62 protein-coding genes, 1 pseudogene and 1 riboswitch (1 of these 64 running past the window's edge) are annotated in these 57053 nt (G+C 44.8%); of the genes and pseudogenes, 43 read left to right on the top strand and 20 right to left on the bottom strand.

The genetic code is table 11. The annotated features are described in order from the left end of the window. On the top strand, positions 1-297 hold the 3' portion of the coding sequence (locus A8709_RS02845) for a DUF4183 domain-containing protein (RefSeq protein WP_167356984.1). The gene continues 51 nt to the left of window position 1, outside the view; the window shows 297 of its 348 coding nt (coding positions 52-348); the start codon falls outside the window, past its left edge; the stop codon is at positions 295-297. A gap of 21 nt (positions 298-318) precedes the next feature. Further along, a complete protein-coding gene (locus tag A8709_RS02840) occupies positions 319-735 on the top strand; it encodes a DUF4183 domain-containing protein (protein ID WP_065850693.1) in 417 nt (138 codons plus the stop codon). Positions 736-790: 55 nt separating this feature from the next. On the opposite strand, the gene A8709_RS02835 is transcribed toward A8709_RS02840, so the two are convergent. Both A8709_RS02835 and A8709_RS02830 read right to left on the bottom strand, forming a co-directional pair. Next, positions 791-979 (bottom strand): type II toxin-antitoxin system antitoxin, encoded by a 189-nt coding sequence (locus tag A8709_RS02835; protein WP_065850692.1) that lies wholly within the window; start codon positions 977-979, stop codon positions 791-793. Between the two features lie 12 nt (positions 980-991). Further along, a complete protein-coding gene (locus A8709_RS02830; RefSeq protein ID WP_065850691.1) occupies positions 992-1831 on the bottom strand; it encodes an SPFH domain-containing protein in 840 nt (279 codons plus the stop codon). Between the two features lie 267 nt (positions 1832-2098). Between A8709_RS02830 and A8709_RS02825 the strand changes: the two genes are divergently transcribed. From A8709_RS02825 to A8709_RS02810, 4 genes are all read left to right on the top strand, one after another. After that, positions 2099-3031, top strand: coding sequence for a D-2-hydroxyacid dehydrogenase (locus A8709_RS02825; protein ID WP_065850690.1), 933 nt, complete (start codon positions 2099-2101; stop codon positions 3029-3031). Between the two features lie 136 nt (positions 3032-3167). Then, positions 3168-3662, top strand: coding sequence for an immunoglobulin-like domain-containing protein (locus A8709_RS02820; RefSeq protein ID WP_065850689.1), 495 nt, complete (start codon positions 3168-3170; stop codon positions 3660-3662). A gap of 402 nt (positions 3663-4064) precedes the next feature. Further along, a complete protein-coding gene (locus A8709_RS02815) occupies positions 4065-4436 on the top strand; it encodes a hypothetical protein (protein WP_065850688.1) in 372 nt (123 codons plus the stop codon). Next, positions 4420-5301, top strand: a complete 882-nt coding sequence (locus A8709_RS02810; protein ID WP_167356983.1) for a phosphotransferase family protein — start codon at positions 4420-4422, stop codon at positions 5299-5301. The genes A8709_RS02815 and A8709_RS02810 overlap by 17 nt, the downstream gene beginning before the upstream one ends. 217 nt (positions 5302-5518) lie before the next feature. Here the strand turns inward: A8709_RS02810 and A8709_RS02805 are convergent, their stop codons facing one another. Both A8709_RS02805 and A8709_RS02800 read right to left on the bottom strand, forming a co-directional pair. Then, positions 5519-6160, bottom strand: coding sequence for a peptide-methionine (S)-S-oxide reductase MsrA (locus A8709_RS02805; RefSeq protein WP_065850686.1), 642 nt, complete (start codon positions 6158-6160; stop codon positions 5519-5521). A gap of 176 nt (positions 6161-6336) precedes the next feature. Continuing rightward, the gene (locus A8709_RS02800; protein ID WP_065850685.1) at positions 6337-7233 is read right to left on the bottom strand and encodes a helix-turn-helix domain-containing protein; all 897 of its coding nucleotides are present in this window, start codon (positions 7231-7233) and stop codon (positions 6337-6339) included. Positions 7234-7380: 147 nt separating this feature from the next. Here A8709_RS02800 and A8709_RS02795 point away from each other — a divergent pair, with 147 nt between their 5' ends. The 5 genes and pseudogenes from A8709_RS02795 (at position 7381) to A8709_RS02775 (ending at position 10426) form a co-directional block, all read left to right on the top strand. Further along, positions 7381-8289, top strand: coding sequence for a DMT family transporter (locus A8709_RS02795; protein ID WP_065850684.1), 909 nt, complete (start codon positions 7381-7383; stop codon positions 8287-8289). Positions 8290-8327: 38 nt separating this feature from the next. Further along, positions 8328-8721 (top strand): annotated as a pseudogene (locus tag A8709_RS02790) (tRNA-binding protein). An 83-nt stretch (positions 8722-8804) separates the two neighbouring features. Next, a complete protein-coding gene (locus A8709_RS02785) occupies positions 8805-9314 on the top strand; it encodes a VanZ family protein (protein WP_167356982.1) in 510 nt (169 codons plus the stop codon). A gap of 235 nt (positions 9315-9549) precedes the next feature. Beyond that, positions 9550-9936 carry a DUF4362 domain-containing protein gene (locus tag A8709_RS02780; RefSeq protein WP_141692401.1) on the top strand — a complete coding sequence of 129 codons (387 nt, stop codon included), beginning with the start codon at positions 9550-9552 and terminating at the stop codon, positions 9934-9936. Positions 9937-10114: 178 nt separating this feature from the next. Then, complete coding sequence (locus A8709_RS02775; RefSeq protein ID WP_065850682.1) at positions 10115-10426, top strand: hypothetical protein; 312 nt, start codon at positions 10115-10117, stop codon at positions 10424-10426. A gap of 273 nt (positions 10427-10699) precedes the next feature. On the opposite strand, the gene A8709_RS02770 is transcribed toward A8709_RS02775, so the two are convergent. Next, positions 10700-11131: a hypothetical protein gene (locus A8709_RS02770; protein ID WP_065850681.1), complete on the bottom strand. Its 432-nt coding sequence runs from the start codon at positions 11129-11131 to the stop codon at positions 10700-10702. Beyond that, positions 11128-11334 (bottom strand): helix-turn-helix transcriptional regulator, encoded by a 207-nt coding sequence (locus A8709_RS02765; protein ID WP_065850680.1) that lies wholly within the window; start codon positions 11332-11334, stop codon positions 11128-11130. Before A8709_RS02765 ends, A8709_RS02770 begins: the two co-directional genes overlap by 4 nt. A 206-nt stretch (positions 11335-11540) precedes the next feature. Here A8709_RS02765 and A8709_RS02760 point away from each other — a divergent pair, with 206 nt between their 5' ends. The 5 genes from A8709_RS02760 (at position 11541) to A8709_RS02740 (ending at position 16546) form a co-directional block, all read left to right on the top strand. Beyond that, positions 11541-11885 (top strand): thioredoxin family protein, encoded by a 345-nt coding sequence (locus A8709_RS02760; RefSeq protein ID WP_065850679.1) that lies wholly within the window; start codon positions 11541-11543, stop codon positions 11883-11885. A 278-nt stretch (positions 11886-12163) separates the two neighbouring features. Further along, positions 12164-13063: a COX15/CtaA family protein gene (locus A8709_RS02755; RefSeq protein WP_065850678.1), complete on the top strand. Its 900-nt coding sequence runs from the start codon at positions 12164-12166 to the stop codon at positions 13061-13063. A 99-nt stretch (positions 13064-13162) separates the two neighbouring features. Then, positions 13163-14926, top strand: a complete 1764-nt coding sequence (locus tag A8709_RS02750; protein WP_065850677.1) for a UbiD family decarboxylase — start codon at positions 13163-13165, stop codon at positions 14924-14926. A 111-nt stretch (positions 14927-15037) separates the two neighbouring features. Continuing rightward, entirely contained in the window at positions 15038-15745 is a 708-nt protein-coding gene (locus tag A8709_RS02745) for a Cthe_2314 family HEPN domain-containing protein (protein ID WP_065850676.1), read from the top strand. A 6-nt stretch (positions 15746-15751) separates the two neighbouring features. After that, entirely contained in the window at positions 15752-16546 is a 795-nt protein-coding gene (locus A8709_RS02740) for an SDR family oxidoreductase (RefSeq protein ID WP_065850675.1), read from the top strand. Positions 16547-16627: 81 nt separating this feature from the next. On the opposite strand, the gene A8709_RS02735 is transcribed toward A8709_RS02740, so the two are convergent. Beyond that, complete coding sequence (locus tag A8709_RS02735) at positions 16628-16873, bottom strand: NifU family protein (RefSeq protein ID WP_028558591.1); 246 nt, start codon at positions 16871-16873, stop codon at positions 16628-16630. Between the two features lie 96 nt (positions 16874-16969). Between A8709_RS02735 and A8709_RS02730 the strand changes: the two genes are divergently transcribed. Next, entirely contained in the window at positions 16970-17224 is a 255-nt protein-coding gene (locus A8709_RS02730) for a YuzB family protein (protein WP_065850674.1), read from the top strand. Positions 17225-17257: 33 nt separating this feature from the next. Here the strand turns inward: A8709_RS02730 and A8709_RS02725 are convergent, their stop codons facing one another. Further along, entirely contained in the window at positions 17258-18322 is a 1065-nt protein-coding gene (locus A8709_RS02725) for an NAD(P)/FAD-dependent oxidoreductase (protein ID WP_065850673.1), read from the bottom strand. 40 nt (positions 18323-18362) lie between these two features. Next, positions 18363-19469: an aminofutalosine synthase MqnE gene (mqnE, locus tag A8709_RS02720; protein WP_065850672.1), complete on the bottom strand. Its 1107-nt coding sequence runs from the start codon at positions 19467-19469 to the stop codon at positions 18363-18365. 340 nt (positions 19470-19809) lie between these two features. Between mqnE and A8709_RS35030 the strand changes: the two genes are divergently transcribed. The 4 genes from A8709_RS35030 (at position 19810) to A8709_RS02700 (ending at position 22809) form a co-directional block, all read left to right on the top strand. Continuing rightward, the gene (locus tag A8709_RS35030; protein WP_244163075.1) at positions 19810-19992 is read left to right on the top strand and encodes an aspartyl-phosphate phosphatase Spo0E family protein; all 183 of its coding nucleotides are present in this window, start codon (positions 19810-19812) and stop codon (positions 19990-19992) included. A gap of 109 nt (positions 19993-20101) precedes the next feature. Then, on the top strand, positions 20102-20473 hold the full coding sequence (locus A8709_RS02710; protein WP_065850671.1) for a HesB/IscA family protein: 372 nt from the start codon (positions 20102-20104) through the stop codon (positions 20471-20473). 217 nt (positions 20474-20690) lie between these two features. After that, the gene (locus tag A8709_RS02705; RefSeq protein WP_065850670.1) at positions 20691-21845 is read left to right on the top strand and encodes a sulfite reductase subunit alpha; all 1155 of its coding nucleotides are present in this window, start codon (positions 20691-20693) and stop codon (positions 21843-21845) included. A gap of 283 nt (positions 21846-22128) precedes the next feature. After that, positions 22129-22809 carry a glycoside hydrolase family 73 protein gene (locus tag A8709_RS02700; protein ID WP_065850669.1) on the top strand — a complete coding sequence of 227 codons (681 nt, stop codon included), beginning with the start codon at positions 22129-22131 and terminating at the stop codon, positions 22807-22809. 34 nt (positions 22810-22843) lie between these two features. On the opposite strand, the gene A8709_RS02695 is transcribed toward A8709_RS02700, so the two are convergent. After that, positions 22844-23005, bottom strand: a complete 162-nt coding sequence (locus tag A8709_RS02695) for a mechanosensitive ion channel protein MscL (protein ID WP_065850668.1) — start codon at positions 23003-23005, stop codon at positions 22844-22846. Positions 23006-23339: 334 nt separating this feature from the next. Between A8709_RS02695 and sda the strand changes: the two genes are divergently transcribed. Continuing rightward, positions 23340-23504 carry a sporulation histidine kinase inhibitor Sda gene (sda, locus tag A8709_RS33470; RefSeq protein ID WP_425262303.1) on the top strand — a complete coding sequence of 55 codons (165 nt, stop codon included), beginning with the start codon at positions 23340-23342 and terminating at the stop codon, positions 23502-23504. Between the two features lie 3 nt (positions 23505-23507). Here the strand turns inward: sda and A8709_RS33960 are convergent, their stop codons facing one another. Further along, positions 23508-23750 carry a hypothetical protein gene (locus A8709_RS33960; protein ID WP_141692399.1) on the bottom strand — a complete coding sequence of 81 codons (243 nt, stop codon included), beginning with the start codon at positions 23748-23750 and terminating at the stop codon, positions 23508-23510. A gap of 59 nt (positions 23751-23809) precedes the next feature. Further along, positions 23810-24811, bottom strand: a complete 1002-nt coding sequence (locus tag A8709_RS02690; RefSeq protein WP_065850667.1) for an NAD(P)/FAD-dependent oxidoreductase — start codon at positions 24809-24811, stop codon at positions 23810-23812. Positions 24812-25330: 519 nt separating this feature from the next. On the opposite strand from A8709_RS02690, the gene A8709_RS02685 reads away from it, so the two are divergent. Further along, complete coding sequence (locus tag A8709_RS02685) at positions 25331-26521, top strand: NAD(P)/FAD-dependent oxidoreductase (protein WP_065850666.1); 1191 nt, start codon at positions 25331-25333, stop codon at positions 26519-26521. A 32-nt stretch (positions 26522-26553) separates the two neighbouring features. Continuing rightward, entirely contained in the window at positions 26554-26835 is a 282-nt protein-coding gene (locus tag A8709_RS02680) for a hypothetical protein (RefSeq protein WP_065850665.1), read from the top strand. A 119-nt stretch (positions 26836-26954) separates the two neighbouring features. Here A8709_RS02680 and hemQ read toward each other — a convergent pair whose 3' ends face one another. Beyond that, positions 26955-27701, bottom strand: coding sequence for a hydrogen peroxide-dependent heme synthase (hemQ, locus tag A8709_RS02675; protein ID WP_065850664.1), 747 nt, complete (start codon positions 27699-27701; stop codon positions 26955-26957). Positions 27702-27911: 210 nt separating this feature from the next. Between hemQ and A8709_RS02670 the strand changes: the two genes are divergently transcribed. The 4 genes from A8709_RS02670 to dnaI all read left to right on the top strand — a co-directional run bounded on the left by A8709_RS02670 (position 27912) and on the right by dnaI (position 31898). After that, the gene (locus tag A8709_RS02670) at positions 27912-28196 is read left to right on the top strand and encodes a YuiB family protein (RefSeq protein ID WP_065850663.1); all 285 of its coding nucleotides are present in this window, start codon (positions 27912-27914) and stop codon (positions 28194-28196) included. A 57-nt stretch (positions 28197-28253) separates the two neighbouring features. Next, positions 28254-29186 (top strand): alpha/beta fold hydrolase, encoded by a 933-nt coding sequence (locus A8709_RS02665; RefSeq protein ID WP_084224619.1) that lies wholly within the window; start codon positions 28254-28256, stop codon positions 29184-29186. Between the two features lie 201 nt (positions 29187-29387). Continuing rightward, positions 29388-30881 carry a replication initiation and membrane attachment family protein gene (locus tag A8709_RS02660; protein WP_065850661.1) on the top strand — a complete coding sequence of 498 codons (1494 nt, stop codon included), beginning with the start codon at positions 29388-29390 and terminating at the stop codon, positions 30879-30881. 63 nt (positions 30882-30944) lie between these two features. Further along, positions 30945-31898, top strand: coding sequence for a primosomal protein DnaI (gene dnaI, locus A8709_RS02655; RefSeq protein ID WP_065850660.1), 954 nt, complete (start codon positions 30945-30947; stop codon positions 31896-31898). Positions 31899-31996: 98 nt separating this feature from the next. On the opposite strand, the gene A8709_RS02650 is transcribed toward dnaI, so the two are convergent. Both A8709_RS02650 and A8709_RS33465 read right to left on the bottom strand, forming a co-directional pair. Beyond that, positions 31997-32998, bottom strand: coding sequence for a globin-coupled sensor protein (locus tag A8709_RS02650; protein ID WP_065850659.1), 1002 nt, complete (start codon positions 32996-32998; stop codon positions 31997-31999). Between the two features lie 101 nt (positions 32999-33099). After that, positions 33100-33240 (bottom strand): YqzM family protein, encoded by a 141-nt coding sequence (locus A8709_RS33465; protein ID WP_084224618.1) that lies wholly within the window; start codon positions 33238-33240, stop codon positions 33100-33102. A 211-nt stretch (positions 33241-33451) separates the two neighbouring features. Between A8709_RS33465 and A8709_RS02645 the strand changes: the two genes are divergently transcribed. The 3 genes from A8709_RS02645 (at position 33452) to uvrC (ending at position 36333) form a co-directional block, all read left to right on the top strand. Next, positions 33452-33835, top strand: a complete 384-nt coding sequence (locus tag A8709_RS02645; protein ID WP_065850658.1) for a MerR family transcriptional regulator — start codon at positions 33452-33454, stop codon at positions 33833-33835. Between the two features lie 160 nt (positions 33836-33995). Further along, positions 33996-34310 (top strand): thioredoxin, encoded by a 315-nt coding sequence (trxA, locus tag A8709_RS02640; RefSeq protein WP_065850657.1) that lies wholly within the window; start codon positions 33996-33998, stop codon positions 34308-34310. A gap of 115 nt (positions 34311-34425) precedes the next feature. Further along, positions 34426-36333 (top strand): excinuclease ABC subunit UvrC, encoded by a 1908-nt coding sequence (gene uvrC / locus A8709_RS02635; RefSeq protein ID WP_065850656.1) that lies wholly within the window; start codon positions 34426-34428, stop codon positions 36331-36333. Here the strand turns inward: uvrC and A8709_RS02630 are convergent. Further along, entirely contained in the window at positions 36293-37930 is a 1638-nt protein-coding gene (locus A8709_RS02630) for a CPBP family intramembrane glutamic endopeptidase (protein ID WP_065850655.1), read from the bottom strand. The genes uvrC and A8709_RS02630 overlap by 41 nt on opposite strands. Positions 37931-38155: 225 nt before the next feature. Here A8709_RS02630 and A8709_RS02625 point away from each other — a divergent pair, with 225 nt between their 5' ends. The 3 genes from A8709_RS02625 to A8709_RS02615 are packed head-to-tail and all read left to right on the top strand — an operon-like array spanning position 38156 to position 40998. Further along, complete coding sequence (locus A8709_RS02625; RefSeq protein WP_065850654.1) at positions 38156-39508, top strand: TrkH family potassium uptake protein; 1353 nt, start codon at positions 38156-38158, stop codon at positions 39506-39508. 12 nt (positions 39509-39520) lie between these two features. Further along, positions 39521-40183: a potassium channel family protein gene (locus A8709_RS02620; RefSeq protein WP_065850653.1), complete on the top strand. Its 663-nt coding sequence runs from the start codon at positions 39521-39523 to the stop codon at positions 40181-40183. A gap of 59 nt (positions 40184-40242) precedes the next feature. Next, positions 40243-40998 carry a response regulator transcription factor gene (locus A8709_RS02615; protein ID WP_065850652.1) on the top strand — a complete coding sequence of 252 codons (756 nt, stop codon included), beginning with the start codon at positions 40243-40245 and terminating at the stop codon, positions 40996-40998. A gap of 13 nt (positions 40999-41011) precedes the next feature. Here the strand turns inward: A8709_RS02615 and A8709_RS02610 are convergent, their stop codons facing one another. After that, the gene (locus A8709_RS02610; RefSeq protein WP_065850651.1) at positions 41012-41908 is read right to left on the bottom strand and encodes a LysR family transcriptional regulator; all 897 of its coding nucleotides are present in this window, start codon (positions 41906-41908) and stop codon (positions 41012-41014) included. 276 nt (positions 41909-42184) lie between these two features. Between A8709_RS02610 and A8709_RS02605 the strand changes: the two genes are divergently transcribed. The 6 genes from A8709_RS02605 to A8709_RS02575 all read left to right on the top strand — a co-directional run bounded on the left by A8709_RS02605 (position 42185) and on the right by A8709_RS02575 (position 49101). Next, positions 42185-42841: a succinate dehydrogenase cytochrome b558 subunit gene (locus A8709_RS02605; RefSeq protein ID WP_141692411.1), complete on the top strand. Its 657-nt coding sequence runs from the start codon at positions 42185-42187 to the stop codon at positions 42839-42841. A 17-nt stretch (positions 42842-42858) separates the two neighbouring features. Then, on the top strand, positions 42859-44622 hold the full coding sequence (sdhA, locus tag A8709_RS02600; protein WP_065850649.1) for a succinate dehydrogenase flavoprotein subunit: 1764 nt from the start codon (positions 42859-42861) through the stop codon (positions 44620-44622). Positions 44623-44624: 2 nt separating this feature from the next. Continuing rightward, positions 44625-45389 (top strand): succinate dehydrogenase iron-sulfur subunit, encoded by a 765-nt coding sequence (sdhB, locus tag A8709_RS02595; protein WP_065850648.1) that lies wholly within the window; start codon positions 44625-44627, stop codon positions 45387-45389. An 855-nt stretch (positions 45390-46244) separates the two neighbouring features. Next, positions 46245-46355, top strand: a riboswitch (guanidine-I (ykkC/yxkD leader). A 64-nt stretch (positions 46356-46419) separates the two neighbouring features. After that, on the top strand, positions 46420-47439 hold the full coding sequence (locus A8709_RS02585; protein ID WP_065850646.1) for an ABC transporter substrate-binding protein: 1020 nt from the start codon (positions 46420-46422) through the stop codon (positions 47437-47439). Between the two features lie 22 nt (positions 47440-47461). Further along, the gene (locus A8709_RS02580; protein WP_065850645.1) at positions 47462-48280 is read left to right on the top strand and encodes an ABC transporter permease; all 819 of its coding nucleotides are present in this window, start codon (positions 47462-47464) and stop codon (positions 48278-48280) included. Positions 48281-48282: 2 nt separating this feature from the next. Beyond that, positions 48283-49101: an ABC transporter ATP-binding protein gene (locus tag A8709_RS02575; RefSeq protein ID WP_065850644.1), complete on the top strand. Its 819-nt coding sequence runs from the start codon at positions 48283-48285 to the stop codon at positions 49099-49101. A gap of 93 nt (positions 49102-49194) precedes the next feature. Here A8709_RS02575 and A8709_RS02570 read toward each other — a convergent pair whose 3' ends face one another. Then, complete coding sequence (locus tag A8709_RS02570; protein WP_065850643.1) at positions 49195-49983, bottom strand: phytanoyl-CoA dioxygenase family protein; 789 nt, start codon at positions 49981-49983, stop codon at positions 49195-49197. A 264-nt stretch (positions 49984-50247) separates the two neighbouring features. On the opposite strand from A8709_RS02570, the gene A8709_RS02565 reads away from it, so the two are divergent. Next, entirely contained in the window at positions 50248-51306 is a 1059-nt protein-coding gene (locus tag A8709_RS02565) for a LacI family DNA-binding transcriptional regulator (protein ID WP_065850642.1), read from the top strand. Positions 51307-51750: 444 nt separating this feature from the next. Here A8709_RS02565 and A8709_RS02560 read toward each other — a convergent pair whose 3' ends face one another. Beyond that, entirely contained in the window at positions 51751-52719 is a 969-nt protein-coding gene (locus tag A8709_RS02560; RefSeq protein WP_065850641.1) for a cation diffusion facilitator family transporter, read from the bottom strand. A gap of 472 nt (positions 52720-53191) precedes the next feature. Then, a complete protein-coding gene (locus A8709_RS02555) occupies positions 53192-53800 on the bottom strand; it encodes a hypothetical protein (RefSeq protein ID WP_065850859.1) in 609 nt (202 codons plus the stop codon). Positions 53801-53990: 190 nt separating this feature from the next. Between A8709_RS02555 and A8709_RS02550 the strand changes: the two genes are divergently transcribed. Then, positions 53991-55055, top strand: coding sequence for a glycoside hydrolase family 88/105 protein (locus A8709_RS02550; protein ID WP_065850640.1), 1065 nt, complete (start codon positions 53991-53993; stop codon positions 55053-55055). Beyond that, positions 55048-56730, top strand: coding sequence for a hypothetical protein (locus A8709_RS02545; protein WP_065850639.1), 1683 nt, complete (start codon positions 55048-55050; stop codon positions 56728-56730). Before A8709_RS02550 ends, A8709_RS02545 begins: the two co-directional genes overlap by 8 nt. Positions 56731-57053: the final 323 nt, after the last annotated feature.

The raw sequence follows: 57053 nt of genomic DNA, 5'->3' as shown, positions 1-57053 counted from the left end.
AAGAAGCATAAAAAACGATTAAATAGAGCCAAGTATGTATCGAAAACCTACTTCTTTTACGCTATTTCGGATGGCGAAAAGCGTTGGTACTCGGAAGCGGATCATGCCAAAGGCTATGGCGTTCAATCGATTCCAGACCCGAGAACCGTCACGTTCACGCAATTATTCGTTAATGGCGTACTCCAACCTAGCTCGCTATATCACATTCGTAAAGGTTTTGTGACCTTGATGTCCGAGGATATTCCAGAGAAAGGTGTTCCTATCATCGTACAAAGCATTCGCATCTATAAGAGTTGATGGGGAAGGGGGTGAAAATTTATGGCAGCCTCTCTAATTAAACTATTTATTAGCGCATCATCGTCTGCTCCTACCGCAACAGGTGGAACGGTCACAACAACCGTAGATCCGAATGTAACAAGATTTAATGCCGTGCTTACAGGCGGCATGATAACGACAGATACAACCATTCCAGCTGCAAGCTTTTTCGATGATAATGGCGATCCAGTCGTAGCACTACCAGCAGTACCTACAGATGGATACATCAATGTTTATGTCAATGGTGTCTTGCAAGAAGGCGGACTTTCTACACTTACCACTACTTCCTTGGTTTTAGATACGACCCTGGCCGTAGCCGGTACACCAGTTGTTCTTGAAGTCGCAGACTTTTCATCAACAAGCTCCACAATTACGGTTGAACCGACGATTTCGGCACCAACGATTACGATTACGGTTTAAAAACGTGAAAAAACATCTTGCTGGCAGATTGAACTGCCAAGTAAGATGTTTTTTTTCATTGTTCCGGCGAGTCGTCCGTCTGCTGAAGCTTTGCTTTGGACAGTCGTCCAGAACGGAGGAGCGCTTCGCGGAGTAAATATTCAATGTGACTATTTACACTTCGAAACTCATCCTCTGCCCATTGTTCCAGCGCTTGGTGCAGCTTCGGGTCTAGTCGAAGCGGGAAATTTTTCTTAGGTGCCATAACATGGCTCCGTTAGTACAACGTACCGGTGTTAATGACCGGGGTCGCTGAACGATCAGACACAATCGCAACTAAGAGATTGTTGATCATAGCTGCTTTGCGCTCCTCATCAAGCTGCAAGCCTTTTGCTTCTAATTGCTGAACAGCCAATTGAACCATGCTAACTGCACCTTCGACAATGATGGAGCGTGCGGATAAAATCGCGGAGGCTTGCTGACGCTGCAGCATGGCGCTGGCAATCTCAGTAGAGTAAGCTAAGTGCGTCAGACGAGACTCAATTACTTCTACGCCAGCTACGGAAAGGCGTTGTTGGAGCTCTGTGCTAAGCTCAGCCGCAACCTCATCGGCATTGCCTCTTAACGAATAGCCTTCCGTTTCAAAACGATCATAGGGATACTTGCTGGCCACATGACGAAGCGCGGTTTCACTTTGAATTTCTACAAATTTCTCGTAGCTGTCTACGTCGAACAATGCCTTATATGTATCTACAACTTTAAACACGACCACAGCAGCAATTTCAATGGGATTCCCATCGATATCATTTACTTTTAATTTGACACTGTTAAAATTGCGAACCCGCAGTGAGATTTTCTTCTTTGAGGAGAATGGAATAACGAGCCACAGGCCACTTTTGCGAATCGTCCCTAGATAACTGCCAAAAAAAGTGATGACTGCGGCTTGATTTGGCTGAACGACTGTAATTGTCGATAGAGAGATGATGCCAACTACGATTAAAATAAAACCGAACACAATACTCGCTTGTGTGAAACTGTAAATGCTTAATCCGATAGCGGCGAAAAATAAGAGTAAGCCAATAAATCCACTTAATGACCATACTTTCGTTTCTTTCATGTGGGCAGCCTCCTGCAAAAGTACATATTGATTTGATATTTAAATGATATCACTTTTTACTTTAATTGTAAATTCACTTTTTTATTTAGGTTTGAGGGTTTGATTGCATTGTATTGTTCGTTTGTTGTTATATTATTGTTGTATTGGATGTCTTCTTCTCCGCTACTAATGCTAATGGGAGAAGAGAAGAGTTCAAATAAAATAGAGAACCTACCGTCGACAATAGTACTATCGCTGAGTTTTAAGGATTCTGAGGGGGAGTGACTGATGGATATTAAAAAAGTTATAGTGACCGGACGAATGTACAAAGATCTAGAGAAGCTAGCTTTGATGGATACGAAGAGGGAGTATAAGTTTCTTCCAGAGGCGGAGGTAAGCTCGAATGACTTCGACTGGGCTGATGGATATGTGGCATTTAAACCGACAGATTCGTTTCATTTCGGTAAGTTGCAGTGGGTTCATACGCTTGGAGCTGGCGTTGATTCATTTTTATTTAATCGTGAATGGAAAAAGGATGTATTATTAACACGGACTGTCGGCAGTTTTGGACGGAAAATAAGTGAATATTGTTTAAGTTACATTCTTGCCGATGTACAGCGTCATGGAATTTTTCAGCAGTATCAGACCGAACGACAATGGCTGCCTTCACAGCAGAAGCTTCTGCAGCAACTGAACATCGTCATTTTTGGTACAGGAACGATTGGCGAGGAAGTGGCGAGGATGCTTAGAACATTCGGTGTAACCGTATATGGCGTATCTCGCAGTGGCGCATCGAATTGTCATTTTAATAGGGTTCTTCCGATCACGGAGGTGCACGATTTGTTAGCACTGGCCGACTGGGTGATTAACACGCTACCATTAACACCAATTACCGAAGGATTATTCGAAATGCGCTTACTTTCCTGCATGCACGGTGCAGGCTTTATTAATGTAGGCCGGGGAGCTTCGGTGGATGAAAACGCACTGATTGAGGCAATTGAACGAGGTAGTGTGCGCAGAGCTGTCCTTGATGTATTTAGAGAGGAACCACTGCCGGCACAATCGCCGTTTTGGTCTCATCCGAACGTGGTCATTACCCCGCATATTTCTGCTGTTACCGGGCTGGATGAAGCGATCGACAGCTTGCTCGCCGTGCTTGGAGAAATGGACAGCGGACAAGAACGAATTAGCAATTCGGTAGACGTAAACCGAGGATACTAAGATCGGATAACTCGGAAGGCGATCGGATTTGCAAAATCCTAGACTGGGAAGACGACGGGTTGATTAAATTAACGGGCAGTCTTGTTCAATTACAAGCTAATATTCATCGGAGTAAAATAGAGAGGAGATTGTTATTATGAGACCCTTCAATGCGAAAATACTCTATGCCAGTCTTCTCATTGTTATATTCCTTTCAGGTTGTGGCTCCAATCAAGCTTCTAAAAATGTCTTTATGGCACCAACCGTGAGTAGCAAAGTGGAAGCCAGTGAAGTCATTCAGAACAATAAGTACAGCAGTGACTTTAACATAACCATAGACAAAAGCAGCTACGGTAATAAAGAAACCATGCAAATGCAAGTTACCAATAATTCTTCTTATACGATTATGACAGGTGAATTCTTAATTATTCAGAAGTTTGAGAATGCTAAATGGTATACTTTGACACTTAGTAATCTTGCATTCGCTGCGGTCGGATACCAATTACAGTCAGGTGAATCAAGATCGATGCAAGTCGGGCTTTTACAATGGCTGCCTAAGGGAACGTATCGTCTAATCAAAGAAATTAGCTTTGATGATAGCGGTAAAAATGTGTCAGTGGGAATCAGTACACCTGAATTTGAACTAAAATGATTGTCAGGTAGATGTAAAGTAAGTATCCTTACGCTAAATGGCGATCGTTTATTTAATATGAAAGCAGGACGCGGCTGTCGGCAAACCGACGGGGTCGCGCTTCGCTATGGGATATAAATTCTCGTCTTTTAACGGCTGCTACGAAGCAGCCTTTATTACGTTAACGGGAGAGATAGTTACAACCCAAAAGAGAAGATTTAAGCATAAATCGAATACAGTTCTTGAATAGATAATGTCGAATGGAATTGTGGTCAAGTAGGGGGCAACATGTTTTTCATTCTCATCTACATGTGATTCCTAGATACGCAAATGAGATAATGGTGGGAAAAGAGATTCGGTACTTGTTTAAAAATAATCATTAAATAAGCCTGTTCCATAATGTACTTGTAGAAAGGGAAGTCTATGAAGGTTCAAAATTTAACTTTAATACAATCCAGAATAGCAAATTTTATTTGGTCTCATTTAATATATATATCTTCTTTTAAATACTACATGGACAAAAATAAACACTATGAAGATATATCGATGCTTGATATTGAATTCTTATCCAATACAAATGGAATAAACCTCAAAATTCAAATTAGATTTAAAGAGATCGAAAGTCTAAGTATTAATGCCAGCGGAAGAATAATACAACTTGATATTTTTGAAATAGTAGATATTAAAAATGAAGGTTGGTGTTCATTGAATTTTTGGATTCGGGACATAGAAAGTGAAGTTTTAAGTTTTTATTGCAATGCAATCGAAGTAATTTCAGTTGATCAGATCGATTGATCAATCAAAAATTTCGATTATAGTAATTTATGGGGATATTATTCTAAAATGGAATAGGGTGTTTCTTATGGGAGTGGGTGAACGGATTGGCAGAGGCAACACTGCGGATATTTATGCACTAGGGTCGAAACAAGTCCTTAAAGTATTTCGTGACCCGAAACTGCTTGACCTGGAGCGGAATATTAGTACGGCTATTGAGGAGTTGGCGGTAGGAGCCCCGACATTTTATGGAACCGTAGAAACTGACGGTCTTAAGGGACTTGCATATGAGAGGATCCTGGGAACTTCGATGCTAGAAATTCTAATGAGTAAGCCGGAAAAAGCTGCAGAATACGGTTGTCAGCTGGCTCAGCTTCACGCCAAGTTACATAGCATCAAGGCAACAGGTCGTTTGGAATCCATTAAAAGTCGACTGGCATATATGATCAGTGGTATTCGTCACGTCTGCTTCGAGCCGTTACGAGAGGTGATCGAAAGCCGTCTATCCGAGCTTCCCGGGGGTGACTATCTTTGCCACGGTGACTTCCATCCTGGCAATGTACTTTTAAGTCAGAGAGGTCCTGTCGTCATCGACTGGATGACTGCAGTATGTGGTCCGGCACAAGCCGATGCAGCCAGAACGATCATTATTCTGCGTCATGCAGTCTTACCGGCGGAGCATCCCGAGGTCGTTATCCAGATGTTTGCTCAGCTTAGAACTATATTACTGCAAACTTACGAGGACACATATCTCGGACTGACCGGATACAGCCGGGAGGAACTCGCTAAGTGGGAGCTTCCGCTAATGGCGGCACGCCTAGGTGAGAGCGTTCCGGAGGAGGAGCAACGCGCTCTGCTCGATATAATACAGCGACAGATAAACTAGTTTTCATCACTTAGAGAATTAAACTAACGAGAGAACGTTAGTTGAAAGAGATCATTGTTTGCGCTGCATCCAATGATCTCTTTATTTTTTGCTACCCGTACAAATTCTTGTTAATAATTATTGGATTTTGTTTGCAAGTAATATAAATAACTCTCCGCTCGATCAGAGCATTAGTGTTAAATATTTCGTTTTCATTTTAGGTGGGAGCGCTACCGCGTTACCACTTAATCCCTTGAACTAAACGGATCAACTCCCCTCGCTCGACTTCCGCGATCGGCCAACTTTGGATATCTTGGATCACAAGCGACAGGTTGGTAAAGCCCTTTGCTAGGCCGTTTAAGCGTGCGGCTAAGGTAGCGTTCATCAGGCCCTCGGGGGTAGGATAAAGAGGTCTCAGTTTCAGTACGGCATCAGGGTATCGCTTTAAATAATACTTTTGATGCCGTTCCTCGGCTGGATAGAATCCCTTTAAGAGAGCGATTTCAGTATCCGGTCTGCCTTTCCCTTTAAGCCTGAAGCCTTCAGTCACACTATAAATTGTGTTTTTCTGCAGCTCGTCGCGGTATAAGACTAGAGATAAATATTGCCTACCTTTATACTCGTTGATGTTCGGTGGATGATGGTGTTCCCAGAACAACTCGAGTATGGATTCCAAACTTACCCGTTTGGGATCAAAATCGAGTTCCACCGTCTCGGTGTGGTCGCCGAGATTCCTATATGTAGGTCCAGACGTTGTGCCGCCTGCATAACCTACACGTGTTCTAACCACGCCGGGCATCTGTCCGAACAAGGCGTCAGGGCTCCAGAAGCAGCCCATGCCAAGGGTGATGGTTTTAATATTGTCATGGTTATTAACCATTGAAGGACTGTCACCTCGTATTATGTTTAGGATTATTATGTGCAAAAAAGAATTGAAAGTCTACCCTGTGTATTGTCGAATGACAAAGACATTGTCCGAAAGCCGACATGAAAAAAGAAACCACCCCGTTAACGGGCGGTTAGTTCTTAAAAGCAAGACAGTTATGGTCAGTGGTTTTATGAAGGTGTCTGTTCATTTCGAATTTTCCGGTATTCCTTAGGTGTTATATCGCGATGCTTTTTAAAGGACTGGATAAAGTGGTTGACGTGATTGAAACCCACTATTCGGGCTATTTCGGTTATTGTATAGTCCGTCGTTTCTAACAACTGGCAGCTCTTTTTAATCCGATACTTAACCAAATAATCGTAAGGAGTCATATGGGTGCTTTTTTTGAAGCTGCGAGCGCATTCCGAAACGCTCAAATGGGCTACGTCAGCAATTTCCTTCAATTTAATAGGGTTTTTATAGTTTTGGTGGATAAAGCTAACCATCTGTTGTAATCTCTCATGCTGGAGTCTGTTATGTTTTGAGGATTCCTCTGAAGATAACGAAATATTGGAGATTAGAATTAGCCATAGTTGAACCGTTTGGATGGAAATCTCATACTGCCATCGCCATGATTCTTTTCGTTCAAATTTCTTCTTCATCTCCCATAGATTTTGCAGGATTTGGTTTTGCCACTCCGCGTCACCTTTGATTTCCAATGACAGTAAGTATGAATTGGTGTAAGGAAGGACATGGTTCCTTTCCATTGCACTATCCGAGTAAAAGGCGAGCAGTTTCTCCGGGAAATTAAAGCTCACGTATTCACCGTCATGACTAAGGTGCGTAACAATGTGCAGAACGCTCTTATTGATAAAGATGGCCTCACCTGTCTCTAAATCATAGTCAATTCCGTTGATTTGTATTGTTAGCTTCCCTTTGGTTACCAAAGTCATTTGTAATTCTTCGTGCCAATGCAGATCGTTAACACCTCTGCCTTCAGGAATTGACCCGCGATTCGTGTGGGTATACATAATGTATGGAAATGCCTCGTCAGGATACTTAATGGTTTCGTGTAATTGTTTATTCAAGGACAGGCTCCTCTATTTGACGATATTTCGATATAAATGAGAGATATAATTACACAAAACTGATGTCTGTGGTGATATTATTATATCAAGCTAAGGCTTAACATTACAATTCTGTGCACAGGTAATTGTCTAGACGCTTGGAGGAACATGGGTAAATTAAATAAAATTTCGGTATCATCTCATCCCTTTATGTTGTTATTCATCAGTATATTGTCCGTTTCTATCTCTTCGATCATGATAAAACTTTCAGATACACCTACGTCTGTGGCTGGGATGTACAGATTGTTTATTTCAGTAATTATCATGCTCACATTTGTGCCTTGGAAATTGTTTCGATCCATAGAGATGAATAAAAAGGACTGGATTATCGTACTTATTGCCGGTCTATTTCTAGGGCTGCACTTTTTATTCTGGATGGAATCACTGGTCTATACCTCTGTCGCAAGTTCCATGGTCATCTTCTCGTTGCAGCCATTATTTGTCATGCTCGGATCCTTCTTTTTGTTCAAGGAACGAGCAAGTCGACTAACGGTTTGTTGCTTGATGGTTGCTCTTCTTGGCTCAGTCCTTATCGCTTGGGGAGATATAGTGATTTCGAAAGAAGCACTAATTGGAGACGGCTTATCATTAATAGGCACACTCTTCGTTTCAGCCTATTTGTTGGCGGGGCAGAAGGTAAGCCGAAAAATCGATGCAAATGTGTACAGCATTATCGTTTTTTTTATTGGCGGGACCGTCATGCTCGTCTACAATCTGTTTAATAATAATTCTTTAGTTGAATATGACTCATCCGAATGGACGTACTTTTTATTGCTAGCGATAATCCCAACTATCTTTGGACAGTATATTTTTAATCTCTTGTTAAAATCAATTGGGGCAACTACTATCTCAGTAGGTATTATTGGAGAACCTGTTATTGCCATTATTCTCGCGTATCTATTATTAGGAGAAACAATTTCTTTATTTCAGTTTTTAGGTGGGATGATGACTTTATTCGGTATGGGTTTGTATTTTTGGTCAAAAACTTTAAGGCCCAACGTTCAAATTAGTAACTAATTAGCTAGATATACATTTATTGAGAAGGGGAATGACGGATGGCAACGATTGATGACTTTTTGAAACTCGATATTCGTGTTGGAACTATTACTCAAGCGGAGTTTTTTGAGGAAGCAAAATTACCCGCTATTAAACTTCAAATTGATTTTGGACCCGATATAGGAATTAAATCTTCAAGTACACAAATAACAAAACGATATAAGTCGGAAGAACTTATAAGGAAACAGATAATAGGTGTAGTTATGTAACTTCCCTACTCGACGTATAGCAGGTTTCAAATCAGAAGTATTAGTAATTGGGGGAATACCGGAAAAGGGTGATGTAGTTCTCTTGAAACCGGATACTATTCGGCTGCCTTTGCCTGTTGAAGTAACGGAGGTAACGCAACTTTCGTATTATTTACTGCGTCTTAAATATGGGATTATCTGTTAACTGTAAAAGAGATGTTTTAAAGTGCAAGCACTAACCCTTTGGTAAAAGTTATGTTAAAAATGGAAGGGGTGTGTATGGTCATAATGAATACTATTGAAAATCGATTTAGAGCAATAAGAGTTGCTCTTTTATTCATTTTTTTAGTTTATTTGCTTTTGTTATTAAAAGTCGTATTATTTAAAGTTGCCTCTCCGCTTACCGTCTTTGAATATATGCTTAAATTTAATTTGGTCGATTTTAAACGTAACGTTAATTTGGGTAGTAACTTTGTGCCCTTTAAAACAATATCGAGTTATATTTTTCATACGGCAAATCAAAATATTGTTATTAGGAACGTAATGGGCAATCTTATCCTCTTTATACCGTTTGGATTCTTATTACCTGTGATTACAGGAAGAAATCTAAACTTTGTTTCACTTATGACTATTTCTTTCTTATTGAGCTTAGTTCTTGAACTCATCCAATTGTTTTCTAGGATAGGTAGTTTTGATGTTGATGATTTAATATTAAATACTCTCGGGGCATTAATTGGCTTTATTACTCTGAATGTTATAACCAAGATAATAAGATTTAGGACAAAAACAATAAACTAATATCCTAGTTAAAGTTGAGCTAACGGGTAACTGTTTGTTCAATATAGTAATGTGGGGCTGCCGGCACGATCGGCAGCCTTTCGCTCATCTAACAGGGAGTTTAACGCAACATATTCTCGCCGTTTTCGTAAAAGAATGTAAATAAAACTTTAAAGGAGGTAAAAATATTAAATACAAAAAAACTTTAATTATAACTCAGACATTCATAATTATTGCTTTGATTGTCTTCATTTTTGTGTTTGTAAATCAATCAAATAAAGTGAACGATACTGCTACCAACTCAGTAATTTTCCATCTTGACAGAGCTGACCTTGAACGAGTTGATAAAATGGTAACAAGATTTAATGAGGGGCAAGGAGACAATCTAATGATTATAGAACCAGGAATGGATAGCGGGCCAGCCATTCATGACGTAATTTCAAATGGTAAAGAAATAAATTGGATAGTTGATAACTCACGAGATGCATGGAGTACAGACAAAGGCAAGACCGAATATGTCTGTAAATTAATTCGAATACACGAAAGAGATAGTGATTTTATTGATGTTGAATTATCAAAATGTAAAAATTACAAGGATGATGACCAACTTAGGGTTCTGTCTTTTAGAAAAGAAAAGTTGTAACTGGAAATGGATTGAACAGGGAACGATAACGTAATAAGCAGGAGTAGCTAGTCACATGGCAGATGCGCCTGATTTCGTTAAATTAACGGGAGCTTAGTTGAAGAGAAATGAAAAAGAGTCATCTCTTGGTTGTACACGACATATTGTTAAGTGTACTTGCTGTTTAGGGGGGCTCTGCGTGAGGTTGCTAATTCTTGTGGTGGGTATAATCTTATTTACACTCCTTTGGACTAACCCGGATAACTCCGATTTTAAAAAATGGGTCCTCAAGAAAGAACTCACCAAATCTCAAACATTTAACTCAACGCCAGTTCATTTTCGTAACAAGAATTATCTGTTTTTCTCATTGCATGAACTTTCAATTATTAGGAAACAACATGCTGATTTAATTATCGAACAAGAATACTACGCAGGAATAGGCATTCTGGGAATGATATTTCCAATTTCAATTCCAGGAATTGATGATAAACAGTCCCCAATAATTAAGTAGTTGGAAATCTCCAATGTACTAAATGGAAAATATGACAAGACTGCCGATTTCTGTCGGCAGTCTTTTTGAAGTAAAGGGAGATTAGCGTGGTAGAAATGCTATCTATTACTCTCCCAATTTATGATAAGGTTCAGCATCAATATATAAATACATGACCACTCCTGACAATGGAGTGGTCTCTTTGGATAGAACTTCCTCATGGGGATTTCACAGAAAGTGGGTATGAAAAAGGAGCGACCTTTAGATTACTCCTAAAGAAGTACATGAATTTTATTACATCTCTTTAAAGTACTTGATACGGTAGTAGGTGTTATATCCGAGAATAAATAGATAGAAAAAAACCAATAGCCATAACAATGTTAAGTCTATATTCATCAATGAAATTCCGATAATGAAGGCTCCGAACAGAAAAACCATCATGTCGTATGCTTTCGATTTGGCCCGATTAGCGATTGCCAAATTACGCTCATCATTCATGTTAATCTGCAGCTGCTTTGCGACGGCGGTATTATGCTTCATAGCGCTTCGGACGATTATTTCTCCCATACCGTGACCGAAAATGCCACAGCCAAGCCCAAAACAGATTGGAGGCAACGCTCGTAGCAAGCCTTGTGGATCTTCAATCGTTTTCATGAAGTACAGACCAACTGCTAGTAAAACTGCCCCTACAGCCGGAATAAAATAAGACGAAATCGTTTTTTTCATACCTGATCATCCTCCTCGTAAATAAAGATTTCTTCGATGCTCATTCCGAAAAAACGGGCAATCTTGAACGCTAAAAGGATCGATGGGTTATATCGCCCGTTCTCCAACGAACCAATCGTTTGCCTGGACACTTCAAGAGCTGCTGCTAATTCTTCTTGTTTAATTCCGAATTTCTTGCGGATTTCTTCTAAACGGTTGTTCAATGCGATTGCCCTCCTCATGGAAAGGTAACTTTCCATGAGGGGAGTATATCATGCAACCTAAGAAATGTAAAGCCAGCTTTCCATTTTGGTTAGGCATAACAGATATCAAAGTATTCTTTATATTTTCCTGTATCAACTGCTAACCTTGACACCTATTTTCGCACATGCTATAAGAGAGTAAATGCCAGAAGTGATGAGGTGTCTCCATGCGTAAAATTTCGAAAGAACAAGAATACCAAGAGCAGATATCGCAATCCGGCGTAACCATTGCCGTTTTCAAGGCGACTTGGTGTAAGGATTGCCATTATATCGAGCCTTTTATGCCAGCCGTAGAGGAAGCGTACGAAGGGCGCATCACATTTATTGAACTAGATCGTGATGAATTTCCAGATCTATGCGAACAATTGAATATCCTTGGCATTCCTAGTTTTATCGCTTTCCGCAATGGCCAGGAGCTAGTTCGCTTCGTTAGTAAATTGCGTAAAACACGGGAAGAAATCGAGCAATTCCTCGATCGTGCCTTAGAAGTAGCGAATGCGTTAACACCTTAATCTAACGAAGTTCGAAGAAACACCGTCTGCGGAATCGAATCCGTGATGGTGTTTTTTTCTTGTTTTACCTACATTACGAATAATTGTGAACATGATGCGCAAACTATAATGTTTTTTCTATGAACGGAAATGGCAGGAGAATGGCTGAATAGCGCTTGTTTCGGAGCTTTGTAACATTTGCGAATGGAAATGACTTCTTATTACAGCTATAATTGAAATCGGAACAACCGTATTCGACATGATTCTCAGAAGATATGACATAAAAGTAGGTGCAATGCATGCAAAAATGGATTCAAAGATTAGCTAATTTGTCCGCGATCGGCATGTTTCTTATTCTTGCGATGGGTGCCTTAGTGACGAAGGCGGATGCAGGTCGAGGCTGTGGAGATGAGTGGCCGCTTTGCCACGGTAAATTCGTTCCGGCACACACCATTTCTTCCTTTATCGAGTATAGTCATCGCTTAGTCGTAGGGATTGTAACCCTTATTTTGATCGCTACCTTCTACTTAGTATTTCGTTACGTTAAACGCACAGACGCGAAGGTTTTCATCACAGCAACGGTTATCATGACGCTTGTGCAGGCGGTCATGGGTGCAATGGCTGTCGTTTGGCCGCAATCTTCCCTTGTTTTGGCACTTCATTTTGGATTATCCTTACTCGCATTCGCTTTTTCCTTACTGCTTGCCCTTGTATTCACCCCTTGGGGACAATTTACGCGACATACATCTATTCGTACAAGCTTTAAAGTTCTCGTCTGGTTTACCACAATATACAGCTATGTGGTTGTATATCTCGGGGCATTCGTTCGACATACGGTTTCATCAGGTGGCTGCTCGGGCTGGCCTTTATGTAATGGCGAAGTGATTCCAGAGCTATCTGGCGCGACAGGGATCGTGTTTACTCACCGCATTGCTGCTTTACTGCTCTTTATTTGTATTCTGTTTCTATTTATCCAAGCGAGACGTCATTATGATAGCTCAGATAAGCTGTGGTTTGGAAGCAAATGGGCACTTATCTTGGTGTCCACACAGGTCATTACCGGAGCCATCGTAACATGGGCCATGGGAAATGAAGTAGCTTATCTGCTAACGGGTATGCTGCATGCCATCAATGTTGCCTGTATGTTTGGATTCCTCTGCTATTTATGTGTACTTACGTTATATGACCGCAAAGCCTAGCAGCTGCCAGCGGCACAAGGAGGCCTTCTAACGGAAGGCCATTTCCTTTTTTTACCCTAGAAGTACCCAATTATGAACAGGTAAAGGTGGAAGTTTCGAATGGTACCAACGAATTTACGAGTATTTCTAGATATGTTACGCCGCGAAAATGAATTGATTGAAATCTCAGCTCCTGTGGATCCGAATCTAGAGCTTGCTGAAATCCATCGTCGTGTGATTGATGAGCAGGGGCCCGCTTTACTTTTCACGAATGTAAAAGGAAGCAGCTTCCCTGTTGTCACGAATTTATTCGGAACAACAAGACGGGTTGATCTCGCTTTCGGACCGAAGCCGGAGCAATTCATGAAAGCGGTTATCAACGCGACGAACACGCTGCTCCCGCCAACGCCCAAAGCTCTTTGGGGCGAAAAAGCCCTGATCTTCGATCTTCTGAAGGTGGGGACGAAGAAAATTCAACCGAATCAAGCCCCGATTCTTGGCGGCTTGAAGAAGGACAACCCGCTCGCAGGACTGCCTGTCCTGACGAGCTGGCAAGAGGACGGCGGCCCATTCGTCACGCTGCCGCTCGTCTATACCGAGCATCCTGATGGCGGTCATCATAACCTGGGCATGTACCGCATGCAAGTGTATGATGATCTCACGACGGGGATGCACTGGCAAATCCATAAAGGCGGCGGCTTCCACTATCACGAAGCCGAGAAGCGCAACCAGGCGCTGCCCGTCACCGTGTTCCTTGGTGGCCCGCCTGCGCTCATCGCCTCGGCGATTGCGCCGGTGCCCGAGCACTTGCCCGAGCTGATGCTCGCTTCGCTCATCCTCGGGCAAAAGCTGCCCATGGTGGAGAATCCCCATGGGGGGCACCGCCTCGTCGCTGAGGCGGAGTTCGCGATATGCGGCTCCGTACCGCCGCATCTGAGACGTCCCGAAGGGCCGTTCGGCGACCACTTCGGGTACTACTCCCTGCAACATGATTTCCCCGTTTTCAACGTGAATCATGTGTGGCACCGCAAAGACGCGATCTATCCGGCGACGATCGTGGGTAAACCGCGCCAAGAGGATTATTTCCTTGGCGAATTCCTGCAAAGACTGCTGGAGCCTGCGTTCCCGATGGCAATGCCTGGTGTGAAAGACCTGTGGACGTATGCCGAGACCGGGTTCCACCCGCTCGCAGCCGCTGTCGTCCGCGAAAGCTACAGCCGTGAGGCGCTCGGCACGGCGTTCCGTATCCTCGGTGAGGGTCAGCTATCCCTCACGAAGTTCCTGATCGTAACGGATCAGCCAACGGCCTTAGCTAACTTTTCGCAGCTGTTAGAAAAGGTATTAGAACGTTTCGATCCAGCGAAGGATCTCTTTATATTTAATAAAACATCACATGATACACTGGACTATACAGGTGGTCAGCTTAACCACGGGTCCAAAGCTGTGCTGCTTGGTACTGGCAACCCCGTACGCGAGCTACCGCGGGCGTACACCGAGGGAGAGCTGCCAGAGATCCAAGATATCGCCGTCTATTGCGGCGGCTGTCTGCTCGTCTCTGGTGCCTCCTACGCGGCAGAACCTGAGCTGCCGCAACGCTTGCTTGCGAATGCGGCTAGCCGCTTGACGCAATGGCCGTTAGTCATCCTCGTTGATGATGCCAGCGACATTGCATACGACCAAACGAAATTCTTGTGGACGGTCTTCACTCGTTTCAATCCAGCGAGTGATATGTACGCACAATCGAGTGTGAATCGTCATCATATCGCTTACGAAGTTCCGATCGTGATTGATGCGCGCATGAAGCCAGGGTATCCGGATGAGTTGTTCCCTAGAGAAGATATTGTTCAACTCGTGGATCGCAGATGGAAAGAATACTTTGCATAGGTAACTAAGGTAAAGGACTTCAGTTCGCGGGTATGATAACCAGCCTGCGGGCTCATACTTACCTTGATTAGGATACATTCACATTTTGACGAAAAAAGAGGAGGTGATCTCATGCTGCGCGTGTTATTTAATGAGCCCAAACGTGTCGACAGCGGGCTTCTACTCGAAGCAGGCAATGCGGTTAGAGCCTATATTCAACACATCGAATCGAAGCAGAGTCACCTCTCCTCGGATTATTCGATTTTTCATCGAAAAGCGATTTGGAGCAAGGGCTTTATCGATGCCTTAGATGAGCTGGAACAGAGCAAATATTGCTGCGAACGCTATGGCGAGCATATTCGTAAAGCGTATCTGGAGGAAATGAACACCCAAGAAACAGAGTCCTACCAGCGCTTCGTGTATTTCTACAAAAATGCGTTCATCCGCTTATTTTCAATTTTAGATAAGTTAGGCACCTTTATGAATGACTTGTTCGAGATGAAAACGGAGAAGTTGAAATCTCGTTTCTCGTACTTCACTGTCCTTCGTCATATGCATGAGAAGCATATTCACGGCTCGTTAGAGCTGCAGCTTTATACGCTCAAAATGGATTACAAAGCGCCATTAGATCGACTTCGCAATCTGCGTAATATGGAAATTCACTATATTAACGCTGAAATGTTGGATGACCTTCTTCAGAAGGAACCGATCCTTGGAGAACGAATTCATATCGAGAATGTGAAAATGAATTTGTCTGATTTACAGCAGGGATTTGACATGGTATGCCGAACCTTAACAATAGCATTTTCTTATTTTACGGCATATGTGACAAAGGGGTAGTGGGCCATGCCATTAAGAGGTCGAACAGTACTTGTTACAGGCAGTGCCAAGGGTTTGGGCAAAATGACCGCATTGACCCTCGCCAAGAGAGGCTGCCAGGTTGCAGTCAATTATGTAACGAGTGAGAAGGAAGCGGGCGAGCTCGTTCACCAACTGGGTGAGATGGGTGTTCGCAGCATTGCTGTTCAAGGCGATGTCGCGAAACGCGAGGATATTATTCGCATGGTCGATTACACGACTTCGAAGCTTGGACCAATTGATATTCTCGTCAACAATGCAGGACCTTTTGTTCGTGAACGCCGTTTTTTCGCAGATTACAATATGGATGAAATGGAATATTTGATACACGGCAACCTCCTTGGTGTCATGCAGCTCGATCATTTGGTCCTCCCGATGATGCGCGAGAGACGCTGGGGGCGCATTATTCATTTCGGCTTCGGCAAAGCAGCAGAAGCAAGGGGATGGACGCATCGCGCAGCCTACGCAGCCGCCAAGGTAGGATTAGTTTCGTTTACCAAAACATTAGCTGAAGAAGAGGCCGCGCATGGCATCACGGTGAATATGATTTGCCCTGGTGATATTCGCGGGAAGAACAAAGAGCGTACAATGGAAGAAGCGCGGTTCGAAGTGGATGGGGAAACTCCGGTGGGACGACCGGGTACAGGGGAAGATGTAGCACGCGTTATTGATTTCCTCTGCTCGCCAGACTCGGATTTCATTACAGGGAATATCATGGATATATCTGGCGCTTTAGATCCGATTCAGCCCATACCGGTCCTCAAACAACGCAAGTCCGAATAGAACATAATGCAGCAAAAAGAGCTTACCCTAGGGTAAGCTCTTTCTTAAATGAAAGAATGTATATGTTTCACTCGTCGTTAATTAGAATACCTGTACGACTTCTGTAATGCCCTCAACTTCTTCAACCAATGCACGCTCAATACCAGCTTTCAAAGTGATTGTTGAGCTTGGGCAGCTTCCGCATGCTCCCATAAGTTTCAGCTTCACGATTCCGTCTTCCACATCAACTAGATCGACGTCACCGCCATCACGTTGTAGGAAAGGACGAAGTTTATCTAAAACCTCAAGAACTTCATCATAAATCGCTTCTTTGGTTTTTTCTGTCATTTGATTCATCTCCTTTCTTTATCTATTATAGTACAATACGCATTAAATGAAAATGGTTTTCAAGCCAAAACTATCAGCATGGGGTGGAAATAATAAATGAGACCAATTATAGAATTTTGTGCCAGCAATATGCACACCGGAACCGATAAAGTGATGAAATCACTTGAAGAAAATCTCGATTTTGATGTGGTCGAATACGGTTGTCTTGGCAACTGCGGCCAATGTTATATGGAGCCCTACGCCCTCGTGAACGGCGAAATTATCGCCGCAGAAAGTGCGGAGAGTCTCCATCTTCTTATTTTAGAAAAAATCAAAGAAATCGAGGCCATGTACGACTTACTCAGTGAATAAGTTGCCATATGCCATCTTACTGCAATTATTGTCTTATCCGAAGTGTCGTTTGGACTTCCAAAGCACGCCGCTTTTGAGCATTCGCGCAATTTTACCAGTCATTAACGTACGTTTACCCATGATACCGAAGCCGCTCTTCTTGCCTAGAGAACCAAGTGTTCCTCTTAGCTTGATTGCGCCAAGCTTCGGTGTATCACCTTTCCAAATCGCTTGAATCACTTCGGCAATTTGCTTCCCTTGCGCTTGCGCGGCTTGTGCACTTGGTGAGAACGGCAACGAAGCACAGTCACCTACGACAAAGACGTCTTCATAATCAGGAATTTGGTGATATTCATTTAACAGTATACGTCCTTGGCGATCCTTTGGTACATTTAAAGCTTCAACAACTGGAGTAGGCTGAATGCCTGCGGTCCAAATCGTTGCATCCGTACGAATAATTTCATCTTGATTATACAAGTCTCCGCCGTCAAGCCGTACCAAGGATACTTGCGTGCGCAGCTCGATATGATGCTCCATCATCCAATCACGCACATATTGTTGGAGATTACTAGGGAAAGCGGACAGTAGGCTTGGGCCACGGTCAATTAATCGGATGTTCAAGTCAGGGCGACTCTCGCGAAGCTCAGAAGCCATTTCAACACCGCTCAGCCCGCCGCCAATGATGGAAATTTGACCATACGGAGCGATATTATTAATTTTTTGATACGTTGCACGTGTTTGAGCTAGTGTTTGAATGCTAGAGGAGAATTCCTGAGCACCCACAATTCCATGATAACTATCTACACACCCAAGTCCAATGACAAGCCAGTCATAGGAGAGGGGCTCTTTGTCGTGAAAATTAATCTGTTTGGTTGTGATATCAACGTCGGATACCTCACCATATACCAGCTGCAGACGAGGATCATCAGGGTAGGCAACACGGATATGCGTCTCGGCAATGGTTCCAGAAGCGAGTGCATAGTATTCGGTTTTGAGGCCCTGAAATGGACTGCGGTCAATCATTACAAGCTCTGTGTCATCTGGTAAATCTTTCTCCAGCAAGTTTAAAGCTATGGTCAAACCGCCATAGCCTCCTCCAAGAATAACAAACTTTTTCATAGCAGGCCTATATCCCTTCTGAACAATGATCTATTCTTTATTATCTCTCATACACTTTGATTTCATTATAAAAGGTGTCGCGTTCTACCGCGACGCGGCCTGATCCTTGAATGAGCCAAACGAGCTCATCACGCGTAAGACCTTCAGGGGAAAGCGCGCCTGCAGCGTGTGATATCTTTTCTTTCACGATCGTTCCGTGGGCATCTGATGCACCGAAGGTGAAGGAAAGCTGCGTAAGCTTCGTGCCGATATTGATGAAATAAGCTTTAATATGTGGAAAGTTATCCAACATTAAGCGGCTAATCGCAATGGTTTTAAGCTCATCCCAAGCAGGAACACGGCGTTTAAGACCTGCCGTTTTGCTGGCTGGTTGTACAGAGTTCGGAATAAACACGAGGAAGCCGTTGGTTTCATCTTGAAGTTCACGAAGCAGCATCATGTGACGAATGCGTTCTTCTTTGGTTTCAATCGAACCATACAGCATAGTTGCATGTGTCTTCATCCCAAGCAGATGCGCTTGGCGGTGAACATCCAACCACTCTTCTGTGGATGCTTTTTCTACCTTCATTTTAGCGCGGTAACGTTCTGTTAAGATCTCTGCTCCGCCACCAGGGAGTGTGGAAAGTCCAGCGTCCATTAACGTTTTGAGGACGTCACGGTAGCTTAATCCGCTAATGCGGGAGAAGAACTCGATTTCAGCCGCGGTATGCGCCTTAATCGTAACATTCGGATAAGCTTGCTTCAGCTGACGAATGCAGTCTACATAATACTCGAAAGGCAGATGTGGATTGTGGCCTTGACTGATATGAAACTCTTGAATTTCAGGGTTAAAATTCTCAGCAATATACGATAACATTTGGTCAGGTGTTAATGTATAAGCACCTTCTTCGCCCTCATCGCGGCGGAAATGACAAAAAGAACAATGTTCTTCACACACATTCGTGAAGTACAAGCTCATGTTTTGTACGAAATATACCTTGTTTCCGTTCAAGCGCGTATTGACCTTATTTGCTAATTGACCAATGGTTAAGAGATCGTCAGATTCATATAAGAATAGGCCATCTTCCATGGATAGACGCTCGCCATTCTCTACTTTATCAGCAATTTCAGCCATCCGTTTAACCGGGTCTGTTGTCGTGATACTCATGCTTCCATGCCTCCTATGAACATATAATAAAACCCATACTGAAACGACGCAGCCAGAAGTTCGAACCAGGTGCGTTAAGTGGTGTGAGTTGCTCGCGTACCTGTCAACCAGTTCGGTTAAGGAATTCACACCTATTTTAATAACGATACAAGCAATCCAACCCTTTCATTATAAACCTCCTAGGTAGGAGGGGCAACATCCGAACGTTGAAGATAAATCGACAATGTTATCCAAGTTGTGTATTTTTTTAATGAAATTGGCGAAATGTTATTCCCAATATTAACAAATTCCTGTATACTATTGCAATGTGATTACGTAAGGGCTAAAGGTGATAATAATCGTGCTACCATTATTCGTGACCGAACCGCAGGAACGACTTCATACTAAAATTGAACAGCTTCGAGGCCAAATGGTTAGCTTGGGAATCTCTTATGGTTTCCTTCATCCAGACGTGCAGAAATGCAGTCGAGATTTGGATCAGCTCTTATTGCAGTATTATGCAATTGGACGTCCCAAACAATAAGCAGCTGCCCTTGAGCATCGGATGGAATAGGAGTATACTTGAATCAAGCACTTCTTATACCAATGCCAGTTTCCTGCAAGTAGGGAAACATCAAGGAGGGAATTCCATTATGATTAACATAAGCGAATCAGCAAGTGATAAAATTAAAGAGCTTTTGGCATCTGAAGAATCAACTAAGCTATTTTTACGTTTAGGCGTGAAAGCTGGTGGATGTAGCGGCTTTTCTTATGGAATGGGCTTCGATGATGATCAAAAGTCTGACGATAAAGAATTCATCATTCACGGCCTGAAGGTCGTTGTGGATGAAGATAGTGCTAAGTATTTATACGGTGTTCAAATTGATTTTGAAGACAAGGGAATGGGCGGCGGTTTCACCATCAACAACCCGAATGCGGTAGCATCGTGTGGTTGTGGATCCTCGTTCAAGCCAGCTGACTATGAAGGAACACCTGAGCCTTGTGATGATAAGGTTGAGGCTTAATAAATACGAATAATGAACCTTCCAAGCTTGTGTAGATGTTCTTACACAGATTTGGAAGGTTTTTTTGTTTTTGCCTCTATCTTAAGACGAATTTTTTAATTTTTTTGAATTTTTTCTGAAAAAGCCAAAAATTCATAATAGGGTCAATTAAAAAACATTTCTAAGTTGAGCGGCATGTGCTATTCTAAATAATAAAAATCTTCTGGGGTGAAGAGAAATGCAAGTTACTGATGTCGAAAAAGTACCATCCTTGTTTTCCAGAACCAATCCTTTCCAAGCAAAAGTATTAAAAAATGTAAATTTAAACGGAGAAGGATCCTCCAAAGAAACACGCCATATTGAGCTTTCGCTCGAAGGATCTGGCCTGTCCTATGTACCTGGTGATTGCCTAGGTGTAGTTCCTGACAACGATCCGGAGCTGGTCGCTTCTATCCTTGAGATGATGAAGTGGGATGCAGACACGGCGGTTGTCATTAATAAACAGAACGAAACGCTCCCGTTGAAAGAAGCGCTTTTGAAGCATTTCGAGCTTACGCTATTGTCCAAGAAGATCGTTCAGCAAGCAACTGAATACTCCGAAAATGAAGCATTGAAGCAGCTTGTTGCGGATGCGGAACAGTTGAAGGCTTATACAGACGGCCGTGATGTGCTTGACTTGCTAAGCGAATTTGGACCGTGGAAAGCTTCAGCGCACGAAATCGTCGCTTTATTAAGAAAAATGCCGCCACGCTTATATTCCATCGCAAGCAGCTTTGCAGCAAAGCCAGGTGAAGTTCACCTTACGATCGGTGCGGTTCGCTACATGGCACATGGCCGCGAGCGCAAAGGTGTATGTTCCGTCATGTGCGCAGAGCGCTTGAACGATGGAGATACGGTTCCGGTCTTTGTTCAAGTAAACAAACATTTTAACCTGCCTGAGTCCTCCGAGCATGATATCATCATGGTAGGACCTGGCACAGGTATCGCACCTTTCCGTTCCTTTATTCAAGAGCGTGCGGTGACCGAAGCGACAGGAAAAGCATGGCTGTTCTTTGGCGACCAACGCTCCGCGACAGATTTCCTGTATCAAGAGGAGCTTGAGCAATATCAACAGGCTGGCGCACTGACTAAGATCGACGTAGCCTTCTCCCGCGATACGGCGCAGAAAGTGTATGTGCAGAATAAAATGCAGGAGAATAGTGCGGAGCTATTCGCATGGTTAGAGCGCGGCGCTTACTTCTACGTGTGCGGCGATAAACAAAACATGGCGAAGGATGTTCACAACACCCTAATCGACATTATTGAAAAAGAAGGCAAGTTAAGCCGCGAAGATGCAGAAGCGTATTTGAATGGGTTGCAAGAGCAAGGACGTTACCAACGCGACGTTTATTAAAATATAGAAAGTATAAGTTTCACTTCATACATCGGCTATATTTCTCGATAAACGCTTCCGTCCTAAGTGGACGGCACAGCCGTTTATTTTGATTGAAATGAGATGAGGGTGTTCCCAACGTCATGAAAATGATGGAGGGGGCACCCTCTTTTGTTTTGCAACGTCGGCCATTCCTATGAAAATCCACTTCATGACCCTCTACTAGCCGTCTCTATCTACTATTTTATGGAATACTATATGGTATACAGCTAGTATGAATAGTTGCTAGAAGGGAGGGAGTTAAATGGCTTCTAGGAAGGACTTTATCGATCTCATAGCACCGATTGCAGTGAAACTTCGTCTAGAAGGCTCGCTGATATTCCCATCTGTCCGAATAGCTCAAGCCTTGCTAGAAACGGGTGGCAAGATCAACGCGTGGAACAATGTAGTAGGGTATAAGGTAGGAAATGGGGTAATAACGCCGTATTGGCGAGGTGATCGTGTATCAGCTAGCACATGGGAGTTCATCAATGGGGAGCAAGTGACTAACGTACCAGGGGATTTTCGAGCCTATGCAACCTTAGAAGATGGGTTTCGGGATCAAGATCTGTTATTTCAATCTGCCCGTTATGCGGCAGTCCGTTTAGCAAGTACGCCACAAGGGCAAACACAAGCTTTACAAAACAGTGGATACGCAACGGATCCTGCCTATGCGAGTAAATTGAATGGGATTATAGCAACGGAAGGGTTAACTTTCTATGATGAGGAGGTCATACGGATGTTAGAAAATTTACAAGCACAAATCGAAGCATTGACAAGCCGAGTTCAATCACTTGAAGAGCAAGCAGCATTAACCATCATACCGACGTGGGCCCAAGCGGCCATTGATGCAGCGGTTAAGGCAGGTCTGATCGACACACCTGAGAAGGGAAGCTACGATTTCTATCGTGTATTGACTGTTTTACATCGGAAAGGAATTATCTAAGGGGTAAGGCCGAAGGTATCTGTACTACTTCAAATTAATAAACCATGCGGCCTTTAATCAATACATTCTCTCCGTACTTAGCCTTCATAACCTTTGTTTGTTCTTGCATAAAAGCATAAATTTCTTTCAAACGGTTCTTACGAGGTTTAATCGTTTCTTTGATTTCTCCATTTAAGACGATATCATATACTAACATATGAGGTTCAGCTCCTTTGTTTTGTCTTACAAGTTCTATTGTAGACGATGATTATTAAGTGACGATTAAAATTTCTTTTCAATTTTGTGAAAAAGATGAAGGTTATGTTAAGGGAGTGTGAAAAATTCCTAAAAATGTGATCATTTTTTTTTATCACTAATTTACAAGTTTTGCATGTGTATAAGTTTATGCACATTATCCCCCCTACTTACAGAGGGCTTTCTGGTACATATTAACAATCTACCCACAGGATATGCACACTTATCTGTGGATAACGGAACGCTTGTTCTAATAAATACCCCATGATACTATAATCTTAACTTATAGAATATGGGTGATTTCAGTGAGACAAATTAGCGATGAGACCTTGATCGACTCTTATTACAAAGCACTAGATTTGAGATTAGAATCCGATTTTCTTGAACTTTTGCTCGCAGAAATTCAGAGACGGAAATTAAAGCTAGCTGTGCTAGTTAAAGACGGAACACCACTTAATTAAAGCTCACAGGGCAGGAATCTGAAGGGTATAGCTTGATTGACAGTTAGGACAAGTCACAAGATGAAGACAGTGATTCTGAAGATCGTGGCTGTTCCCCATTGAAGAAGAGATGCCATCCATCTCGTACGGCGAGTAGGGACCGAGCAAGTCACTCAGCTTACCATAATCAGACATACGCTGCGAGCAAACAGGACAGTCGGTCTGCACTTCTTGCAGGCCATTACAAACTGGACATATAGATGACAAAGGGGTATTCCTCCTAATCCGTAGATTAGGTATAGAATACCCCTTTTTGTTTGTGCTAATTAAAATTTCAAGTTAGAGCTGTGTCCAGGTGAAAGCTTAGCACTTGGATCGATGTATACTTTCGCATTGTTAATCGCTGTAGGTGCTTCACCGAAGCCAACCGCAATCAATTTCAATTTGCCGGGATAGGTCGTGATATCGCCTGCTGCGAAGATACCTGGAATGTTCGTTTCCATTCTGGAATCAACGATGATAGATCCATTCTCAATATCAAGGCCCCACTCGGATATCGGACCCAGAGAGGAAACGAAGCCGAAGTTAATGATGACGGCATCGACATCGTGGATGCTTTCTTCGCCTGATTTAATATTTTTGAGCGTGATTTGCTCAATACGATCAGTACCGTGAAGTTTCGTGATTTCCGTTGGTGTAACAACGATCACCTTCGAGTTCATTAAGTTCTCTACGCTGTGCTCATGAGCACGGAATTTATCTCTACGGTGGATCAAGGTTACTTGCTCAGCAATTGGCTCAAGCATGAGTGCCCAGTCAACTGCGGAATCTCCGCCGCCGCTTATTACAACTTTTTGTCCAGCAAAAGCATTCAAGTCACTTACGAAGTAATGAAGGTTCTTCTTCTCAAATTGCGCAGCTTCCGGTAATTCAAGACGACGCGGCTCAAATGCCCCTACGCCAGCTGTAAGGATAACCGCATGGCTCAAATGTACGCCTTTATCGGTCGTAGTTTCGAAGAGACGTTCTTCTTTCTTAACAACCTGATGAACCTTTTCTTCCAAGCGGATGTTGATAGGGAAGTGTTTCATTTGTTCAGACAAATTATCTACGAGTTCTTGGGCAGTTACTTTAGGGAATCCAGCGACGTCATAAATATATTTTTCAGGATATAGTGCTGCGAGTTGACCACCAAGTTGAGGCATGCTTTCAATAATTTTCACAGATGCTTGTCGCATTCCTGCATAGAAGGACGCGAACATGCCAGCTGGGCCACCGCCGACCACAATAATATCAACGATGTCTTGATTAGCTTCTCTCTCGTTCATGATAGCACCTCCGATTGGATCCGATAAGTGTGTAACTATTCTGAATAAAGCTATAATCATATCTCATTATAAACGTCTCTCCATTTGAAGGAAACAGAAAAGTTCAAATATTTACCACCTTGTAGGAGGACACTTTTTGGTCGCAAAAACAGCGTCTAATTTGGCGTTTAAAATCTACTTTTAAGCACGGCTGTTCATCTAGAATCGCTTCGATAGAGAATTTATCAATTAATCTGCCTATAGGTAAGATAAGTAAATGCTTACATGGCTTACGGGGGTAAAAATGGCTATAATACAAGGTTTTTTGTGCAAAATTACACTTGATATTTACTTATGAAAATTATATCATATCATGAGAATCGGTTTAGCATGTTGTGACGAATTTCAGTCTATTTCATCATAATTCACTGTAAAAACGTACAAACTAGTAGCAGTATACGAAATTTGATGCCGTTTGTGTAATTTTTCACAAGATAGAGAGACCATAGGAAAAAATACGGATATGGAAGTGAGAGAGATATGAGTAGAATACCAAGGATCGTTATTTTAGGAGCCGGTTATGGTGGGATTCTTGCTGCAATTCGTTTGCAGAAGGAATTGAACTACAACGAAGCGGATGTAACGCTTGTTAACAAGCATGATTACCATTACATCACAACGCATCTCCACATGCCTGCTGCAGGGACAGACAATCCTGAAAATGCACGCGTGAACATTTTGAAGTTGATCGATGAATTTAAAGTGGATTTCGTGAAATCAACGGTAACACAAATTCGTCCGCACGAGAAAAAAGTTATTCTGGAAGATGGTACGCTTTCCTATGACTACCTAGTTATCGGACTTGGTGGCGAAGCGGAAACTTTCGGTATTCCTGGTCTCAAAGAAAATGCTTTGAACATCCGCAGTATCAATAGCGTACGCTTCATTCGTGAGCATATTGAATATCAATTCGCGAAGTTCAAACGTGAACCAGATCGTAAGGATTACCTGACTTTTGTTGTCGGTGGCGCTGGATTTACCGGTATTGAATTCATCGGTGAGCTTGCAGATCGTATCCCAATGCTTTGCAAAGAGTTCGATGTGGATCCTTCCCTCGTGAAAATATATAATATTGAAGCTGCTCCAACGGCATTGCCAGGGTTCGATCCTGAGCTTGTTGAGTATGCGATGAAAGTCCTTACGGACAAAGGAATTACGTTCAAAATTGGTACAGCGATCAAAGAATGTACGCCAGAAGGCGTTCTTATCGCTGGCGACGAGTTTATCAAAGCAGCAACTGTCGTGTGGACAGGCGGTATCCGCGGTAACCACATGCTGGATGAAGCAGGCTTCGAAACAATGCGCGGCAGAATTAAAGTAAATGAACATCTTCATGCTCCAGGCTTCGATAACATTTATGTTGTTGGTGACTGTTCCATCGTTATGAATGATGAAGGCAGACCATATCCGCCAACAGCACAAATTGCGATGCAGCAAGGTGAAGCTGTTGCTCACAACTTGATCGCTTCGATCCGTGGCTCACAAATGAAAACTTTCAAATACTCGAACAAAGGTACAGTCGCATCCCTTGGTAAAGGGCAAGCGATCGGTATCGTTGGTTCCCGTAAATTGAAAGGGAATGTGGCTGCCATGATGAAAAAAGTGGTTGATATGAGATACCTCTACATTATTGGCGGAATTCCGCTAGTAATTCGTAAAGGACGTTTCTAGTCTAAGCTAGTCTTGTTAACGGGGGGATTGCCATGCGGCACTGTAGTGTCCAAGTAAGGGGACTTCTTACCCGGGACGAACTGGATCGTTACAATGCGCTGATCGAGGTAGGACACTTCTTAGAGACTGAGAAGAGATATGATCACGTCGCTGTTGTGCAAAAGGAAATCGATATCCTCATTCTTCCTGCGATTGAACGTCTGAAGGAAAAAGGTCGTCAGCGCGACCGCGATACGGAAGCTTATCTCGCCCGAAAGGCGCAGATGGAAGCCGAACTGCAAGCTGCACTGAACGATGATGAGGACGAAGAATAGATGATCTTAAGAAGCATTGCCCTGAAAGGGTGATGCTTCTTTTTACCATACGGATCCAAAGAAAAAGAGCAAAGGACATAAGTCCCTTGCTCTTCAGCTTATCGAACCGATAGGCTAGCTTATATTTGAATGAATGCAGCGAATTTCTCAGGAAGCATAACATTACCTACGTAGAAATCACCGAACTCGCCATAACGCGCGCTAACTTCATCGAAACGCATTTCGTACACGAGTTTCTTGAAATGAAGCGGATCATCGGAGAAGAGCGTAACGCCCCATTCCCAATCATCCAGTCCAACGGATCCCGTAATGATTTGTTTGACTTTACCCGCATAGGTACGGCCAATCATGCCGTGGCTGCGCATCATCGTTTTGCGATCTTCCGCAGGGAGCATGTACCAGTTGTCATTGCCATCCCGGCGTTTGTTCATCGGGTAGAAGCAAATATGTTTGGATTTGGGAAGAATAGGCTTTAAGCGAGCTTGCAGTTCTGGATCTAGGGCAGGATCAACACCTGGCTTCGCAAGGTAACTGCTTAATTCTACGATCGAAACGTAAGAATAAACAGGTATTGTAAATGCGGCAAAGCTTGATTTGTTAAATGCCGTTTCGAGTTCGTTCAGCTCTTCCAGTGTTTCACGCATTTGCATGAATACGAAATCAGCCTTTTGACCTACGATGCTATAAACGGCAGTGCTGCCTAGTTTGTCATTTTCAACTTGCTGCCACTGGGACAGGAACGATTGCAGCTCGTCCGCTGCGTGCTTACGTTCTTGCGGGGTTGCGGCATGCCATGCATTCCAGTCCATCAGACGGAAATCATGGAGCGCATACCAGCCTTCCAGCGTTTGTACGGCTTCACTCATTGTTCTTCCTCCATTCAAGGGCTAATATCCCCTACATTGTATCCAATTCATGGGGAAAGGGCAAATGGACAAAGCGTGAAGAGGAATGTGAAATTCTCAAAATTGTTCAATTTGTGTACACTTTACCTGCACCTCCCTGTCGATTACAATAATAAGAGCTATAGGAGCCAGAAATGAAGGGCTTCTTACATATTTAAGGAGGAACCGATCGTGCTGCAAATGATCATTGCCACTGTCTTGATGATGGTGTTATTTTTTGGGATTGGGTTTATTTTGAACATGCTTATGAAAACAACTTGGTTTCCGCTGTATGCGTTCATTGTTTTGGTCATCGGAATCGTCATCTATGGATACATGGGATCTTCTTCTTTCTTATCGAGTGACGAAAGCTTCACGATTGTTGATATCATTCCGGCTATCGGTGGTTTGATCGGGGCGATCTTGAGCGGATCTGCTATCAAGGCACTTCGTATTCGCGGCTTCAAAATGTTCTAAATCGGATGAACCAACGCAAATCGGGTCACGCTAAGAGGAGTTCAAGAGACTTCACTTATGAAGGAGACACGACCAGTGCCTAAGGCGAATGTAAATGGAACGACGCTGCATTATGAGCTGACAGGACCAGATACGGGGATACCGATCGTCTTTATTCATCCCCCATTGCTTACCTTAGAAGCTTTTACGTATCAAAAGGAACAGCTTGGGCAGTACTTTCGAGTCATTACTTTTGATATTAGGGGACACGGGGCAAGTGCTTGTTCGGAACGGAAGCTAACGTATTCACTCATCGCGGATGATATCATTCATCTTCTTGATCACTTAGCTGTTGGGCAAGCGTTTGTGTGCGGTTATTCCACCGGAGGCTCTGTTGCGCTAGAAGCCATGCTCGCCTACCCATCACGTCTCACGGGGGGAATCATCGTCAGCGGGATGTCTGAGTTGACAGACACCTATAATCGCTGCCGTGTGTGGCTCGCTATTCGGATGGCGAAGACTAGGCGGTTTATGAAATTTTTGATCAACGCAATTACGTATGGGAACGCCGACAAAGCGACAACCTACCACGTGTTGAAGGAACATTCTCTTAGTGATGAGGCAGGCAATGTACGGACCTATTTCGAGCAATCGCTCCATTATTCATGTACAAGCCGTCTTTCCTTGATTAAACAACCTACGCTGTTGATATATGGGCTGGATGATCCTGTTTTTCATCAATACGCGCACATTCTTCACACTCAGTTACCGCAAAGTTCGCTGTATTTCATCAAGGATGCGAAGCATCCTGTGCCGCTTCAAAGCGCACCGCGTATGAATGATTTGATACATCTCTGGGTGGACAGCCTAAAGGAAGGTCAGCAGAATCCGAAGCGGCGTGGAGATCTGGATCTGGCTATTGCACAGAGACTAAATCCACATTTGTACGGGAAGTATCAGGAACATTTAGTAGACGCTGAGAGCGACAATACCACGTATTCCTATGAATAAGCTAGTTCAAGATAAGATTCCGTTGCTGTGGAGAAATCGCGATGGAATCTTTTTCTTATCCCAACAGGTAAATTTATCTTTTCTCTGGTAGATACCAAGATTGTCGATTTTTGTGGTAGACTAAGAGAGAGAGACTGAGAGGCTGTAGCTACATAGCGTTGTCTTTTCAGTCGAGCTGAGGCAGGATGGTGCTGTAACGGGATGAGAATGACGAATATGCTGCATTTCACGGAGAATCACAGATTTTGTGTGAACCGTGAGTTTTCTTTGAGCAGTTTGGATTATAAAATGTTAGCGATGATGTATCAGCCGATGATTGGCGGCTTAGCGATTAGTCTCTATCAAGCTCTCTATCAGCAGATGAGTGCCGAGAAAGTAGGGTACTCACCGATGGAGCAGCAACGTAAGCTGTTCCTGCTGTTAGATTTGGAGCATGGGGAACGCGGCCGGAAGTATTTGATTGAACAATCCTCCAAGCTGGAGGCAATTGGTCTCCTGCAGACGACGCGTAAGTTTCTACCGGATGAAGAAGATTATGTGTTCGTTTATACGTTATTTGCGCCGCTGAGTCCGAATGAGTTTTTTCGCAATCAGCATTTAACCTTGCTGCTTCGGGACAAAGTCGGTAAATTCATGCTGTTATCCTTGCGGGAAGATTTACTTTCTCCAGAACCGGAAGAATGTCGGGATGTGACGGAGGAGAATCTGTCGGTTCCCTTCTATGAACTATTCCGCTTGAATACACAGGTCGTCGATTATGAGTTGGAACAAGCCCTATACGAGGCATCTGCCAGCAAGCAGGGTGAGGCTCGGATGGATGTAACAACCAAAGGCTTCAAGTACGCGGATATTATTATGAGATTCCCTCGGGGAGCAAGTAATCGCGTGTTCGTTGAAGCATTGAAGCATAAGCCTGAACATATGGTCGCTATCAACATCGTAGCGAAGAAGTACAACTTGTCCCTCCAAGAAACGTGCCGCTTGTTAGATGAGGATGGTGTGTTCACAGAAGAGGGCGAGCTCATCATGGACCTCATGCAGTACAATGCGAATTTGTTCTACAGACAGAGCAAGAAGCGGGATGAGGAGCGGGAGCGGACGATATCCAAAACGGATGAATCCGTTGAGACTTCGGAGGAACAGCCGGTTGAAATGGCTTATTACCTAGAGGTCCCTCAACAGCTGCGCGGCGAATGCACAGATCATCAGTACAATTATATTATGCGGAATGAGCCTTACACGGCCGTTCTGAAAATGTTTTTCACCCAGGGTTCGATTCCTGATGGGGTACTTAATATTTTTGAGAAAATTGATCTCAATTATAAATTAAAAGAAGAAGTCATTAATGTCCTGATTCATTTCCTTCATATTGATCGTCGTTCTTGGGCCAAATCCTCCATTGAGGCTGTCGCCTCGGATATGCTTGGCAAACAAATTAGTACGTATGAGCAAGCGGTTGAGTATGTTCGTGAAAAGATCAATTATAAATTGAAGGCTGCTTCTAAAGTGGAATCTGCCAAAGCTAGCGGAGGCGCGGCTACACGCGGCCGCCAAGGGAAGACGCAGAAGCCTCATATCCCGATTGTATTGCCGGATACGGGCACAGCGTCGTCAACGAGGCTGACGGCTGAGGAGCTGGAGGCCGCTAGACGAATGGCGCAGAAGCTGGATGATCGATTTAATCGGAATAGCTAGACCAATATCGTGCTACGAATCTAAGGGTTCAGAATGAAGGAACTGTAAGGAGGTGCCGGTCGGATGGAATCCTTGTCGCGTTTACTAAAATCTCTACCGGATACAGAGTGGAAAAGAAGAGCTGAAGCCAAGATTCAAGGGGTACTCGCAGACCCTTTGATTGCCAAGTTTCGCCAGAAGTACCCTTTTATCGATGATTATGCGATTAAAATTAATATGAATAAGTTATATCAGCATGTAACGGAATATAAACATTGTTCAAATTGCCCAGGTTTGGATAAGTGTCCCAATGATATGACAGGGCACTATACGATCCTTACGGCGGAAGCTGTTGAGGGTCAAACCCCTTTTATCCATGAGGAGAAGGTTGCCTGTAAGAAGTTCATTGCCAAAGGGCAACAAGATGCCATCAGCAGCCGTATTCGCACCTTTCACGTGGATCCGCGGATGATTTCTCGCAGTTTCTCCTTTGGGGATATTCTTGAAACGGATTTGGATCGGGCCAAAGCGGTGATGCAAATTAACGACTATGTGAATTTGACGATTGAGGAAGGTCTTCAACCGCGCGGTCTTTATTTGTCAGGATCATTTGGTACAGGGAAAACGTTCTTGATGGGCTATATGCTGCATCAGTTGGCGAAGGTAGGTATGACAGGCGCTATCGTCTATATGCCGGATTTCGCTGAGGACTTGAAGGGGATGTTCCAAGAGCCTTACAAGCTCAAGGAAACGATTGATTTGCTGAAGGAGACAGATCTGCTTGTATTTGATGATATTGGCGCAGAGAATCTGAATCCGTGGCTGCGCGATCATGTGATCGGGGCTATCGTGAATCACCGGATGAATCGGAAACCGACTTTCTTTACTTCGAATTATGCCTTATCGGGTTTGGAGAAGCATTTCAGCTTCACGAACAAGGATGGGGATGAGGAGTACAAAGGCCAGCGAATCATGGACCGCATACGCCCATTCGTGGATGTCGTAGAGGTAACGGGAACGAACAAACGCGGGAAATAAGATGTAAAGAAAACCTAGCCGATAGGGCTAGGTTTTTTTGTGCGAACATACGTTTGAACGCAAGGTTCATCTTATAAGAGATTCGATCGAAGATGTTCTTATTTTTTTAATCTTTCGAGATCTGCAGTTACCTTCTCAATCATTTGAACAAACGAGGTTAGTTCTTGCGCACTTGCTGCTTGCGTACGAGCGTAGTGCGTTGTTTCCTCAGAGCCTTTTCTGACGAGCTCAAGTTTCTGAGAGATAAGCTTAAGTTTGGATTGGATTTGATCCAATGCTTCTCTCGAATTCGTTGCCAGCTTGCGGACTTCGTTCGCAACGACTTCGAAGCCACGGCCATGCTCACCGGAGCGGGCAGCCTCAATGGCGGCATTTAAGCCGAGAAGGTGAGTTTGATCCGAAATTTCCTTCATCACGGAGCCCATCTTGGCGATATCTTTGATTTCATCGTTCAACTCGTCGATGCGAGTATTCGAAAGATCTTGCGATTCAGCTGTTTGAATGGCGGTATCCGCAACCGTTTGGGAGCTGCTGCCAAGCTCAACCATCATCGAGGCAAGTTCTTGCACGGCACTTGAAATGGTAGTCAACATATGATGCTGCTCATCAGCGAGTGTTTGGATTTTCTGCTTCTCGTCATGCTCGTAAGCTTCAAGGACAAGCTGTGAATCCAGATTAAACATTTTGCTTAGTGAATAAATCACTTGGGCCCAATCGTCGGGTAAACTCTGTTTGAAATAAGTCGTAGCCAAGTCTGTATATTTGAGATAAGTTCCGAGATACCAAGACGTTGTTAAGCCGATTCGGGAATGAATGTTACCGATATAAAGACGCTTTGCGATAAATTCATCGTCAATGACCCCGGAGGTCATGGACATGAAGTACCAACGTTGCGTTTCTTTCAACCGCTCTAGCGTGCTGTGTTTCTCAATTAATGTTCTCAGCTCTGGCCAAGTAATAATATCGGCATACAGCTCATCAACAAGCTTATCTACGATGAGACGGAATGCATCAGCTTTACTTTTAAGTAGTTGTAAATCCTCATTTTTCAAACCGATATACGTAATAAGTTTCTGGCGTTCTGGCTGTACCTTAATCATGGATAAATGATTCCCCTTAGTATGTTATGTATCGAAATGTACAAGAAAAAAGCCACTTCACAATAAATGATGTGCAAAGTGGCTTTTTTACGAGTTGTTGCCTATTTCATTACTTGAATAACAGTAGCGATGGCTGCGATGACAAACAAGACGCCAAAGAAAACGCCAAAGCCCATGCCTACATCCATAAAATCATTACGCGGTTCTTCATACACGTGATGCTCAGGGTGTTGATTGCTCATAAGGTTACCCCCTAACGTCCGACATTCGTATTTGTAAGCCTAGTATACCCAAATTCGTCGAAAGTTGTAAAGCTAACGAAAGTGACAATTATGCAAACATGAAGAAATGGGTTCAAAATGGGCAAAATAATTCTTGACTCTGACATTAGTGTTATGGTTTATAGTAAAGACATCCCTCCATGCATGTAGGAATAAGAAAGAAGTGAAGTCCATGCGGATTAGTGAGCTATCCAAGCTTACCGGAGCAAGTATTCGCTCCTTGCGCTACTACGAAGCCAAGGGACTGATTGCCACACAGCGGGAAGAGAATGGCTATCGGGTGTTCAATCAAATGGTGGTTGAACGCGTGAAGACGATTCAATTTTATTTGAGTCTTGGCTTTACGACCGAACAGATTGAAAGCTTCCTGAACTGTGTTATGAAGAATCAGGAGTCGCAGTGCGACGATTTGCTGCCGCTGTACACTGAGAAGCTTCAAGAGATCGAGAAGCAAATGGAGATGCTGCAGCTGCTCCAAGCCAATTTGAAAGATCGAATCTCTTACATTGAAGAGCAACGACGACAAGGTCTGCCTGTCGGCTTGCCCACAAAGTAATACCAAGGTATACGCGGTTTGCTAACTTATGGCTTGGTTGAAAAGGTACATGAGTGTGGTATACTTTGTATGTTGACGTGATGCGAAGCAAGTTAAGTTAACGACTTAATCTTACTTTTCACCTTATAAATCAAATTCATTCTTAGAAGGAGGAACTATCATGGCAATCGTGAATGTTTCTGACAACAGTTTTAAAGCAGAAGTTGAAGGAGAAGGTACAGTACTTGTAGACTTCTGGGCACCTTGGTGCGGACCTTGTAAAATGATCGCTCCTGTATTGGAAGAGCTAGATAAAGAAATCGAAACTTTGAAAATCGCAAAAGTGAACGTGGATGACAACCCGGAATCCGCAGCTCGCTTTGGCGTTATGAGTATCCCAACGCTTATCGTCTTCAAAGACGGTCAACCGGTGGATAAAGTGGTTGGTTTCCAATCCAAAGACGCGTTGAAAAACGTGGTTTCTCGTCATCAATAATTGGTGATTGCAACAAACTAGAAACAATTGTTCGTGAGAAAAAGCTCTTTTTCTGCTATGCTGAGAAAGAGCTTTTTCTTATGTACAAGGCATTTTTCTGGAAGGAGATTGGGGCATGACCGACTTTACCGACTTTGAGCAAGAGGACGCTGGCGTTCGCGAAGTGAGTTTAGAAACGATAAAGCATAAGCTGGCGTTGCTGCCAGATAAACCTGGTTGTTATATTATGAAGAATCACCAAGGAACGATTATTTATGTAGGGAAGGCCAAGGTGCTCAAAAATCGCGTGCGCTCCTATTTTACAGGGAGTCACAGCGCTAAAACGCAAAAATTAGTCAGCGAAATTCGCGACTTTGAATATATCATTACCTCCTCCAATATGGAGGCACTTATTCTCGAGTGTAATTTGATTAAGCAGCATCATCCTCGGTATAACGTGCTTCTGAAGGATGATAAGACGTTTCCTTATATCAAAATAACGCATGAAGAACAGCCGCGCCTGGAAGTCACGCGGCGGGTGTACAAGGATAAGGGGAAGTACTTCGGCCCTTATCCAAATGCTTTCGCGGCCCAGCAGACGAAGAAGCTGCTGGACCGGTTGTATCCGCTGCGCAAATGCAAGACCATGCCCGATAAAGTATGCCTATACTATCATATGGGGCAGTGCCTTGCGCCTTGCGCGTTAGAAGTATCCGCCGAGACGAATGAGCGGATGGTGCAAGAGATCAGTCGTTTCCTGAACGGGGGACACGACGTGATTAAAGAAGAGCTGACGACCAAGATGCTGGCCGCAGCGGAAGAACTGAACTTCGAGCGCGCCAAGGAGCTGCGCGATCATATCATGAGCATCGATGCGCTCATGGAGAAGCAGAAGATCACGACGGCCGATGCGCTGGATCGCGATGTGTTTGGCTACGCCGTCGACAAAGGTTGGATGGCGGTGCACATCCAATACATGCGCCAAGGCAAGCTCATCGAGCGGCACGTGTCGCTCTTCCCTTACTATGGCGATGAGTACAACGATTTCATGACGTATGTGACTCAAGTGTACAGCGACAATCCGGCATTACCGAAGGAGATTTTCCTGCCGACGATGCCAGAGCCAGAGGCGAAGCAAGAAGCTAAGGATGACGTCGTAAGACGTACGGAAGGTGAAGAGAAGGAGATACGCGAAGCCCTGGAAGGTTGGCTTAAGGTGAAAGTCCATATGCCGCAACGTGGCTTAAAGAAGCAAATGGTTGATATGGCTAGGGATAACGCAGTAAACGCATTGGATGAGAAGTTCCGTCTAGTTGAGCGCGATGAGCGCCGCACGACGAAAGCTGTCGAGAATCTGGGTGAGTGGCTGGGGATTGGAACGATACGCCGGATTGAGGCATTCGATAACTCGAACATTCAAGGAACGAATCCAGTCTCGGCGATGGTTGTTTTCGTGGATGGCCGGCCTGACCGCAAGGAATATCGCAAATATAAGGTGAAAACTGTCGTAGGACCAGACGATTATGAAACGATGCGTGAGGTCATCAGACGGCGTTATGAACGCGTACTGAAGGATAATCTCACCATGCCGGATCTGATTGTAGTCGATGGAGGCAAAGGGCAAATTTCCGCCGCCATTGACGTGCTTGAGAATGAACTGGGCTTGTTCATTCCGATCTGCGGTTTGGTGAAGGATGCCAAACATAAAACAGCACAGCTGATGATAGGCGATCCTGCCGAAATCGTTCCTTTGCCGCGAGATAGTCAGGAGTTCTATTTGCTGCAGCGCATTCAAGATGAAGTCCATCGTTTCGCGATTACGTTCCATAGAGAAACGCGGGCGAAATCGATGGTCGTTTCACAGCTTGATGCCATTCCAGGCATCGGGGAGAAACGCCGCAAAGCGTTGCTGAAGCATTTTGGCTCTGTGCGCAAAATAAAAGAGGCCGAAGTCGCAGACTTCAAGCCTCTTGGTATTGGTGAGAAATTAGCAATTGACATTATCAAAGCACTTCAAGGCGAGGCGGCGGCTCCCCTAGATTAGGGGGCTTTCGCCTTTTTCCATGCAGCCAGGCTAAGCCAAGCCCTATCAGACCAGGCAGCACAATGTACACAACGCCGGCGAGAGCATCACTGACATGCCCCAAAGAGAAGAGGGACAAGCCCATCAGAATGCTATCCATACAGGCATGAGCGAATATGGCCGTAATGAATCCAAACTTGAGGAATACATAACCTAGAATAATACCGATGACGGTGACCTCGATAAGCCGCGTATAAACGGGATATATCGGATATTGCGTATGACTGGCAGCCCAGATCACACTCGGAATTAGAATCGCAATGAAATTATTTCGGAATAGCTTTTTAAAAAGAATGATACCTAAGAGTCGAAAGGTCGCCTCCTCGGAGATCGCCGCTACCCATGCCATAAGGGGAAAGACGCGAGGTTCAACCATATTGAGAACAGAATCGGTCGGATCATTGACGGACCAGACATCGAAGTTAACTTCCCCTGCGTAAAATAATACCTGCTGTACTCCGAGAATAAAGATCGCAAGTAAATATCCCCGTCCCATCCCATAAAACACTTCGTGTCCGAACATGCGATCTTGCCAAGTTGGCCACTTCCGCTGACCGATGGTGTTCCAAAGCCCAACTCCCGCGACTAAGGAAAGATAAAGTGAGATGCCGAGCAGCACTGTGATAACACTCATAAAGATGATAGCTACCCACGTTGCGAGCTCACTATTGGCATCACCGCCCATGGCCCGAAAAGCTGGATACATATTTACATTGTTGCCTATATAAATGGCTAAATAGATCGTGGTAAGAAGTATGCCTCTACTGAATTTCATCTGTTTGCGATAGATAATGGCAAAAACAATGGCAGCAATCGTCATCAAGAAGGTAAAGCCCATGGACACCCAAGTCATCAAAGAAGCGGAATCATCTTGCTGTGTGAGCCATGCTAAGTGGGATGACGGCAGTTGGAAGCTTACATTGAACCCAGTGAGAGTCGTCTGATCAAAGTTCACGAGAACTTGCAGCTTGGCTTCACCGATCGGATTTGTGAGCTTTTCGTACTGGAGCGTCGTTTGACCTTTGGAGACGTCCTCATTATTTGTGTCTTTCAGTGTAAAATCCTGCGGATCAAAGCCCATTTGACGAAGCTCTAGCTTAGCTAAGGTATCCGCTTTTTGCTTACTGATCGGCGATGAAGTCGATTTCAAAGTCGTCGAATTCTCATGCCAGCCAATGATGGCTGAGTTGATGTAGTTGACATCCACCTCAAATTGGCGAAGCGTGGTTGGATCTTTGACACTCACTTGATAATAATCAATGGGAAACTTTTCGCCATATTGCTTCGTATAGTCCTCTAGTACATGCTCCTTCTGAAAATACCCGCTGCGCTCTTTCTTCGATTGATAGACAACGTAGGTTTGCGGGTTATGTAACTCATAACGCTGCGAAATGAATCCAGCGGCACTGTCCGCGGCTTGTTGCTTTGTAATGGCAGGGTTTTCCGCTGGGGGAGGTTCATCCGCTCGCAGCCCATACAGCACCGAAATGCCGGTATACAGGACCATGCCTGTGCAAGCCAAGAGGAGGAGAAAACGATTGATCTTTAGCCTTAGCATGAATAGGTTCCCTTCTGATTGCATAATTCTTCAATCACATCTTACTGGCATCTTTTACGTTATCATAGATTAAAAAGAAAGCCAATTTACTGGTAAAGATTCGGAAACAATTATATAATACCTATCAATTGCTGGTTGGCAGAATTTCTCGTTGTTAACGGGGAATTCTATCGGTAAATAGCGATGGAATTCATGACTACTTTTTACATACATGCGGGAGGAAAAATGAACAAAAATTGGAATATATGGCGACTTACACCTCCTCAAATATTGGTTCTAGGCTTCGCTGTCATTATTTTTCTGGGGGCTGGACTGCTAACATTGCCATTTGCATCAGCCACAGGGCACTCGCTAGCCTTTATTGACGCTTTTTTTACGGCTGTTTCCGCAACCTGTGTAACAGGGCTCGTCGTAGTCGATACGGGGAGTGCGTTCACCACTTTTGGACAAATTGTGATCGTTTCACTGATTCAAATCGGCGGGCTCGGATTTATGACCATGGCAACGTTAGTCGCCTTCGCATTTCGTAAGAAGATCACGTTGAAAGAACGGCTTGTCCTGCAAGAAGCTTTAAATCAAGGCAGTATGGAAGGCATCGTCCGTTTGATCCGTAAAGTTATTATCTATTCGTTATCCATTGAGGCTATTGCTGCTGTTATTTTTACGATTCGTTTTTCGTTCGATTTCGGCTTTACCCGAGGTCTTTACTATGGGATTTGGCATGCGGTTTCCATGTTTAATAATGCCGGCTTTGATTTGTTTGGCACGTATAATGCGCCCTTCGTCTCGCTAACTGGCTATGCGGGTGATTTCACAGTGAATTTCGTCGCTATGATGCTCATTATTCTTGGAGGGATTGGTTTCATCGTCATCTCCGATCTGATGGAGTTTAGAAAGAAGCGAAAGCTTTCACTTCACTCTAAGGTCGTGTTAAGCATGAGCGGCTTACTTCTTGTGGTTGGTGCGCTTGGTATTTTTATATTCGAATTTACCAATAACAGAACCTTAGGTTCTTTAGATTTTGGTTCAAAAATATTGGCTTCCTTCTTTCAATCGGTAACCGCTCGGACTGCGGGGGCGAATACGGTGGATATTGGCGGGCTTCGCCAGGCCTCTCAATTCCTTATTGTGATTCTCATGTTTATTGGGGCATCGCCAGGCTCGACAGGTGGAGGCATCAAGACGACAACATTTACAATTCTCATTAGTGCAATTATCACGATGATTCGTGGAAAAGAAGATATCGTCATCTACCGTTATCGCTTAGCGAAGGATCGTATACTCAAAGCAATTACGTTATCGATGATGGCTTTATTCTTAGTCATCGTTGTCACCATGATTCTATCCACCACACAGGATTCGTCCTTTCTTAAAATTTTGTTCGAAGTCACATCCGCATTCGGTACGGTGGGTTTATCGATGGGCTTGACGCCGGATTTGACAACGTTCGGTAAAGTCCTGATTTGTTTAACGATGTTCGCAGGTCGATTAGGGACAATCACGCTCGCCTACGCCTTGCAGCCGAAACAAGAAAAAGAATTATTCCGGTACCCTGAGGGGAAAATTACGATTGGATAGGGGTCAAGCAGCATGAAGAAGAAGCAATACGTAGTAGTTGGGCTTGGGCGATTTGGGTCGAGCTTGTCCAAAGAACTGATTAAACTAGGACACGAGGTTCTAGGGATTGATCGTGATGAGGAAGTTGTTAATGATATGAGTGATATACTGACACATGCTGTTGTGGCAGATGCGACCGATGAGGACGTCATGAAATCCTTGGGGATTCGCAATTTTGACTGCGCGGTTATTGCCATTGGCGACGATATTCAGGCTAGTATTTTAACAGCCATCGTGGTCAAAGAGCTGGGCGTTAATCAGGTCGTTGCCAAAGCACTATCTGAGCTGCACGGGAAAGTACTGACGAAGCTTGGCGTAGATCGTGTTGTGTATCCGGAACGAGATATGGGCATTCGTGTGGCGCATCAATTGGTTACCCCTAATTTACTGGACTATATTGAAATTTCTAAGGACTATACGATTGTTGAGCTTTCCGTACCCAAACGTTTATGCGGCTACTCGATTCAACAGTTAGATCCGCGCGCGAAGTTCGGCTGTAGTGTTGTGGCAATTAACAAAGCATCTGGCATTATTATTGCGCCCACCGCAGGAGATATCGTGAATGAGAACGATGTGATGGTCATTATCGGAACCAATCATCAAATTGATGAATTTGAGAGTCAAGTGATTAGTTAATCTCCACACATTCTATGTCCTGCAACTAGAGAATTTCGAGATGAAGGTGGACGCGCTGTATGTATAAAGTACTTATGATCGAAGACGATGCGATGATTGGCGATATGGTTACGATGTATTTGCGGGAAGAAGGCTTTCAAGTCATCCGAGAGTCGAACGGTCGACGTGGGGTTGCAGCAATTCCGGCATTTGATCCTGACCTCATTCTGTTGGATTGGATGCTGCCGGATATGGATGGGTTAGCGATATGTCGTCAGGTTCGAGAGACTTCGAGCGTGCCTATCATGATTATTTCGATGAAAAATAAAGTCGTCGAGCGTGTTACGGCCCTTGGAGCGGGCGCTGACGATTTCATGTGCAAGCCATTCAGCATGCATGAATTAATTGCAAGAGCGCATGCGTTAATTCGCCGAGCGCAAATGTATCAAACGGCCAAACAGGCAACTGATCTGCCAAAGAAAAGCCGGCAGGAGGAAGCAAAGATGGGGGCACGATCCACGGTTTTGGAGGCTGCGCCTGAGACCAATCACAAGATCTCACTAGATACGCACACACGCTCGATGTCCGTGCATGGCGTTATTGTGGAGACAACCTATTCCGAGTTCGAAATTATGAAGTGCTTTCTGGGGAATCCTGGACGGGTGTACAGCCGTGAAGATTTGCTTCAAACGGTGCGCGGCTTCGATTCCTTCGTGACAGACAGAGCCATTGATGTACATATTGCGAATCTTCGAAAGAAGATAGAGGATAACCCCAAAGAGCCGAAATGGATTCTGACGGTTTGGGGTGTTGGTTATAAGTTTGTACGAATGTAATTGGAAATCCGAGCTAATTATGATTGGCAAAATACTTGACCGCCTGCGCGACGAATTTCATCGATTCCGCATTGTCCGCAGAGTGATCGGAGTAAATAAGCGAGGTCGTTCGCTTCGTTTGTTCCAATTCTTGGAGCTGGCGCAAAATTAATTCATTATTGCGAATTAAATCTTCGCGCAAATACGATTTGGGCAACAGGGTTGCCGTTTTGCAAGTGGAGACAAGCCGTAGAATAGCTTCAAACGAATCAATTTCCATTTGAACATTGGGAAAGATCGTGAATCGGTTGAATAACTCGTCCATGAGAATACGATACCAAGTCCCTTTGGAGAATAGAATCATCGGCAATTCATTCAAGTCCTGCATGGTTATGCTCGAGCGATCAATGAACGGATGGCCTAGAGGCAGCACTAAGCAGAGGTGATCATCGAATAGGGGCTCGCAGTGAAGGCTGGTCGCATTAATTTGCGAAGCCACGATACCTATATCGACTTTGTTGTCTTTGACCATTGTGACGACTTCATGCGTTTTACCGGTGAGCAGCTTGATTTCGGTCAATGGATAGTCCTTCAGGTAATCCGTGATCAGATCGGGCAGCGTTGCTTGGAGTGTTGTTAGGGAGGCACCGATCGTGAGCGACGAATGGCTGCCAGCGGCTTTATACATATGAATGGCTTGCTTGAGCTTACGTTCTTGATGGCGCTGTTCCATCGCGTGATCGTAGCAAATCTGTCCTGCTTTGGTTAACTCGAGTCTTTTTCCTTTGCGGATAAAAAGCTCCACACCGAGCTCTTCTTCCAGCTTCATGATTTTACGCGACAGAGCCGGTTGCGAAATGTTTAACAATTGCGACGCTTTATTGAGACTGACTTGTTCGACGACCACAGCGAAGACTTCTAAGAGCTCCATATGATAACCTCATCTCTATATGCAAAATAGTTATAAGTGGATATAAAAAAACGGCACTTCCATTATAAGCGCAGAAGATGTACGATGTACATGTCACAAATTATCTATATTTCGTGATCCTTCACGTATAATCATTGAATGAATTGGCAAAATAGGCGTGGATGATTATGGGTTGACGCTCGTTTGCGGCGAGAGTACAATGATATGTGGCTTTGTTTGTCTAAACTTGTCGGATGTTAGGTGAGTTTGAATTTTGTTGAGGGGGGAATTGGTTACATTATGAGTAATTCGTATTACTTTCGTAAGATCCACTCGTTACTAGGTGTCATTCCAGTGGGCTTCTTCCTTATTGAGCATTTGCTCACTAACTATGAAGCTACCAAAGGGCCTGCAGCTTTCGTGGATCAAATTAACTGGTTGAACGGTTTGCCTTTAGTATTGCTCATGGAAATCGTGGGGATCTGGCTTCCGCTTCTTTATCATGCCGTTTATGGACTTTATGTAGCGTACCAATCACGTAATAACGTTTCAAGCTACGGGTACTTCCGTAATACGATGTTTATGCTGCAACGTGTCACAGGTGTGCTTACGTTCTTATTCGTTGCTTGGCATTTGTTCGAGACACGGATACAGGTTGCGTTAGGCAATGTGAAGCATGAAGATTTGGGTATGACGATGCATGATATTGCAACGAATCCTGTCTTGTTTACGGTCTATCTGGTGGGTATTCTATCTGCAACGTTCCATTTCACGAACGGCTTATGGTCTTTCTTAGTTAGCTGGGGTATTACGGTTGGACCACGCGCGCAACGCATTTCATCTGTGATTTGGATGACGGCTTTCGTGGTGATGTCCATCATGTTTATTATGTCGTTGACTGCATTTACCGGTACGGAATTTCAAGTTCCAGTAGAAGTGCAAACGGGGCATTAAGGGAGAGGTGAACTTAAGTGGCTAATTCAAAAATCATCGTCGTCGGCGGAGGCCTTGCGGGACTCATGGCGACAATTAAAGCAGCAGAAGCAGGAGTGCATGTGCAATTATTCTCCCTGGTTCCTGTGAAACGTTCCCACTCCGTATGTGCGCAAGGCGGCATTAACGGTGCGGTGAATACCAAAGGTGAAGGTGACTCCACATGGGAGCACTTTGACGATACAGTTTATGGTGGCGATTTCTTAGCGAATCAACCACCGGTTAAAGCATTGTGTGACGCGGCTCCAGGGATCATTCACTTGATGGACCGTATGGGTGTTATGTTTAACCGTACGCCGGAAGGTTTACTTGATTTCCGTCGTTTCGGTGGTACGAAATATCACCGTACAGCTTTTGCAGGCGCAACAACGGGCCAACAATTGCTATACGCACTTGATGAGCAAGTACGCCGCTGGGAAACAGCTGGTCTTGTAACGAAATTCGAACACTGGGAATTCCTTGGTTCGGTCTTGGATGATGAAGGCGTTTGCCGCGGTATCGCAGCGCAAGATTTGCGCAGCATGGAAGTTCAAACGTTCCCTGCTGATGCGGTTATCTTAGCAACGGGTGGTCCTGGTATCATTTTCGGGAAAACAACGAACTCCGTTATTAACACAGGTACAGCTGCAAGTGCGGTATATCAACAAGGTGTGAAATACGCAAACGGTGAAATGATTCAAATTCACCCAACGGCGATTCCAGGAGACGACAAGCTGCGCTTGATGTCCGAATCTGCACGTGGTGAAGGCGGACGTATTTGGACATACAAAGACGGTAAGCCATGGTACTTCCTTGAAGAGAAATACCCAGCGTACGGTAACCTCGTTCCTCGTGATATTGCAACGCGTGAGATCTTCTCGGTTTGTATTGATCAGAAGCTTGGCATCAACGGCGAGAACATGGTTTACTTGGATCTTTCTCATAAAGACCCGAAAGAGCTTGATATTAAGCTTGGCGGGATTATGGAAATCTACGAGAAATTCATGGGCGACGATCCGCGTAAAATCCCGATGAAGATTTTCCCTGCGGTTCATTATTCCATGGGCGGCATGTGGGTTGACTATAACATGATGACGAACATTCCTGGTCTATTCGCAGCAGGTGAGTGTGAGTATCAGCATCACGGTGCAAACCGTTTGGGCGCGAACTCCCTCGTTTCCGCGATTTATGACGGTATGGTTTCCGGTCCGAAAGCGGTTGAGTACATCCGCGGCTTATCCAAGCATGCAGATGATACGTCTTCGATCATTTTCGATCGTGAGAAGAAACGCCATATCGACCGTTATGAGAGCTTGCTCAAAATGAACAATGGTACAGAAAATGCATACGTTCTTCATAAAGAGCTTGGCGATATGATGAATGCCAATATGACCGTTGTTCGTTACAATGATCGTTTGACTGAAACGATTGGCAAGATCAAAGACTTGAAAGAGCGTTACAACAACATCAACATTACGGATACGGCTCGTTGGAACAACCAAGGGGTTGCGTTCACACGTCAGCTTTGGAACATGTTCGAGCTAGCTGAAGCGATGACGGTTGGTGCCTTGATGCGTGATGAAAGTCGTGGTGCACATTACAAACCTGATTTCCCTGAGCGTGATGATGACAACTTCATGAAAACGACAATCGCAGACTGGACGCCGGATGGTCCTAAGATTTCGTATGATGAAATTGATGTATCGCTGATTAAACCTCGTAAACGTGACTACTCCACGGAGAAGAAAAAGGAGGGATCCTGATCATGGCAGAGACACTAAGCGCACCGAAAACAGTGAAGTTTATCGTGACTCGTCAAGAGAGTCCGGATTCCAAACCGTATACAGAGGAATTTGAAGTTCCTTACCGCGCGAACATGAATGTGATCAGCGGTTTGATGGAAGTTCAACGTAACCCGAAGAATGCCAAAGGCGACAAAACGACACCAGTTTGTTGGGAATCCAACTGTCTGGAAGAAGTATGCGGCGCATGTTCCATGGTTATCAACGGGAAGCCGCGCCAAGCTTGTTCGGCTTTGATCGACAAGTTAGAGCAGCCTGTCCGTGTTGCGCCGATGAGCACATTCCCAGTTATGCGTGACCTTGTTATTGACCGTGGACGCATGTTCAACGCGTTGAAAAAGGTTAAAGCATGGGTTCCAATCGATGGAACATACGATCTTGGTCCTGGACCGCGTATGGCGGAGTCGAAGCGTCAATGGGCTTATGAGTTGTCCAAATGTATGACATGTGGCGTATGTTTGGAAGCTTGTCCGAACGTAAACGACAAGAACTCGTTTATCGGGCCTTCTGCATTGTCGCAAGTTCGTCTATTCAACGCTCACCCAACAGGTGAAATGAACAAAGACGAGCGTTTGGATACGTTGATGACAGACGGCGGTATCGAAGGCTGCGGTAACTCGCAGAACTGCGTACGCTCCTGTCCGAAGGGCATTCCGCTTACGACTTCCATCGCAGCGTTGAATGCAGACACAACGAAACATTTGTTCAAGAAATGGTTAGGCGTGTAAGCTGCGCTGACAGATAGGAAGGCCTGGCACCTCTGGTGCTGGGCCTTTTTTTGCGTAGGTAGGTGTAGGTGAAAGTGGAGTTTACCTTGTTGGCGGAGAATTGGTGAGGGCGCTGATGATAGGCAAAGGCAAAAGCAAAAGCTCATTTGTCAGGAAGTAAGCACTCGTGATGGTCTTATGGTAAGGGTTTTCGGACTTTCAGTGGTCGTAAGCACACCAGATGTGCTAATGGCTGACTTATATGGATCGTGAAGCACCATTTGAGGGTAATAAGCACTCGTGAAGGTCTAATGGTAAAGGATACTATGATTTGGGAAGAAATAAGCACTCGATGAGGTCTTATTAGACGAGAATAGGGCACTTTAGCCTGGTGATCACAAGGTGGGCCTATTTGGGCGCATGATCAGGTGGATCACTGGCAGCCTTTCCGGAAAGAGCCTTATTACACAACAAAAAGACCCAAGTCGAAGACTTAGGGTCTACGTTATGATGTGTAGAGGTCAATGAGCCGCGGGGCCTTGCGCTGGGTCATATTCTGGCTTATCTATAGGGGAAATCAAGTGAGGATGCTGGAAAATTGAAGTTGTTGGAGAAAGCGCCGTGTAAACTGGCGATGTAACAACATTAGATTTATGTGCCGCGGTAGGTGGTTTAGGTTGTTTATCTAACATTTGAATGTGGAAATGAATCGAATACATCGCAACACCCCCATTTGGATTGGTTATATGTTATATAATATTACGTGCAAGACAATTTTGACAACACAAAATTTATTTGTGTTATATATATTGACATGAACATCTAATCTAAGTATGATATAAACAAAAGTAAGACAACGAAGAACAATCGCATAGCAAACTTGTTTTCTAGGGTTCCGCGGCAGCAAATGGTGGCTGTTGGTCAGGTCCAAGAGAAGACACACGATGAGCTTCATCGTGCACACGGAGGGATAAAAGCCCGGGAGGATATCAGAATATGATATCATTCCGGGCTTTTCCTTTTACCTTAATAAAGAGAGGGAGTTCGGAGCATGAGACAAAAAACGATATTTCTGATGATGGCGCTATTATTAACTTTTACAGTGGTTAGCGGTTGTACGAGTAAAGAAGCAAGCACGAAAGCAGGAGGCAGCAGTGCACCCATTAAATTAGCACTTAGCCCATGGCCAGGTTGGTTCGTATGGTACCTCGTGAAGGAAAAGGGCTTTTTTGAGAAAAATGGCGTGAATGTCGATCTTGTCTGGTTCCCCGTCTACAGTGACTCCTTATCTGCATTAGCTTCAGGTAAAGTGGATGCGAACAGCCAAACATTAAGCGATACACTGGCTCCGGCAAGTAAAGGCATCAAACTCAAAGCCGTTCTTGTTAATGATAATTCCAATGGCGGCGACGGCGTAGTAGTGAAACCGAACATTAATTCCTTGAATGAGTTGAAGGGTAAAAAAGTCGCAACAGAACTTGGCACAGTCGATCATCTTCTGATGCTGACAGCTCTTGAGAAAGCTGGACTCGCAGAGAAAGATGTCTCCTATACGAATATGACGGTCAATGATGCAGGGCCGGCGTTCATTTCAGGTAACCTGGATGCCGCGGTACTATGGGAGCCATTCCTAAGTAAAGCGATTCAAGAAGGCAAAGGAAAGCTGCTCTTCTCCTCCAAGGATACACCTGGGCTGATTCCTGACTTGCTCGTTTTTAAAGAAGAAATTACGAAAAACCGTCCTGATGATGTTAAGAAAATCATTAACGCTTGGTTCGACGCTTTGGACTACTGGAAAGCGAATCCAGAGGAAGCGATGCAAATTATGGCCAAAGCTGCGGAGACGCCAGTCGATGAGTACAAAGCGGGCGTGGATAGTGTTAAGATTTTCCAACTGGAGGATAATATTAAGGCATTTGCCAAAGGTGATTCCTATGAATCCTTAAACTTTACATCCCAGAAAACAGCCGAGTTCTTGAAAGGATTGGATATGCTGTCGACAATCCCGAAAGCGGAAACCTTCTTAGATGGACATTTTGTAGAAGAAGTCATGAAGGAACGCAAGAAATAAAGGCTGAACAGGAGGCATACAGATGGAAACACTTGTGAAGAAAAGACGCAGATCCACGTTGTTTGCGATAAGAGGCGAGATTGGCTCTAAATCCTATATGACGGGTGTTGTTATTATTGTTGCTGCTATATTGGTGTTCTGGAGCGTGATGAGCTATGGCGAATTCGTCAATCGCACCTTTCTTCCAACGCCGGATGATGTGCTTCGGGAGTTTGGGGTTCAGCTGCACAATCCCGTGTTCTGGCATAATGTGGGGATTAGCATTTTCCGAGTAGGCGGAGGCTTCTTGCTTGCTTGTATTCTTGGAATTCCACTTGGGATTCTGGCTGGAACTTATCGTATCGCTGAGGCCATCCTTGTGCCGCCAACTGAATTTATTCGTTATATGCCTGCGACAGCGTTCATTCCGTTAATCATGGTATGGGCGGGAATTGGCGAATGGGCCAAAATTCTCGTCATCTTCTTGGGGTGCTTTTTCCAACTGTTGCTGATGGTTGCGGACAATGCGCGTGCGGTTTCCAATGATTTGCTTCAAACCTCCTATACACTCGGGGCTAAGCGGTGGCAGGTTATCGAAAAGGTGCTGATCCCCGCGTTACTGCCTGATTTAATGAATACCCTGCGTTTAATCATCGGCTGGGCGTGGACATATCTGGTCGTAGCAGAGCTCGTTGCAGCGAGCAGCGGTCTTGGATTTTCCATTATGAAGGCGCAGCGGTTTCTCAATACGGATCAGATTTTTGTTGGCATTTTAGCCATCGGGTTACTTGGATTATTCACGGATCGTGCGTTCGCTTATTGTCATAAGAGATTTTTCCCATGGTTGGAAGGAGGGCGTTAGAGATGGAAGCATTGAATTTGGATTACAGCAAGGTACCCTCTAGCGAAACTGTGAAAAGCGTGCGGAAAATCGACGCTGTCGATGTAACGAAGGTATACAGTACGAAGAAATCAAATTTCGTCGCGCTAGATCGCGTCTCCTTTCATGTGGATGCTCATGAATTCGTTAGCTTCGTTGGTCCATCGGGATGCGGGAAATCATCCTTACTTCGAATTATTGCGGGGCTTGAACCTCTGACGATGGGGAATTTAAGTATCTCTGGTCATGAAATCGATGGCCCTGGGGCCGATAGAGGGATGGTTTTCCAAAGCTATACCCTGTTCCCCTGGTTGTCTGTGCGGGAGAATATTGAATTCGGGCTAACACTGAAGGGCGTTCCACTTTTTGAAAAGAGAGCGATATCCGATCACTTTATGGAACTTGTCGGTTTGAATAAATTCGCCAAATCGCTGCCGAAGGAGCTTTCGGGTGGGATGAAGCAGCGCGTTGCCATTGCAAGAGCTCTTGCCAACAATCCAGAAGTGATGCTGATGGATGAACCTTTTGGTGCGCTGGATCCACAAACGAAGAATTCGATGCAAGAACTCCTGCTTCGCATTTGGGAAAAAGAGAAGACCACCGTTGTCTTCATTACACATGATATTGAGGAAGCCATCTTCCTTTCGCAGCGCGTGTATGTGATGCAGGCGCATCCCGGCACGATTCGCAGTGAGATTGTGATCCCACACGGTCTACGGGAAGTGGAGGATGTGAAGGATTCGGAGGCTTTCGTAAAGCTGAAGAAGCAAGTGATTTCGTTGATTGGGCATCATGACGAGTAACGAGACATGGTGATAGAGGCCGTTCCGGAGAGTAGATCCATCTACTTGGGGAATGGCCTCTGTTTTATTTTGCAAATACTTTAGGGGAGTTGATTACCCTTCATTCGGAGCGGAAGCTAATACGGGGAACAGCCGGCCCTTGATAAGGTCGCCATCCTGAAAACCGGAGCCACGAGTCAGTTCGTGATTGCTTTTGCCATCAAAGGTAGCATCCTCTGGCATGTAGACAATGGTCAATACACGACGCGGATGATCGGATTTATTGGCATGGGCGTAGTGGAAGGTAAGCCCGTGATGCAGCGTGAAGCTCCCGCGTTTCAAGGGAACATTGACCGGGCGGCGCAGATCGGTGCCATTTTCCTTGGTCAGCTCAAGTAAATCAATAGGGTGCAGAAAATCGACATTCGTCAATTTACCTTCCTTATGAGAACCAGGGATGAAAGACAAGCAGCCGTTGACGTCATCTACGTCATGCATAGGCAGCCAGAGTGTCAGCACGTTGGATTCATTCATTGGAAAATAGGTGGCATCCTGATGCCAAGGGGTGGGTTTGGAGTCACCAGGCATTTTCCAGAAGGCTTGATCATGGAATAGGCGGACGCCGCTTGAACTCGAGAATTGTCTGGCGATATCAGCCAGCTTCGGGCTTAGCACATAGAGAGCCATTCCCGCTGAATCACGCCATGTGTTCATTTTGCTATTGAGAATTTTGAAATAATCGGAGTCCTTGTCCACGGTTTGCGTATGCTCGCCCTCGATGGCCATGACCTCGTCTAAATATGCGCTAAGTTCGTTCATCTCTTTCTCAGACATCACATCTTCCAACTGTACAAAACCATTCTCTTCATAGAATGCAAGCTTTTCTGGTGGTACTTGATACATGCAGGTCACCTCATTGATTAAAATAGAATGCGTATTTCGCTCGATTTGGATAGCACGGTCTCGGTTGATACCTGTATCATAAGCCTAAGCTCTATTTCGTGTAAGTATGGAAGGGCAAAGTTTGTTGGAAAAACTAAATGCATGGGCTCATTTTGTAAGGAAACCAAATCCCTATCGCTGTCAGGTTGCATGGAGCTAGAAATTTGACGAGGATTCCGCTTCTAGCTACAATAAGTTTAAGCGTTTAAAGAATGAGGGCAGGGAATGAGAAAAAATAAACAAGCTACAATCATCGACGTCGCTTCTGAAGCGGGCGTGTCCATTGCAACGGTCTCGAATGTCATTAACCGTAGGAAGGTTCCGATGTCACCGGAGACCATCCGCAAAGTGGAAGAAGCGGTTGTACGACTAGGCTATCGCCGCAATGTGATGGCAACGAATCTAAGTCGACGGCGCTCGAATGAGTTAGGATTAATTCTCCCCCATTTTGGCGGGTATTACGGCAGATTTGCTGAAAAGCTAGAGCAGAAGTTTCACAGCTATGGGTATCATTTATCTGTCTTTTCAGCAGCAGGTATGGATCCCGAGGTGGAAGAGCGGCATATTGAGCACTTATTGCAGAGACGTGTGGATGGATTGGTTTCGCATGGATTGGCGATCAGTGTGCACTCCACGCAGCAATTGGTTGGAGAAGGGACGCCGCTTGTGTTCTTTAATGGCTGGGGCTGGCCTGGTGATATTACCAAGGTGGCCGTGAACTTGGATTTTGCAAAGGCCTCAAGCCAAGCGGTGCAGTATTTCCTAGCGCATGGATGCCGCGCCGTTTTCTATGCAGGCAGACGTAAAGGAATGGGCGCCAACGAGCAGCGGATTGAGGGCTTCCTGGCAGGACTTGGAGATAGGGCCGAGTCTACTGTGCACGCGCTATTGGACGCTGGTGAATTGGGCGTAGCCGGCACTTTGGATGAGGCGCTGCGCGTGAGCGGAGACTTGCGTCCCATCGGTATTTACACATTCAATGATGCCTTAGCGCTGGAATTGATTGCGGAGTGCCATGAACGGGGGATTCGAGTTCCTGACGAGGTGCAGATCATTGGCATGGACAATGAGCATTTCGCGAAGGCTAGCTTTCCTTCTATCACGAGCTTCGAGATGCCCGTGGAGCTGCAAACGAGCTTAGTTGCGGCTTTCCTGATGCGGCAGATGGGGGAAGAACTTGATGAAGCGGGCACATTGCTGCTGGACTCGTATTTGGCTCAGATGAAGGGGCACGAGCTGCTCATTGATATGGATATGGTTGTGCGTAATTCTACGCAGAATTAACGTGTATGGGTAAGGATAGGTTGAATGAAAAAGGATCTAAGCGATTGGTGTGCTTAGATCCTTTTTTTTGCTTTTTTTAGGAGATGTAGGTAGGGAAAGCTAAGGCGCAGCAATGGGTACCGTAGGTAGGGCCCAAAAAGGGCCTTACAGTGCGTGCTTGGGTGGTTATGTTGGTGTAGCGCCCAGAAAGGGCCTTACAACAGGTAGGTTCTGTATATGAGTGCAGATGATAGCATCGTAAAGCCCGAAAAGGGCTTTACAGAGTAAATACAGGCTTGTAAATGATTTGTAACGCCCAAAAAGGTCGTTACAGCTCTGTTTCGTAAGCCATTCAGCATGTCGCTTAGCCTACTATTGAGAAACCTTCCTTTTGGTTGCGGTTAAGGGACTACTGGCGACATTTCGACGAAGGATATCTTGGAGTTGGTAGGAAAACGCTTTGGATCACGCATCCCTGCGGATCTGCTGCTTCGTTTGCTTTTGCAGACGCAGAAAGTCCTTCCCGTACTCCCCGTGCGGGTTGATGTCCGCGTGCTCGATTTGAATCGTCGCATGGGCGATGCCGAACTTGCTCTTCAGTGTTTCATTGATCGCCAGGATCACACAGAATGGCTGAATGTTCGGGGAGATAAAAACATGCGCAGTCAACGAATAATGATCGGTTGAAACGGCCCAGAGGTGCATCTCATGCACATCTTCGACGCCCTCCACTTCCGCGATCACAGCGCGGATTTCGTCGAGGTTGAACTTTTCCGGGACCGATTCCATGAGGATCATGAACGATTCTCGAATGATTTTGGCACCACCTGTAAAAATAATGCCCCCAATCACCATCGAGATCAGCGGATCGAACCAGAGATGGCCTGAATAGTAAATGACAATCGAAGAAATGATGACACCTACTGAGCTTAGCAAGTCACCAAAGAAGTGCCACAGCGCGCTTTGCACATTGAGATTGTCTTCCTCTTTGACGCTGTTGTGGAGCACCAAGGTGAGCACAAGGTTCACCACGAAGCCGATCGAGGCGATGCCGAGCATCAGGCCTAGCTGGATGGGCTGAGGGTGAATGACCCGCTGGACGCCTTCGATAAAAATGCCTAACGCGATGATACAAAGCGCTAATCCGTTCAGAAACGATGCAACAATTTCAAACCGCAGGAAGCCGAACGTGAAGCGGGCATTGGGCTGCCGTGTAGCTAATTGCAGGGCGACCATGCTGAGACCTAGAGCAATAACATCGGAAATCATATGGGCAGAATCGGATAAAAGCGCAAGGGAATTCGACAACACCCCACCGACAATTTCAACAATCGTAAAAAAAGCCGTTAGAATGAGGGTGACCCACAGGGTTTTTCTTGACTTACTTTGCTCTTTCACATGGTGGAGATGGTGATAGTCATACTCGACACTCATAGGGTACCTCCTTATCTTCCTTATTTATAATAATTCTAATTAAGATATACATAGTATATGCCAAAGCGGTGGAAGGTGCAACTGAAAGTATGAAGGAATTTATAGGTGTGGGGTGGGAAAGGGTTATAAAGCGTTTTCATAATTGTAATATAAATGAAATATTTCTGTTATGGTACCATAATGTTTCCTTGGTAATATAATAAGCAAGACCCCCTTTTTAATATAAACTTTTAGAACCCGGCCCCGTTGGCTGGGTTCCTTTTTTTTGTTTAGGTGAAGAGTGCCCAAGTCGGATGACTGCCAAGTATGTGGAACGCATGTTGCATGATTACATGTGGATGCTTGGGGAGTATTTATAGATATAAACGAAAAAAGCCCAACTAATGGGCTTTTTTACTATTCATTATTCAAAATCATTCCCAACTAACCGCGGGTTATTCCACCAGCAATATAGGGTTCTAAACTCCCCAACCTACTCAAACCGCACTTCCTGATCCAAGATCATCTCCTTCGGCGGAGTTTCCATCGGTGATGCATAGGGGATCAAAGAAAAATGAACGTCATCTAATGTGTCAGGCAAACACGGTGTGACGAGGAAAGTCATTTGCGTGCGCCCGCCGCCGCCGGAAGAGCCATTTCTGCGAACACTGAACGGTTGGCCTCCGCTTACTTCTAATAAAAGCTGCGGGCGGACGTGACCGATGTGAACATCTTGTTCAAGGAGTTTGATCTCAATCGTAACGACGCTACTGTGTTGGTATTGCATCGCGTGGGTTATCGCATATTCAAAGCCATCAACAGTCGTTTTCTTCATAATAGGCAAAACATGCACCAATTCGCCAGGCTCATTTGGCATGATCGGATAGTTGGTTTCATTCAGACTGTTCAGCAGCCAATTAATTTGTGGAATATCAAGATCATATCGGTTAGCCCATTCTTGAACAACATCTTGCGGCGGGAAAAACCGTCTGCCTTTGGCAAGAGATTTGCGCGCTGTCAGGAGTTGAATTAGGGACTCGTCAATCTTCGCTATCTCTTCGTTGTATTCATTAGGGATTCTTTGTAGTTCAGACCACCCCATCGTCATGCACCTCTATCTTCCAATTGTATCCATTTATTATACTGCCTAATGATGACAGAAGGAAGGTTTGCAGAATGTCACCTAGAATAATCTGGACGATTCCCCATGTTTTCGAGACGGAAGCCCAAGCAAAGCAGGGGCGAATGGTGCTAATCTTTAGGTAATCTTGTAATTAAAAGGAGCTGCCAAAATGATGAATTCACCGTTTGCAATAACTGCTGATAAGGTATGGGAAGAAATGATAAATGATCATTCCGGGGAATGGGGCATGGATATCCACCATTGGGACTGGGTACCTGGCGTTGGTGTGATTGCAATGCTTGAGTATTATGAAGCGACTCGTAAACCGGAAGTTCTAGCTTATTTGCAGTCGTGGGTAAAGCAAAATGTCGAGAAATCCAAAGGCACAAAGGTAATCAATTCGATCGCGCCTTATGCAATTTTTCCTGCTTTGTACCGTATTACGAAGGATGCTTGGTTTCGAGAAGAAGCAGTACGCGTAACGGAGTGGCTGATAAAGGAAACACCGCGAACACGCGAAGATGCCTTCGAGCACACGGTGACGGAAAATGCGGCATTCCCTGAGCAGGTATGGGCGGATACGATTTTTATGGCGGTACTGTTCCTAGCGCGCACAGCATCGTTAGTCGGCAGCACGATCTATGCGGAGGAAGCGCTGAAGCAAGTAATCATTCACCTTCGTTTGTTGCAGGATGACGAGACGAATGTGCTTTTCCACGGCTGGAATTGCGGCTCCGGCAATCATATGTCAGCGGCGCGTTGGACGAGAGCGAATGCCTGGATTGCTGCGGGTATCCCGATGATAGTTGAGGAAATAGGACAGCTTATTGCCATTCCAGATGAACTTAAAGAAAGATATGGCCGACTGATGGGCGGTCTGTTATCCTATCAGCAAGAGGACGGGCTGTGGAGCACGGTCATGGATCAACCCCATTTTTATCGGGAAGTGTCGGGGAGTGCGGGAATTGCTTATGGCTTGTTGAAGGGTATGGAGATGGGCTTACTCCCTCGTCAAGAAGAGACGGCCGTCACAGCGGAGCGCGTGTTCCATGCGATTTTACCCTATATCACGGAGCAAGGTACTGTGGAAGGTGTCTCCGGCGGGACGCCAGTCATGCCAACGATTCAAGCGTATCAAGACGATATTCCAACGTATCCAACGCTTTACGGACAAGGTCTGGTGCTCATGCTTATGGCAAAGGTGCCCAACAAGGAGAGGTTTGAACATGCGTAGAGATGAGCTGTTAAGAGCGATTGGGGCAAATGATGGACAGTATGATGCAAGTGTCAAATTAATTCGAACACCGCTCTCGGCGACGTATCACACGGCACTTAAACAGCAGACGAACCCTTTTGTATACGCGTTGTATCCATCTCTGTGTTATGCGTACGATTTACTGTGTTACGGTGGTGACGCTTATACACAACGTGCGATCGAAATATTGCATGTCGTTATTGCTGGGCAGGATAAGGACGAAACGCGTGCTTCGTATGGGATCTGGCCTTACTTTTTCGAGGAGCCGCTGGATGAAATGGATCGTCCGGACTGGAACATGGCGGATTTCCATGGAAAGCGTCTCGTACTTATTTTGAAAAAATATGCAGCCGCCCTTCCACAATCCTTAGTTGAAGAGATTCGCGAAGCTGTCTATCATGCCTGCCAAGCCATTATCCTTCGAAATGTGGGACCGCATTATACGAATATTGCGATTATGGGGGCTTTTGTTACACTGGTTGGCGGCGAGTTGTTAGATGATCATGAGATTCGAAGCTATGGGGAGCAGCGTCTGAAACGATTTTATGAATTTACCACGGGGATCGGGACGTTTTCAGAGTATAACAGTCCTTGCTATTCGCCGATTGCGATTGAAGAGCTGGATAGCATTTATCAGGAATCCAGTACATCAGAGGCTGTGACTCTAGCTGAACAGCTTTTGGATATGGCTTGGCAGATGATCGCGAAGCATTTCCACCCTGCGACTGGGGAGTGGAGCGGTCCGTATAGCCGAACCTATTCGACGCTGATGACGGAACGAGAGAAGCATTTCCTGGGAAATGCGCTCAACAAGGGATCGCTGGGAATACAGTGTCCAGAGAAGTATCATGCCTATTTTACCTCCAAAGAGGAACGATATTTCAATGAGCCAACCTTGATGGTGGCCGAAACAGGCTATCAGAACTACGCGACGACATATCAAAATGAGCGAATCTCGCTGGGCAGTTACACCTGCGGCAGCATGTGGAATCAACGCAGAAACCTACTCGGTTTTGTGGATATGGACGGACGCAAAGCTTTTGTTCAGCTGCAATTTCTGAAGGATGGCAAGGATTTCTGTTCAGCGATCTTCACAGGCGTGCAGTCGCGAGAAACAGTGTTGTTCGGTTTCAATTTGGCAACAGATAATGGTGCTTGGCATCAGGAATTGGATTTGATCAATGGTAGATTTCGCGCGAGCGATTTGCGGATTCGTCTTTTAATTGGCGGCGACTTGGAAGACATGAAGCTGCCTACTGTTGTAGAGGGGAAGCGCCTGACAACGATGCTCGGAGATACGCAGCTTCGAATAGAAGCTGTGCTAGCGGAGTCGGACTATGGGGCTCTTGAGGTAGCAGCGGAACGCAGTGAGGATGAGCTTCACATGGATTATGTCATCTATGCTGGCGAGGAGCAGGCTTTTGATTTCCATGCGGTTCAAAAAGCCGTATGGGTATTCGCACTATCCTTAGGGCAGCCGGGACATCTGCCGGGGGTGACGGTTACGCATGAGGCCAATTCTGTGATAGCTGCAATTGGCGAAAAGGAAGCGCACATGTCGATCAAGGTGCCTCGCGCACCTGGGAAGACGGGGGAGTTGTACCGGAATAACCGTGTGCAACAGCCGGGGAATTTACTTGAGCGCGTGAAGTAAGCGTAAATAATAGTTGAGGAAGAGGCGTGGGGAGTAATCCCTGCGCCTTTTTTATGTTGTTCTACGTATACTAACTGGAAAATAGGTAGTTATTTTCGCCAGAATCGCCTGTGAAATCATTTTAGATGGATTTCATCCATCTAATTCTACCGCTTTCCCATTTTTCTAACGAAATGGTCCGAATTAGCTGCATAAAATCCAGTTATTTCATTTTTTTCGCGGAAACAGGCGAATTTTCCTACAGGAATGCTCTTCTGTCAAGAAAGTAGACGTCACTAAGTTAAGCCACCCGCTGATAATATAGCTGCTCAAAGAGCGCTGGG

Origin of the sequence: Paenibacillus pectinilyticus, assembly GCF_001700435.1 — a bacterium.
Classification (GTDB): domain Bacteria; phylum Bacillota; class Bacilli; order Paenibacillales; family NBRC-103111; genus Paenibacillus_E; species Paenibacillus_E pectinilyticus.
Note: the sequence above shows the minus strand (reverse complement) of the source record. Positions and strands in the feature narration are given on the sequence as shown.

Coding starts and splice junctions, on each gene's coding strand:
- A8709_RS02645 (WP_065850658.1), top strand. CDS start 33,452: ATGCGGATTAGTGAGCTATCCAAGCTTACCGGAGCAAGTATTCGCTCC.
- A8709_RS02760 (WP_065850679.1), top strand. CDS start 11,541: ATGCGTAAAATTTCGAAAGAACAAGAATACCAAGAGCAGATATCGCAA.
- A8709_RS02730 (WP_065850674.1), top strand. CDS start 16,970: ATGAGACCAATTATAGAATTTTGTGCCAGCAATATGCACACCGGAACC.
- A8709_RS02585 (WP_065850646.1), top strand. CDS start 46,420: ATGAGACAAAAAACGATATTTCTGATGATGGCGCTATTATTAACTTTT.
- A8709_RS02755 (WP_065850678.1), top strand. CDS start 12,164: ATGCAAAAATGGATTCAAAGATTAGCTAATTTGTCCGCGATCGGCATG.
- A8709_RS02740 (WP_065850675.1), top strand. CDS start 15,752: ATGCCATTAAGAGGTCGAACAGTACTTGTTACAGGCAGTGCCAAGGGT.
- A8709_RS02805 (WP_065850686.1), bottom strand. CDS start 6,160: ATGGTTAATAACCATGACAATATTAAAACCATCACCCTTGGCATGGGC.
- A8709_RS02665 (WP_084224619.1), top strand. CDS start 28,254: ATGAAGGAGACACGACCAGTGCCTAAGGCGAATGTAAATGGAACGACG.
- A8709_RS02700 (WP_065850669.1), top strand. CDS start 22,129: ATGGCTTCTAGGAAGGACTTTATCGATCTCATAGCACCGATTGCAGTG.
- uvrC (WP_065850656.1), top strand. CDS start 34,426: ATGACCGACTTTACCGACTTTGAGCAAGAGGACGCTGGCGTTCGCGAA.
- A8709_RS02625 (WP_065850654.1), top strand. CDS start 38,156: ATGAACAAAAATTGGAATATATGGCGACTTACACCTCCTCAAATATTG.
- A8709_RS02570 (WP_065850643.1), bottom strand. CDS start 49,983: ATGTATCAAGTACCACCAGAAAAGCTTGCATTCTATGAAGAGAATGGT.
- A8709_RS02620 (WP_065850653.1), top strand. CDS start 39,521: ATGAAGAAGAAGCAATACGTAGTAGTTGGGCTTGGGCGATTTGGGTCG.
- A8709_RS02660 (WP_065850661.1), top strand. CDS start 29,388: ATGAGAATGACGAATATGCTGCATTTCACGGAGAATCACAGATTTTGT.
- A8709_RS02580 (WP_065850645.1), top strand. CDS start 47,462: ATGGAAACACTTGTGAAGAAAAGACGCAGATCCACGTTGTTTGCGATA.
- A8709_RS02735 (WP_028558591.1), bottom strand. CDS start 16,873: ATGACAGAAAAAACCAAAGAAGCGATTTATGATGAAGTTCTTGAGGTT.
- A8709_RS02545 (WP_065850639.1), top strand. CDS start 55,048: ATGCGTAGAGATGAGCTGTTAAGAGCGATTGGGGCAAATGATGGACAG.
- A8709_RS33465 (WP_084224618.1), bottom strand. CDS start 33,240: ATGAGCAATCAACACCCTGAGCATCACGTGTATGAAGAACCGCGTAAT.
- A8709_RS02795 (WP_065850684.1), top strand. CDS start 7,381: ATGGGTAAATTAAATAAAATTTCGGTATCATCTCATCCCTTTATGTTG.
- A8709_RS02825 (WP_065850690.1), top strand. CDS start 2,099: ATGGATATTAAAAAAGTTATAGTGACCGGACGAATGTACAAAGATCTA.
- A8709_RS02820 (WP_065850689.1), top strand. CDS start 3,168: ATGAGACCCTTCAATGCGAAAATACTCTATGCCAGTCTTCTCATTGTT.
- A8709_RS02840 (WP_065850693.1), top strand. CDS start 319: ATGGCAGCCTCTCTAATTAAACTATTTATTAGCGCATCATCGTCTGCT.
- A8709_RS02685 (WP_065850666.1), top strand. CDS start 25,331: ATGAGTAGAATACCAAGGATCGTTATTTTAGGAGCCGGTTATGGTGGG.
- A8709_RS02830 (WP_065850691.1), bottom strand. CDS start 1,831: ATGAAAGAAACGAAAGTATGGTCATTAAGTGGATTTATTGGCTTACTC.
- A8709_RS02745 (WP_065850676.1), top strand. CDS start 15,038: ATGCTGCGCGTGTTATTTAATGAGCCCAAACGTGTCGACAGCGGGCTT.
- A8709_RS02565 (WP_065850642.1), top strand. CDS start 50,248: ATGAGAAAAAATAAACAAGCTACAATCATCGACGTCGCTTCTGAAGCG.
- A8709_RS02815 (WP_065850688.1), top strand. CDS start 4,065: ATGAAGGTTCAAAATTTAACTTTAATACAATCCAGAATAGCAAATTTT.
- dnaI (WP_065850660.1), top strand. CDS start 30,945: ATGGAATCCTTGTCGCGTTTACTAAAATCTCTACCGGATACAGAGTGG.
- A8709_RS02615 (WP_065850652.1), top strand. CDS start 40,243: ATGTATAAAGTACTTATGATCGAAGACGATGCGATGATTGGCGATATG.
- A8709_RS02550 (WP_065850640.1), top strand. CDS start 53,991: ATGATGAATTCACCGTTTGCAATAACTGCTGATAAGGTATGGGAAGAA.
- hemQ (WP_065850664.1), bottom strand. CDS start 27,701: ATGAGTGAAGCCGTACAAACGCTGGAAGGCTGGTATGCGCTCCATGAT.
- A8709_RS02650 (WP_065850659.1), bottom strand. CDS start 32,998: ATGATTAAGGTACAGCCAGAACGCCAGAAACTTATTACGTATATCGGT.
- A8709_RS02575 (WP_065850644.1), top strand. CDS start 48,283: ATGGAAGCATTGAATTTGGATTACAGCAAGGTACCCTCTAGCGAAACT.
- sdhB (WP_065850648.1), top strand. CDS start 44,625: ATGGCAGAGACACTAAGCGCACCGAAAACAGTGAAGTTTATCGTGACT.
- A8709_RS02725 (WP_065850673.1), bottom strand. CDS start 18,322: ATGAAAAAGTTTGTTATTCTTGGAGGAGGCTATGGCGGTTTGACCATA.
- A8709_RS02705 (WP_065850670.1), top strand. CDS start 20,691: ATGCAAGTTACTGATGTCGAAAAAGTACCATCCTTGTTTTCCAGAACC.
- mqnE (WP_065850672.1), bottom strand. CDS start 19,469: ATGAGTATCACGACAACAGACCCGGTTAAACGGATGGCTGAAATTGCT.
- A8709_RS02710 (WP_065850671.1), top strand. CDS start 20,102: ATGATTAACATAAGCGAATCAGCAAGTGATAAAATTAAAGAGCTTTTG.
- trxA (WP_065850657.1), top strand. CDS start 33,996: ATGGCAATCGTGAATGTTTCTGACAACAGTTTTAAAGCAGAAGTTGAA.
- A8709_RS02785 (WP_167356982.1), top strand. CDS start 8,805: ATGAATACTATTGAAAATCGATTTAGAGCAATAAGAGTTGCTCTTTTA.
- A8709_RS02750 (WP_065850677.1), top strand. CDS start 13,163: ATGGTACCAACGAATTTACGAGTATTTCTAGATATGTTACGCCGCGAA.
- A8709_RS02560 (WP_065850641.1), bottom strand. CDS start 52,719: ATGAGTGTCGAGTATGACTATCACCATCTCCACCATGTGAAAGAGCAA.
- A8709_RS02770 (WP_065850681.1), bottom strand. CDS start 11,131: ATGAAAAAAACGATTTCGTCTTATTTTATTCCGGCTGTAGGGGCAGTT.
- A8709_RS02630 (WP_065850655.1), bottom strand. CDS start 37,930: ATGCTAAGGCTAAAGATCAATCGTTTTCTCCTCCTCTTGGCTTGCACA.
- A8709_RS02680 (WP_065850665.1), top strand. CDS start 26,554: ATGCGGCACTGTAGTGTCCAAGTAAGGGGACTTCTTACCCGGGACGAA.
- A8709_RS02835 (WP_065850692.1), bottom strand. CDS start 979: ATGGCACCTAAGAAAAATTTCCCGCTTCGACTAGACCCGAAGCTGCAC.
- A8709_RS02610 (WP_065850651.1), bottom strand. CDS start 41,908: ATGGAGCTCTTAGAAGTCTTCGCTGTGGTCGTCGAACAAGTCAGTCTC.
- A8709_RS02690 (WP_065850667.1), bottom strand. CDS start 24,811: ATGAACGAGAGAGAAGCTAATCAAGACATCGTTGATATTATTGTGGTC.
- A8709_RS02555 (WP_065850859.1), bottom strand. CDS start 53,800: ATGGGGTGGTCTGAACTACAAAGAATCCCTAATGAATACAACGAAGAG.
- A8709_RS02695 (WP_065850668.1), bottom strand. CDS start 23,005: ATGTTAGTATATGATATCGTCTTAAATGGAGAAATCAAAGAAACGATT.